Source organism: Goodfellowiella coeruleoviolacea (genome assembly GCF_024171785.1).
In the GTDB taxonomy this organism is placed as follows: domain Bacteria; phylum Actinomycetota; class Actinomycetes; order Mycobacteriales; family Pseudonocardiaceae; genus Goodfellowiella; species Goodfellowiella coeruleoviolacea.
Map to the genome: position 1 here is coordinate 1 of NZ_JAMTCK010000022.1, position 57,671 is coordinate 57,671.

Consider the following 57,671-nt stretch of genomic DNA (forward strand, 5'->3'; position numbering starts at 1 on the left):
GCACGTGCGGCTACCGAGAGGGGTATCGACCCTGACCGGATCTCCTTGACCGTGACATTGCGGGCTGCCCGCCACTCGCTGGTCCTCGCCCGCACGGCAGGTGGGGGCGAGGGCTTGGCCGGTGCCGTACCCGCGGGGATCCGCCACGCGATGCTGAACCCGCGCGAACTCGGCCCGAAGCATCGCCGATCACGGATTCTGCCCCGGCGCGTCAAACGGCCAGTCTCGCCCTTTGCCTACAACAAGACCAGACACGACGAATCCTTGTCCCGGGTGAGGATCAGCTACAGCATCACCCCGCCAACACCCGACTTGACACCTGGCTCAACGACCTAACTTCACGGCATTGCTTTGCAAACCCCGCGAGTTGACACGTCAGGCAGGGCCGTGTGGGTGAAGGACGGGCCGGTCAGGCGGGTGCGGCGGTGGTGATGAGGGGCGTGGGCAGGACGAATACCGGGAGATGAGTCGGATTCACCTGACCACGCCGGCCCGACCCCTAGCGCGCGGGTAGGTCGAGGTAGCAGACCTGACCCGGCAGCGGCTGGACGTTGTCGCGGATCAGCGCGTCGACCGCGGCCAGGATGCGGTCGGCGGACTCCTCGGGACCGGTCGGCCACGGCACGAACGTCCCGCCGGTGTGCTCCCCCGGCCGCAGGGTGCCTTCCCTGACCAGCTGGGCGGCGACATCCCTGGCGCGTCGCCTCGGGTCCTCGGACGAGTCGGTGGCCCGGGTGATCTCGGTGACCATGTACACGAGTTCGCCGAAGAAGATCGGCTCCCTGGTCTCGACGATCTCCTCCACCACGTACTGCCGCAACTCGGCCAGGTCATCGGACATGCTGACCCCAGCCCTCCGGTCGCACGTGGATCTTGAGACGGCGGTGCGGGGTGAACACGTCCACGATCGGGCACGCGGCCGAGGCCGCCCGACGCCGGTGGCCGATGAGCGTGCCGTCCGGCAGTTCGCGGATGGTGCCGTCGTAGGCGGGCGCGTCGAGCACCTGCCCGCCGCGCGAGAGGGTGGTGAGCAGATCGTCCAGTTCGGACGGTGACCGCACCTCGCGGACCGGCCGGGTGCGCAGGCGGCCACCGGCTCGGCCGATCGCCGCACCGCTGTCGCCCACGTGCTCGGCCGCGGTCTTGCCGCGCCAGGTGGCCGGCGCGCCGCGGTCGGCCCGCGCCGCCGGGGTGTCCTGGCCACCGCCGAGCCGGTCCAGGATCGCCGCGACCGAGTTCTCGGCCTGCTGCCAGCCCTGGATCAGGTCGGCGAGCAGGGCGCGCGCCTGGTCGAACCGGGCCAGCGCCAGCTCGGGTGGGTAGTGCGCCGAGCCGGCGAGCGCGGTGCCGGCGAGTGTGGCGGCCTCGGTGGCGGTCTCGGCCGCGGCGTGCAGGATCTCGATGGTTTCCTCGGTCATGTCCAGGGCCAGCCGCACCCGCGCGGCCACGTCCTGGAGGGTTGTCGCGTCGCTCTGTCTGCCCATAAATCCCCTAAAGCGTGACAGTTCGCATCGGTTTGGTTACCGATAGCGATAGTGCCACGGGATGATCATCACGGGAAGGCGTGCGGCGCGAGCCCACCGCAACAGAGCAAGGGTGGGGCGGGGCCGGTGCTGCCGGCCCCGCCCCACCCTGTCGTCGAACCCGGTACCCGCCGGAAACCCGGTCAGGACAACACGATCAGCAGGTCGCCGCCCTCGACCTGTTGCACGGACTGGATGGCCAGCCGGGTGACCGTGCCGGACCTGGCCGCGGTGATGGCGGCCTCCATCTTCATGGCCTCGATGGTGGCCACGGTCTGGCCGGCCTCCACCTGGTCGCCCTCGGCCACGGCCAGCGTGACCACGCCGGCGAACGGCGCGGCCACGTGGTTGGGGTTGCCCCGGTCGGCCTTCTCCGCCGCGGGCAGGTCGGTGGCTGCCGAGCGGTCGCGCACCTGGATGGGCCGCAGCTGCCCGTTGAGCGTGGCCATCACCGTGCGCATGCCGCGCTCGTCGGCCTCGCCGATCGCCTCCAGGCCGATGAACAGCCGCACGCCCGGCTCCAGGTCGACCGAGTACTCCTCGCCCGGCCGCAACCCGTAGAAGAAGTCCTTGCTGCGCAACACGCTGGTGTCGCCGTAGGCCTCGCGGTGGGCCAGGAACTCCTTGGTGGGTCCGGGGAACAGCAGCCGGTTGAGGGTGTGCTTGGGGTCGGTCTCCAGGCCGAGCTTGTCGTCGGCGGTCAGCTCGGCCACGCCCTTGGGCGCGGGCCGGCCGGCCAGTGCCTTGCTGCGGAACGGCTCGGGCCAGCCGCCCGGCGGGTCGCCCAGTTCGCCGTGCAGGAAGCCGATCACCGAGTCGGGGATGTCGAACCGGCCCGGCTCGGCCTCGAACTCCTCGGGCGAGACCCCGGAGCCGACCAGGTGCAGTGCCAGGTCACCGACCACTTTGGACGACGGGGTGACCTTGACCAGCCGGCCGAGCATCCGGTCGGCCGCCGCGTACATGGCCTCGATGTCCTCGAACTTGTCGGCCAGGCCCAACGCGATCGCCTGCTGGCGCAGGTTGGACAGCTGCCCGCCGGGGATCTCGTGCCGGTAGACCCGGCCGGTCGGCGAGGGCACCCCGGACTCGAAGGGCTGGTAGACCCGGCGCACCGCCTCCCAGTAGGGCTCCAGGTCGCACACGGCCGCCAGGTCCAGTCCGGTGGTGCGGTCGCTGTGGTCGGTGGCGGCCACGATCGCGGACAGCGGCGGCTGCGAGGTGGTGCCGGCCATGGACGCGGACGCGCCGTCCACCGCGTCCACCCCGGCCTGGATGGCCGCCAGGTAGGTGGCCAGCTGGCCGCCGGCGGTGTCGTGGGTGTGCAGGTGCACGGGCAGGTCGAACTCCCGACGCAGCGCGGTCACCAGCTTGCTCGCCGCGGGCGGGCGGAGCAGACCGGCCATGTCCTTGATGGCCAGCACGTGCGCGCCGGCCCGGACGATCTGCTCGGCCAGCCGCAGGTAGTAGTCCAGGGTGTAGAGCCGCTCGTCCGGGTCGGCCAGGTCGGCGGTGTAGCACAGGGCCACCTCGGCCACGGCCGCGCCGGTGTCGCGCACCGCCTGGATGGCCGGCCGCATCTGCTCCACGTCGTTGAGCGCGTCGAAGATCCGGAAGATGTCCACGCCGGTGGCGGTGGCCTCCTCCACGAACGCCTGGGTCACCGCCTCCGGGTAGGGCGTGTAGCCCACGGTGTTGCGGCCGCGCAGCAGCATCTGCAGGCACAGGTTGGGCAGGGCCTCGCGCAGCGCGGCCAGCCGCTCCCACGGGTCCTCGGCCAGGAAGCGCAGGGCCACGTCGTAGGTGGCGCCACCCCAGCACTCCACGGACAGCAGCTGCGAGGTCATCCGGGCCACGTGCGGGGCCACCGCGAGCAGGTCCCGGGTGCGCACCCGGGTGGCCAGCAGCGACTGGTGGGCGTCGCGGAAGGTGGTGTCGGTGACCCACACCTGGTCGGAGTCGCGCAGCCAGCGGGCGAAGCCCTCCGGCCCCAGCTCGGTCAGCCGCTGCTTGGTGCCGGCCGGCGGCGCCTCGCTCAGGTCCAGCGCCGGCAGCTTCACCTGCGGGTCGACCACGGTCGGGCGGGGGCCGTTGGGCCGGTTGACCGTGACGTCGGCGAGGTAGGTGAGCAGCCGGGTGCCCCGGTCGGCCGGGTGACGGGCGGTGAGCAGGTGCGGGCGCTGCTCGATGAACGCCGTGGTGGCCCGGCCCTCGTAGAAGTCGGGCTCGTCCAGCACCGCCTGCAGGAACGGGATGTTGGTGGACACGCCCCGGATGCGGAACTCGGCGACCGCGCGCCGCGCCCTGGCCACGGCCGCGGCGAAGGTCCGGCCCCGGCAGGTCAGCTTCACCAGCATGGAGTCGAAGTGCGCGCTGATCGCCGCGCCCGCATGCACGGTGCCGCCGTCCAGCCGGATGCCCGAGCCGCCCGGCGAGCGGTAGGCGGTGATCATGCCGGTGTCCGGGCGGAACTCGTTGGCCGGGTCCTCGGTGGTGATCCGGCACTGCAGGGCCGCGCCGCGCAGGGTGATCGCGTCCTGGCTCAGCCCCAGGTCGGACAGGGTCTCGCCGGCCGCGATGCGCAGCTGGGAGTGCACCAGGTCCACGTCGGTGACCTCCTCGGTCACCGTGTGCTCGACCTGGATGCGCGGGTTCATCTCGATGAACACGTGGTTGCCCGCGCGGTCCACCAGGAACTCGACCGTGCCGGCGTTGCGGTAGCCGATGTGCCTGGCGAAGGCCACGGCGTGGGCGCAGATGCGCTCCCGCAGCGCCGGGTCCAGGTTGGGGGCTGGCGCGATCTCGATGACCTTCTGGTGGCGGCGCTGCACCGAGCAGTCCCGCTCGAACAGGTGGATCACGTTGCCGGCGCCGTCGGCGAGCACCTGCACCTCGATGTGGCGCGGCTCGACCACGGCCTGTTCCAGGAACACGGTGGGGTCGCCGAACGCGGACTCGGCCTCGCGCATGGCCGCCTCCAGCGCCTCGCGCAGGGCCGAGCGCTCCTCGACGCGGCGCATGCCCCGGCCGCCACCGCCGGCCACGGCCTTGACGAACACCGGGAAGCCGATCTCCTCGGCCGCGGCCAGCAGCTCCTCGACCCGGCTGGACGGGGCGGACGAGCGCAGCACCGGCAGGCCGGCTTCCCTGGCCGCGGCCACGGCGCGGGCCTTGTTGCCGGTCAGCTGGAGCACGTCGGCGCTCGGACCGACGAAGGTGATGCCGGCGTCCGCGCAGGCCTGGGCCAGCTCCGGGTTCTCGGACAGGAAGCCGTAGCCGGGGTAGACGGCGTCGGCGCCGGCCTTGCGCGCGGCCTTGATGATCTCGGCCACCGACAGGTAGGCCCGCACGGGATGGCCTGGCTCACCGATCTCGTACGCCTCGTCGGCCTTGAGCCGGTGCCACGAGTTGCGGTCCTCGTGGGGGAACACGGCCACGGTCTGGGCGCCCAGTTCGTAGGCGGCCCGGAACGCCCGGATGGCGATCTCACCGCGGTTGGCGACAAGCACCTTGCGGAACATGCCGGCTACCTCCTGTTACTCAGGGGTACTCAGGGGTCGGTCACGGCACGTTACCCCGGGTGTCCCGGATCACGGGAGACTTGTCCCAGGTGACGGACGTCATCGTGATCGATCTGTACACCGCCCGTGCACCGGGTCCCTCACCCAGGGTCGTGGTCAGCTCGCCGGGAGGGTGAACGGGATCTCGGCGGCCCCACTGGCCGGCCAGGGCTCGCTGGTACCCCCAGTGTCGCAGTTGAGGGTGGTCGGCGCGACCCGCAGCGTGGCCGTGGCCAGGTCGGCGGGTACCTCGAAGGTCACCACCGCGCCGTCCGAGTCGAACCTGGAGTGCCGGTCCACCGGCTGGTAGGTGCCGCCCTTGTCGTCGGTGAGGGTGTACGCGGGCAGCGGGACCGCGCACTGGGACGCGTAGCCGGAGTTCGGGCCCTCGCCGACCGCCTTGTACCGCAGCACCAGCCACGCCTTGTCCCGCGCCTCGGGGGCGTTGCCGGTGACCGGCGCGAAGTAGGTCAGCTCGGCGCGCTCCACCGGGATGGTGAACCTGGTGGGCCCCTCGTCATCGCCGGGTCGGGTGAACTCGAAGGAGCTGGGCGTCAGCCGCTCCACCCACACCGTGGGGTAGTCGTCGGACCGGTACAGCACGGCCGGCTGGTCGCCGGTGCGCCGGCCGTCCAGCAGGTCGAAGCGCTGGGCCAGGTCCGAGTACTTCAGTTGCAGCTCCACGTCGTGCGGGTCCTGCGCGGGCACGCCCACCGCGTAGTGCAGGGTGCCGTCCTGCTCGCCGTAGGACAGCAGCTCGTCGAAGCCGGGCAGGTTCTGCTGGCGGCCCTCCACCGACACCGACGCGGACACCCTGCCGGACACCGCGGAACTCTTCTCGTGCCGTTCCACCTTGACCGAGAACACCAGCAGCTTGTTGCCGGTGTCCGGCCGGTAGCCTCGGCCCGAGGTGATCTCGTCGGTGGTGCCGATCTCGAACACCTTGGCGGAGATGCCGAAGTTGCGCAGGTCGCCGTCGCTGACCGGGTTCAGCCGGGCACCGCTGGTGTCCTCCAGCTCGGCCACCTCGCCGCGCTTGAGCACCTCGCCGTCGAACGGCTCCGCGCTGCCACTGGTCGTGGTGGCCGAGGCCGAGGTGGCCAGGCTCGTGCCGCTCACGCCGGCGGTGGCCTGGCCGGGTGTGCCGGTGCCGCAGCCGGCCGCGGTCATCCCCACCGCCGCCACCCCCACCGCCACCAGCGTCCTCGTCCAGCGGCCAGACACCACAGCAGCCACCACGCACACTCCAGGATTCGCGCGAATCGGATCAACGGGTCGAACGGACCGGCCGGCAGGACCAGGCCATTCCCTCTGACGTGGCCCCGGCGGATTCGGTTTCATCACGCGTTACCTGGCTGGCTACTCGCCGTGGCGGCGATCTCTAAGCTGCACCGTCGTGGATGACGCCGAGCGGTGGACGCGGGTGAGCCTGCTGGGCTCGGGTGGCTTCGGCGAGGTGCACCTGGCCTGGGACGCGGTCGAGCGCGGCTGGGTGGCGGTCAAGGAGTTCACCGGGCACGACGAACTGGCGCTGCTGCGGTTCGTCATCGAGTCCCGGATCCGCGTCGAGCACCCGCACCTGCTGCGCACGCTCGCCTTCCGGCTGGTCGACGACCAGGCGGTGCTGGTCACCGAGCTGGCCAGGGGCGGTTCGGTGCGCCAGCTGGTCAGCCAGCACGGGCCGCTGCCGTGGCGCTGGGTGGTCGAGGTGGTGGACCAGACCCTGGCCGGACTGGCCGAGCTGCACGCGCGTGCCGTGGTGCACCGCGACCTGAAGCCGGCCAACCTGCTGCTGCGCACACCGGGTTCGGGCCGACCCGACGTGGTGGTCGGCGACTTCGGGGTGGCGGCGTGGCGCAGTGTGGCGTTGACCGGGGCGGGCGCGGCCATCGGCACGCCGGGCTACCTGGCGCCGGAGTACCTCGACGGCCGGCCGCCCGCGCCGGCGACGGACCTGTTCGCGGTGGGGGTGCTGGCCGCGGAACTGCTGGCCGGGCGGCGGCTGGTGCACGTGAGCAATTCGGCGCTGTTCCACATCCAGACCGACTGGACCGTGGCGCTGCCGCTGCCGGAGGGGGTGCCACCGCCGGTGGCCGCGGTGCTGCGCCGGCTCGCCGATCCCGCCGTGGACCGTCGGTTCACCAGCTGCGACCAGGCCAGGGACGCGCTGCGCACCGCCCTGGCGGCCAGTCCGGACGAGCCGGCCGGGCTCACCTCGGTGGCCGCGCCCGACCTGCTGGCCGCGCTGCCGGCGGGCTGGTCGATCGCGGGTCCGCTGGGCGGAGCCGGGGTGTCCGGCGGCGGGCCGCCGGGCGGGAAGACCACAGTGGACGGATCGGTGGCCGGTGCCGGCACGCCCCGGCTGGCCGAGCAGGTCACCGCCGCGGCTCCGGCCACGCCGGTATCGCTGTCCGCTGTGGACAGTCCGGCCAGCTTCGGCCCGATCGGCGCGCCGCCGGACGCCCGGACCACGGTGATGGGCCAGCCCGTGCCCGGCCAACCCATGCCTCAACCCTTGCCTCAACCCTTGCCTCAACCCGTGCCCAGCCAACCCGTGCCCGGCCAACCGGTGGTCGGCCAACCGGTGGTCGGGCACCTCGCGCCGAGCACCGGCCCGGTCCACCCGCCCGGTGCCGCCGCGCCTCGGTCCGCCGGGCGGGGCAGGCGCGGCCGGGGCCGGCTGTGGCCGGTGCTGGTGGTGTTCCTGCTGGTCCTGGGGGGTGCGGGCTACGGCTACCTGGTGGTGAACCGGCCCGGTGGGTCCAGTTCGGACGATCACAGTGGACAGTCGGTGGGCACCGCCGGCCAGCAGCCGAGCGGATCGGCGGGTGCGAGCGCGACCTGGCATCCGCAGCGGGTGGCCGACTGCCGGCCGGCGGAACTCGGCGAGACCCGGGTGGCCGCCGGTCGCAACCAGCGCTGCCAGCGCGCGACCGGCGGCGGCCAGCAGTGGGTGGCCGAGCCCGACGGCGGTTTTCCCGCCGGCTCCAACCCCAGCGGCCCGTTCCCCGGCGAGCGGTGCTCGGCCGAGGCCGACCGCGCGGCCAGTCCCCTCGGCGAGCAGTTGACCTGCCAGTCCGGGACCTGGCGGTCGCGGTGAGGCCGGCTCAGCCGGCGGCCCGCGCCTCGCGCCAGATCGGGCTGTCCACGTAGTGGTTGTCGTAGCGCTCGCTGGACGCGGCGATCTCCGCCGGGCTGGCCTCGCCCCGGTTCACCCGGTCCAGCAGCCGGTAGTAGTCGAAGCGCGCCATGCCCGGGCTGAACAGCACCAGCACGTCCGCGGTCGCGCCGGGCGCCGGGGCGAAGGCGTGCGGCAGGCGCGGCGGCACGGTGAGGAAGTCGCCCTGGTGCAGGGTGAGCAGCTGCTCGCCGGCCAGCACCTGGAGCGCGCCGTCGAGGACGAAGAAGAACTCGGTGGCCCTGGTGTGGAAGTGCACCGGGGTGCCGGCGGCTTCCCGGCCGAGGGTGGCGCGGTTGCTGGTCAGCACGCCGCCGGTGCTGTCGGAGTCGGCGAACAGCGTGATCAGGCTGCCTGGTCCGTCGGTGAGCCGCTCGGCCTGTCCGGCTCGCACCAGCACCGCCGCCTGCCCGTTGAGGTCCGTCGTCGTCATGACAACGAACCTAGCCAGCCAACAGACCGGGGTTATGGTGCATTTCCGTGGCGGATTCCTGGGCCAATTCGACCGACCTGCACCTGGACCTGAGCGGCCCGGGCGGCCTGCGCGAGCGGTTGACGCGCGCGCTGCGCGAGGCCGTGCGCACCGGCCGGCTGGCCCCGGGCACCCGGCTGCCGCCCTACCGCGCGCTGGCCGCGGACCTGGGCATCGCCCGCAACACCGTGGCCGACGCCTACGGTGAACTGGTCGCCGAGGGCTGGCTGGCCGCCCGGCAGGGTTCGGGCACCCGGGTGGCGCTGCGCACCGAGCCGCCCCGGCCTCGGCAGCGCCGGCCAACCCCCGCCGCTCCGCTCCAGGGCCCGCGCCACAACCTGAGCCAGGGCCAGCCCGACGCGGCCGAGTTCCCCCGGGCCGCCTGGCTCGCCTCGGCGCGGCGCGCGCTGACCAGTGCGCCCAACGCGGCGTTCGGCCCCGGTGATCCGCGCGGCCGGCCGGAGCTGCGCCGCGAGCTGGCCGACTACCTGGCCCGGGCCCGCGGGGTGCGCGCCGATGCCGACCACATCGTGGTCTGCTCGGGCTTCTCCCACGCGCTGCGGCTGCTCGGCCCGCTGCTGCCGCGCACCACGGCCGTGGAGGCCTACGGGCTCGCCTTCCACCGCGGCCTGCTGACCGGCGCGGGCATCCGCGCGGTCCCGCTGGCCATCGACGACCACGGCGCCCGCGTGGCCGAGCTGCCCGCGACCGGCGCCGGGGCCGTCCTGCTCACCCCGGCCCACCAGTTCCCCACCGGCGGGCCGCTGCACCCGCTGCGCCGGGCCGCCGCCGTGGACTGGGCCCGGGACAGCGGCGGACTGGTCGTCGAGGACGACTACGACGGCGAGTTCCGCTACGACCGCCAGCCGGTGGGCGCGGTGCAGGGCCTGGACCCCGAGCACGTCCTCTACCTGGGCTCGGTCAGCAAGAGCCTGTCCCCGGCGGTGCGCCTGGGCTGGATGGTGTTGCCGGACCGGCTGGTGGACGGCGTGCTGGCGGCCAAGGGCGAGCGGGAGGCGTGGGCCAGCGCCCTGGACCAGCTCACCCTCGCGGACTTCATCGGCTCGGGCGGCTACGACCGGCACGTCCGGCGGATGCGCCAGCACTACCGGCGGCGCCGCGACCAGCTGGTGGCCACGCTCGCCGAGCGCGCCCCGCACGTGCGGGTCACCGGGATCGCGGCCGGGCTGCACGCCGTCCTGGAACTGCCGCCGGGCACCGAGCCGGCCGCGGTGGCCGCCGCCAGGCGCGCCGGACTGGCCCTGGACGGCCTGGCCGCGTTCCGCCACCCGGACAGCACCATGCCCGCGGCCGACGGGCTGGTGGTCGGCTACAGCACCCCACCGGAGCACGCGTTCGCCAACGCCGTCGCCGCACTGTGCCGGGTGCTGCCGCCCGGCTGAGCGGGTTCTCATCCGGCGGACCGCCGCCGGCCACCTCGCGGCCACCGCCGGGACACCCCCTGGCCGCTCCCCGCGCGCACACTCCCGGCCCGTGACCGTCCACACCGCACCAGTCCCGCCCGCGACAGCGGTGCTGACCAGGCCAGATCCCCCCACCGGCAGACCCGGAAAACCCGGCGGGGGCCGGTCGCACCGGGTTCGCGAGGCACTGCTGGGCCTGCTGCTGCTCACGCCCGGCCTGGTCGGTCTCGGCGTGTTCGTGGTCTTCCCGCTGTTCCAGGCCGTCTATCTGTCCACACGGGACAACGACATCCTGGGCAACCCCACCCGCTCGGTGGGGCTGGCCCACTTCGCCGAACTGCTCACCCCGGAGTTCGGCGCGCTGCTGGCGCGGACGTTCCTGTTCACCGCGCTGGTGGTGGTGCCTGGCGTGCTGCTGCCGCTGGCGATCGCCGCGCCGCTCACCCAGAAGCTGCCGGGCATGCGGATCTTCCGGACCGCGTTCGCGCTGCCGTTCGCCTACTCCGCGTCGGCGGCGAGCGTGGTGTGGCTGATCATGCTCAACCCGGGCACCTCACCGGTGAACTGGCTGCTCGGCCTGGTCGGGGTGCAGGCGCCGAGCTGGACCAGTGACCCGGGCTGGGCCCTGGTGACCGTGGCCGCGGTGACCGTGTGGAGCGTGTCCGGGTTCAACCTGCTGGTGCTCGCCGCCGGACTGGCCCAGGTGGACGAGGACGTGCTGGAGGCCGCCCGCATCGACGGCGCCACCGGCCCGCGCCAGTTCGTCAGCATCGTGCTGCCGATGATCTCGCCGAGCCTGTTCTTCGCCGTGGTCACCACCACGTTGACCGCGCTGCAGGCGTTGGGCCAGGTGCACATCATGACCGACGGCGGCCCCAACGGCAGCACGTCCACACTGGTCTACTCGATCTTCGACCGCGCGTTCCACAACAACAACAGCGACTACGGGCTGGCCAGCGCGCAGGGCCTGGTGCTGCTCGTGGTGGGCGTGCTGCTGGCCGCGGTCCAGTTCGGCGTGCTGGAGAGGCGGGTGCACTACCGGTGAGCACCGCGACGAGGAGCCGACTCAACCGCCCTGGCCCCGTGCCCACCGCGCTGACCTACCTGTGGCTGGGCGTGGCCGCCGTGGTGCTGCTGTTCCCCGTGCTGCTGACCGTGGTGGGCGGGTTCCTGCCGTCCAGTGCCCTGCTGCACCAGCCGCCCCGGCTGTTCGGCGGTGACTGGACCCTGGACAACTACGCGGAGGCGTGGAACCAGCCGGTCGTGCCGCTGGCACCGGCGTTCGCCAACTCGCTGTTCGTCGGCCTGGTGATCATGGCCGGGCACCTGGTCACCTCGTGCCTGGCCGGCTACGCCCTGGTGTTCCTGCGCACCCCGCTGCGCACGCCGCTGTTCTGGCTGTTCCTGGCCACGATCATGGTGCCCTACGAGTCCATTGTGGTCCCCAACGCGCTGTTCGTGCGCAGCCTCGGCCTCGGCGACAACCGGCTCAGCCTGGTGCTGCCGTTCCTGGCCAACGGGTTCGGCGTGTTCCTGCTCCGCCAGGCGTTCCAGCAGTTCCCCAGGGAGCTGCGCGAGGCCGCGGTGATCGACGGCTGCGGGCACCTGCGGTTCCTGTTCACCATCCTGCTGCCCAGCTGCCGGCCGGCGCTGACCGCGCTCGCGGTCTGGTCGTTCCTGCAGGGCTGGAACATGTACTTCTGGCCGCTGATCATCGCCTCCGGCGACAACTCGATGAACACCCTGCAGTCCGCGGTGTTCGCGTTGAAGAACAACGAGGGCGCCAGTCCCGCCGTGCTGCTGGCGGGCATCAGCATCACCCTCATCCCCACCCTGCTGCTGGTCGTCTTCGGACAGCGCTGGCTGGTCCGGGGATTCACCGCCGGCGCGGTCAAGTGAGGCGCGCCCCGTGACGGCACCACAAAGGAGAAGCACTGTGCGAACGCAAGCGCGGCACCGGTCGCCGCGGACCGGCCGGATCTCGACCAGCCTGCGCCGGGTGACGGCCGGCGTGGCCCTCGGCCTGGCCGCGGCCAGCACGGCCGCCTGCGGCGCGGCCACCACGGGCGCGTCGAGCGCGACCACCCAGCAGCTGACCGCCCCGCCGGCCAGCGCGCTGGACGGCAAGGGCGAGGTGCAGGTCACCTTCTGGCACGCCATGGGCGGCAAGAACGGCGAGGCGCTGCAGCGGCTCACCGACCAGTTCAACCAGCGGAACCAGGGCCGGATCAAGGTCACCCTGCAGTACAAGAACAACTACGACGACACCCTGTCGGCCTACAAGACGGCGCTGAACAGCGGGCAGGCCCCGGATCTGGTGCAGGTGTACGACATCGGCACCAGGTTCATGATCGACTCCGGCTCGACCGTGCCGGTGCAGTCCTTTGTAGACGTCGACAAGGCGGACATTTCCGACATCCAGCCGAACATCGCCGGCTACTACACGGTGGACAACACGCTGTACTCGATGCCGTTCAACACCTCGATGCCGCTGCTGTACATCAACCGGACGGCGTTCGTCGAGGCCGGCCTCGACCCGGACAAGCCGCCGCGCACCCTGGACGAGATCACCGCGGCCGCCCGCAAGCTGACCGTGCGCGACGCCAACGGCAACATCACCCGGTACGGCTTCGGCACCGCCCTGTACGGCTGGTTCGTGGAGCAGTGGACCGCGCTGGCCGGCCAGGAGTTCTGCGACCAGGGCAACGGCCGGGACGGCCGGGCCACCAAGGTGAACCTGGCCACCGACGAACACGTCAAGCAGCTGGAGTGGTGGCAGCGGATGACCGAGGAAGGGCTGGCGCTCAAGTTCAACAGCGACACCGCCGAGTCCGACAACGCCTTCACCTCCGGCAAGACCGCGATGACCCTGGAGTCGACCGGGTCGCTCGGCGGCTTCCTGGCCAACGCCGAGGGCAAGTTCGAGGTGGGCACCGGCTTCTACCCGAAGGCCGACGCCAGCCACGGCGGTGGTCCGATCATCGGCGGCGCGTCCCTGTGGATCGTGGGCAAGGGCAAGGACGACGCGCACAAGCGGGCGGCGTGGGAGTTCACCAGGTTCCTGGCCACCCCGGACGCCCAGGCCACCTGGCACACCGCCACCGGCTACTTCCCGATCAGCAAGTCCGCGCTGGACACCGACCTGGACAAGCAGTGGCGGGCGCAGCGCCCCCAGTTCGACACCGCCATCAAGCAACTGGAGTCGACCGCGCTCACCAAGGCCACCCAGGGTTGCGCGCTGGGCGTGATGCCGCAGGCCCGCAAGGCCGAGGAGAGCGCCATGCAGGCCGCCGTGCACCAGGGCACCGACCCGCGACAGGCACTGCAGGATGCGGAAAAGTCCCTAGACTCGGCGATCAAGGACTACAACCAGTCCGTGGGCGGCTGAGCCGGCGGGGTGGGCCGATCCGGGGCGGGAAACACCGGTCCCGAACCCGGTCCACCCCCGATGACCTGCCCGTAGTCACCAGGCGTGGCTCCAGTCGTCCCGGCCCGACCCATTAAGGTGGGGGAATGACGGGTGTTGATGACACCGAGTTGATCATGCGGCCACCGCATTTCGAAGTCGTCCGCCGTGGCTACAACCAACGCCAGGTGGAGGAGTTCGTGACTCGGCTCCAGTACGAGCTGAGTGCCACGACCAAGGCGCGCAACCAGGCGCTGGGCCAGTCCGTGGAGATGTCCCGCGTGCTCGGGCAGACCCAGCAGGAACTGGCCGAGGTCAAGCAGCGGCTGGCCCAGATCTCCACCAACCCGAACAGCACCACCGGGATGGCCGAGCGCGTCAAGGTGATGATGCGCCTGGCCGAGGAGGAGATCGCCGACCAGCGGCGTGAGGCCGAGGAGTACGCGTCCAACACCAGGAGCCAGGCCGACGCCTACGCGCAGGAGCAGCGGGCCAGGCACCAGCGCATGGTGGAGGAGCAGGAGAAGCGCCGGCAGCAGCTGGAGCAGGAGCACGCCAAGCAGCGCGCCGACCTCCAGCAGCAGCACGCCAAGCGGCAGCACGACCTGGAGCAGCAGCACGCCAAGCAGCGGGCCGACCTGCAGCAGGAGTACGACCAGCTGCGCGCCAAGCTCGCCGCCGAGCACGAGAAGCTGATGAACGAGGCGCGCGAGCACGCGGCTCGACTGCGGCGCGAGGCCGAGCGCCGCATCGCCGAGGCCGACGAGCAGGTGGCCAAGCTGCGCAGCCTGCGCCAGGCCATCGCCGCCCAGCTGGCCGGTGCCCGCGAGGTCCTCGACCAGGCAGCCGAACAGCTGGATCCGGCCGCCGAGCAGCCGCAGGGCACGCCGGCGCCCGCCGCCCAGGCTCCAGGTGCGCAGGCCCCGGGCGCCCAGGCCCCGGCAGCGCAGGCGGTAGGTGCTCCGGCTCCGGGCGCTCCGGCTGGTGCGGCCCAGCCGAACACGCCGCCGGCCGCCGCGGCTGCCGCCGGCAAGCCGGCGACCGGCCCGGCCAGCAAGCCGGAGTCACCGGAGGCACGCCCCACCAGTTGAGCGCACTGTCCCACCGGCTCGTTCCGAACAACGCAGTTCGTCCGAACACCCGACACCCGGCCGGCTCCCCGGTTCGTCCACAGAGGATGGACTGGGAGCCGGCCGTTCTGCGCGAAACCGACGAGCCAGCCCACCCGTCGCCCCGGTGCTACCGCTACAGCACCGTGCGCCCGTAGCGGACCGGCCAGCCGTCGACCACGACCGGGTGGCCCACCGGCAGCACCGGGTCCACCAGCGGCGGGAGGTCGAGGTCCAGCGCCCACCGCGCCGGCTCGACCGGCCCGAGCAGGTCCACAGTGGAAACCTGGCGGCCGTGCTGGAACACCCGGATCTCCGAGAACAGCCAGTAGTGGTGGTCCTCGGCGTCGCCGCCGCGCAGGTCGTCCAGGACGTGGACCAGGTCGGTGCGGTTGTTGAGCACGACGATGTCGGTTGTCGTGTCCCCGTGCTGTGGGTCGACGCGCACGGCGTGGTGCAGGACGTAGTAGCTGAACAAGGCCGACCTCCGCCCGGGGAACCGCTGGTGCCGGGACCCTAACAGCGGCGTCTGTCAGTCGACGTTGGCAGGATGTGCGTCATGGCGATCTCGGCACCCGGCGCGGACGACGGACTGGCATCGTTGCGGCAGGCCGCCGAGGCCGACCGGCCAGGAGCCGCCCGGCACCTCGGCCACCAGCTCAGCCTGCTCGGTTCCGGGCTGGTGTTCCAGGCCGGAACCACGACTCCGCAGGCAGAGCACTGGCTGCGCCGGGCGCTCGACCTCGACCCCGATGACGCGCTCGCCGCCGTGTTGCTGGCCGACCTCCTGGTGCGGCGAGCCGACCTGACCACAGCCTTCTGGCAGGGGAGCGACCAAGGCGAGCGCACCGAGTTGTACCGCCAGTTCCGGGCGCACCGGGACGAGGCGCTGCACTGGTACCGGCACGCGCTCGCGGTCGCCCCGTCCAGCACCGCCGCGATCACCGGCCTGGCGATGCTGCTGTCGGACGATCTCCGCTGGGGCCGACGGTTTCTCGAACCCGAGGACACCGACCCGGATGACCGGCCCACCCGGTTGGCCGAGGCCGCGCACTGGTGGCGGCGAGAGCTGTCGGCACACCCGGACAACGCCACCGCCACCTGCCAACTGGCGGATGTGCTGGCCCGGAACGGGCAGCAGGCCGAAGCCGCCCACTGGCTGCGGCGCACCGTGGAACTCGATCCGCAGAACTGGAGGGCCGCGCTCGACCTGTCCCGGCACGCGGCACAGGGAGCCGACTGCACCACAGCGGAACGCGCCTGCCGAGAGCTGGCCGAGGCCGGCGACCCCCAGGCGGTGATCAGCCTGGCCCTGCTGCTGGAGAGCACCGGAAGGACCGCGGCGGCGGACTCCTGGCTGCAACGCCCCACGGCGCGGCCCCTGCCGCGTCTCCTGTTCGACTCGGACCCCACGCCGTCGTCGGTGCTCACCTCGTTGGCCAGGAAGCTGCTCGACCACGACGACGTCGCCAGGGCGAAGTGGTGGTGCCTGGTGGCGCTGCGCCGCACGCCCAGCTCCCACGACGCCATGGAACTGTTCAAGGTGCTGCCGGTGGACGAGCAGGACACCGCCACCGTGGTCACCTGGCTGACCAGGGCCGCGAACGCAGGTGACCAGCGGGCGGTCGGCTACCTGACCGAGCTGGTGCGCGAGCAGGACCAGGGGGCCGGCCCCGCACAAACCGGCGGACTGCTCCACACCGCCGTCGAGCACGGCGGAACGATCGATCACATCGAGGGTGTGCTACGGCAACGTCCTCACCAGATCTGAATGGTGTGCACGATGGCCCGGAGACCGAACGTGAGGGTGTGCTCCTGCCCTTTGTCCAAAATGAGGGAATGCCGGTAACCATTCTCGATGATGGTGTAGTCGAACGTCACCTTGTTGTTGCCCGAATGAAAAGACCTGACGCCGTAGCCTTCCACGTACGCGACACCGGAATTGGCGTAACACCACCTGTTGTCTCCGGTGTCACCAAAGCGGATCCAGGCGAACTCGTCCGACGTGCAGCTGACGGCGTTGATCGCGAAGGCGGGGACCGCCGGAGCCGCGACCGTCATGCCGGCGGCGGCCACCACCACGACGAAAAGCTTCTTGAGTGATCCTCGGACACCGCTGAAGAGATTCTTCACGAGGTTTCACCGTACTCCGCACATCCGCGGGAAACTCCCACTTTCCCACCGGTCTGCCCGTGCTGCCCCGGAGAATTACCTGAACGCTCCGCCCGGATCGGCTGGTCTCTGGTGATGCTGTTAATTCACAATGGGGCCGATCCCGACCCGGCGGGCGGACCCGGGTCAGGTCTTCTCCAGGTACTCGGCGCGGTCCTCGTCGACCAGTTCCGCGACCATCGCGGCCAGGCCCTGGTGTCGGGTGAGTTCCGGATCGGACTCCACGACCTGCTGGGCGGTCTGCCTGGCCTCGGCGATCACGTCCTCGTCGCGCAGCAGCGACAGCATCTTCAACCCGGACTTGCGGCCGGACTGGGCCTCGCCGAGGATGTCGCCCTCGCGCCGCAGCTCCAGGTCCAGCCTGGCCAGCTCGAACCCGTCCAGTGTGGACGCCACCGCGTCGAGCCGTTCCCGGCTGGCCGTGCCCGCCGGCGCCTCGGAGACCAGCAGGCACAGTCCGGGCGCGCTGCCCCGGCCGACCCGGCCGCGCAACTGGTGCAGCTGGCTCACGCCGAACCGCTCGGCGTCCATGATCGCCATCACCGTGGCGTTGGGCACGTTCACGCCGACCTCGACCACGGTGGTGGCCACCAGCACGTCCACCTCGCCGGCGGCGAAGGCCCGCATCACCGCGTCCTTGTCGTCGGCGGGCAACCGGCCGTGCAGCACGCCGATCCGCAGCCCGGCCAGCGGCCCCTCGGCCAGCAGTGCCGCGACCTCGGTGACCGCCAGCGGCGGCCGGCGGTCACCGTCGGACTCGCTGGACTTCGCGGCCTTCTTGCCGCTCTTGGCGCCCTTGGCGCTCTTGCCTCGGCGCGCCGAACCGGCCGTGTCGTCGGTGTCCGCGTCCGCCACGTCCACGTCGGAGTCGTCGTCGCCGATCCGGGGGCAGACCACGTAGGCCTGGTGCCCGGCGGCGACTTCCTCGCGGATGCGCTGCCACGCCCGGTCCAGCCAGGCCGGCTTCTCCGCCACCGGCACCACCGACGTGCTGATCGGCGAACGGCCCGCGGGCATCTCGCGCAGCGCGGACACCTCCAGGTCGCCGTAGACGGTCATGGCGACCGTGCGCGGGATCGGCGTCGCCGTCATCACCAGCACGTGCGGACTGACGTCCTCGCCGGCCCTGGTGCGCAGCGCGTCGCGCTGCTCAACGCCGAACCGGTGCTGCTCGTCCACCACCACCAGGCCCAGTTCGGCGAAGGACACCCGGTCCTGGATGAGCGCGTGCGTGCCGACCACGATCCCGGCCGCACCCGACGCGACGTCCAGCAGCGCCTGCTTGCGCTGGGCGGCCGGCATCGACCCGGTGAGCAGGGCGACCCTGGTGGCCAGCTCGGACCCGCCCAGCTCACCGCCCTGGGCCAGGTCGCCGAGCATCTCCCGCAGCGACCGCGCGTGCTGGGCGGCCAGCACCTCGGTGGGCGCGAGCATGGCCGCCTGCCGACCCGCGTCCACCACCTGGAGCATGGCCCGCAGCGCCACCACGGTCTTGCCGGAGCCGACCTCGCCCTGCAGCAGCCGGTTCATCGGGTGCTCGCCGGCCAGTTCGGCGGCGATGTCCTCGCCAACGGCCCGCTGCCCGTCGGTGAGCGCGAACGGCAACCGCTGGTCGAACGCGTCCAGGATGCCGCCGGCGCGCCGCGGATTGGGCCGGGCCGGGCGGGCGCCGGACAGTTTGCGCCGCTGCGCCAGGGTCAGCTGCACGGCCAGCGCCTCGTCCCACTTGAGCCGCTGCCTGGCGGCCTGCACCGCCGGCCACCCGTCCGGGCGGTGGATCCAGCGCAGCGCGTCGGGCAGCCCGGCCAGGGAGAACCGCTGGCGCAGCTCGTCGGGCAGCGGGTCGCTGGGCTCGTCCCAGATGTCCAGCACCTGCCGGACGCACCGGGCGATCGACCAGGACGGCAGGCCCTGCGCGGACGGGTACACCGGCAGCAGCGCGGCGGCGAACTCCTCCACCACGGCCTGGTCGACGTCGCCCTCCAGCAGCTGGTACTCCGGGTGGGAGAGCTGCAGCTGCCCGCGGAACGCGGTGACCTTGCCGGCGAACAGGCCGCGCCGCTCCGGCAGCAGTTCCCGCTCGCGCCACGCCTGGTTGAAGAACGCGCAGGTCAGGTCGTGTTTGCCGTCGGTGATCCGGACTTCGAGGATGCTGCCGGGCCGGTTGCGCATCCGGCGCTTGCTGACCCGCTGCACCTTGGCCAGCACGGTGACGTGCTCGTCGACCTCCAGGCCGGCGATGTCGGTCAGCTCACCCCGCTCGGCGTAGCGGCGGGGGTAGTGCCGGAGCAGATCGCCCACTGTGGACAGTCCCAGCGCGGACTCCAACGCGGTGGCGCTCTTGGCGCCGAGCACCGGCTCCAACGGGTCGTCAAGCGCTGTCACGGCACCCATCCAACCAAAGCACACCGACAGAACCGCACCGGCTACTCCACCCCGACCGACAGGATCACGCCGGTCTGGCCGCCGTGGTAGACGGCGAGGTCGACCTCGGGGTGGGCAGTGCGCAGGTGTTCCGCCAGCACGTCGCCGATCCCGTCGGGTGCTGCCTCGCCCAGCAGCACGGTGACCAGTTCGCCCGAGCCGGCCAGCATCCGGTCGACCAGCTCGGTGGCGCGGGCGGTGAGCCGGGCCGGGTCCGGCTCGATGAGCACCACCTCGCCGTCGACCATGCCAAGCAGGTCACCGGGCTGGCAGCGGCCCACCCAGGTCAGCGCCTGGCCGCTGGCGGTGAGCAGCTCACCCCGGCGGGTGGCCGCCGCGGCCTCGGCCATGGCCACCACGTCGTCGGCGGCCCGCCGGCCCGGGTCGTGCACGGCCAGCGCGGCCAGCGCCTGCACCGGTGACAGCGTGGGCACGACCACCACCTCCTGGCCGGCCAGCGCGGCGACGTCAGCAGCGGTGGCTGTGGTGCTGGTGGTGGCCGCAGTGGCGGTGGTGGTCGCAGTGGCGGTGGTGGTCGACGCGTCGGCGGGGAGCGGCTCGGCGGTGAGCACGGTGACGTGCCGGGCCCGGGTGCCGGCGATGGCGGCGCGCAGCTCGTCCCGCAGCGCGGCGGCGCCGGCCGCGCCACCGGGTGGTTCGACCACGACCGCGCCCTCGGCCCGGAACAGCTCCGCCACCCCGGCGCCACCCACCAGCGCGACCACCGCGCGGTCCCGGGTGAACCGGTCCTCGCCGTCGTGTCCGGCGCCGCCTGCTTCGACGCCGTCTGGTTCGGCACCGTCTGGTTCGGCACCGTCTGGTTCGGCACCGTCTGGTTCGGCACCGTCTGGTTCGGCCGGGCCGCGCTGGTCGGTCGCGTCCTGTGGGTCGGTGCCGCCGGCTGCGCCGGGGACGCCGGCCTGGTCGGTGAACCTGGCCACGCTGATCCGGTGCGGTCGGCCGACCGCGATGCCGGCCTCCACGGCCGCGCCGATGTCGTTGCAGTGCACGTGCACCGCCCAGCGGCCCACCCCGTCCCCGACCACGGACACGCAGTCGCCGATCTCGGCCAGCCGGGTGCGCAGCGCGCTCGCGGTGTCCTCGGCCAGCTCGTCCACCAGGTACATGACCTCGTAGTCGTAGCGCGCCGAGCCGGCCTCCCGCACGGTGGTCGGTGCCGCCGGGAGCGCGTCCGGTGCCGGGAGCGCGGCCCCGGCCACGGTCGTGGTGGGCTGGGCCGGTTCGCGCCCGGTGACCACGGACGCGAGCGCGTCCAGCACGACCACCAGTCCGCTGCCGCCCGCGTCCACCACCCCGGCCCTGGCGAGCACGGCCAGTTGTCTCGGGGTGTCGGCCAGCGCCCTGGCCGCCTCCTGGGCCGCGCAGGTGACCACCTCGGGCAGGTCGTCCGAGGGGCACCGCTGGGCCGCGACGCGGGCCGCGTGCAGCACGGACAGCACGGTGCCCGCGGCCGGTTCGGCCACCGCGGCCGTGGCCAGCTCGTCGGCCCGGCACAGCGCGCGGCGCAGCGCCGCCCCGCCCACGGCGGCGGCGCTGCCCGGTAACGCCTCGGCCAGCCCGCGCAGCACCTGGGACAGGATCACCCCGGAGTTGCCGCGCGCGCCGGTGAGCGCTCCCCTGGCCAGTTCGGCGACGGCCGTGGCCACGGTGCCGGCCCGCGCGGGTGCGCGCAGCAGCGCGTCCAGCGCCGCGCGCATGGTGTGCAGCAGGTTGGTGCCGGTGTCCCCGTCGGGCACGGGGAAGACGTTGATCCGGTCCAGCGCCTTGCGGTGCGCCTCCAGCGACCGCACGCACGCGGCCGCCCAGCGGCGCACCGCCGTCACGTCCAGCACTTCGAGCACCGGCTCCTCCTTGCCCACCCGCCGTCGCACCCGTTCACCGGTAGGGCGGCACCTGCTGTTCCGCCAGGCGAGGTTAGCTCGGAAGTCCGCTGGTCGCGGGCACTGGGCCGGGGCGGTCGCGCCCGCTCGGCCAGGCACGTCCCGCCCCGGCGACCGTCAGGTCGTCGACCGGGCGTCGACTACGGCAGCTTCCAGTCCAGCGGTTCCGCGCCCTGCTCCACGAGCAGCGCGTTGGCCCGGCTGAACGGCCGGGAACCGAAGAAGCCGTTGCTCGCCGACAGCGGACTGGGGTGGGCCGACTCGATGCACGGCACCGAGCCCAGCATCGGCCGCAGGTTGCGGGCGTTGCGGCCCCAGAGGATGGCGACCATCGGCTCGTCGCGCGCGACCAGCGCGCGGATCGCCTGCTCGGTGACCTCCTCCCAGCCCTTGCCCTGGTGGGAGTTGGCCTTGCCGGGGCGCACGGTCAACGCCCGGTTGAGCAGCAGCACCCCGCGCTCGGCCCACGGCGTCAGGTCGCCGTTGGACGGCTGGGGGTAGCCGAGGTCGTCGGTGTACTCCTGGAAGATGTTGATCAGACTCTTGGGCAGCGGGCTCACGTCGGGAGCCACCGAGAAGCTCAACCCCACCGCGTGGCCGGGGGTGGGGTAGGGATCCTGGCCGACGATGAGCACCCGCACGCCGTGGAAGGGTTGCCGGAACGCCCGCAGCACGTTGTCACCGGCCGGCAGATACCGTCGGCCCGCGGCGACTTCCGCGCGGAGGAACTCGCCCATGGCGGCGATCCGGTCAGCGACCGGGGCGAGCGCTTCCGCCCACCCGGCTTCCATTATCTCGTTCAGGGGACGTGCGGTCACGAATGGTGACCCTAGCGAGCCAGCCCACCTCCACCGCAGCCGGGCGGACGGGTCGCCCGGGGCGACCCGGTCACGCACCCGTTCACCCGGCCGGCGCAGTCGACCGCACCCGGTCCGGGCGCTCAGTCCCGGGGGCGGCGCTCAGTCCAGGCGGCGCAGCCCGTCCCGGTAGACCTCGATGTTGGCCACGTACTTGTCCACGGCGAACTGCCAGGCCCCCTCGGGCACCTCGTAGCCCTCGCGCACCCGGGCCGGCACGCCGAGCGCCATCGACCGGGCCGGCACCCGGCCGTTGAAGGACACCACCGCGCCCGCGCCGACGATGGCGCCGGTCTCCACCACCGACCCGTTGAGCACCACCGAGCCGGAGGCGATCAGGCACCGGTCGGCGATGGTGGCGCCCTCGATGTGCACGTTGTGCCCGATCACGCAGTCCGCGCCGATGATCGTGGGGTGCTCCTCGGTGCAGTGCACCACGGTGCCGTCCTGCACGCTGGTGCGCGCGCCGACCTGGATGCGCCCGTAGTCACCGCGCAGCACCGCCTGCGGCCACACCGACGCCTGGGCGCCGATCTCGACGTTGCCGATCACGGTGGCGTCGGGGTGCACGTAGGCGTCCGGGTGGATGGTCGGCTTGTGCTCGCCCAGCGCGTAGATCGCCACTGTGGGCCCTCCTCTGGCTGTGTGGGGTTCAGGGGGCCGGGCCGGGCGCCCGTCCCCGCCCTGGCGACGAGGCGACCAGAAACCGGCCCTCGGGGAAAGGCCCCGAGTGGCCCATCTCAGCAGGCGGGTGTCTGCCTGGCCGCCTCGGGCCGGTCGGATTCGGCCACGACCAGGGGCTTGGCCAGGCAGACGGAGTTCTCGTCGTCGCGGTACACGCCGAACTTGGTGGTCGGCTGGTAGCCGGCGGAGGTGTACAGGGCGATCGCCTCGGGCTGCTTGGTCCCGGTCTCCAGGATCATCCTGCGGTGGCCGGCTTCGGCCGCGGTGCGCTCCAGTTCGGCGAGCACCCGCCGGGCCAGGCCACGCCCCCTGGCCGCCGGCACCACGTACATCCGCTTCATCTCGGCGTCGCCGGGCAGCACGTGCTCGGTGTCCTCGCTGGGAACCCGCCAGCCGCCGCAGGCCACGGGCTCGCCGTCCAGGTAGCCGACCAGGAACAGCCCGCGCGGTGCCGCGAACTCGGCCGGGTCGACCGGCGTGATGTCGGGGTCGCCGTAGCGTCGGACGTACTCCTGCTGCACTTCCGCGATCAGCTTGGCGGCGTCCGGGTGGTTGTAGGCGAGGGTTCGCAGCAGCATGGCGTGACGATACGGCCTGGCCACGACCGCCTTTCCAGCTCGACCGGGCCGGTGTGGCGCGATTCTCAGCGCCCGCCGGTCACTGCCAGTGCTCCCAGCCGGACGACCCCTCGTAGGGCCGGCCGTCCACAGTCACCCCGCTGCCCGCCCGCACCGTGCCGATCGTCTGCCAGTCGGCGGGCACCGCGGCCGGTTCGGGGAAGGTGGCGGCCAGCGCGTGGTCCTCGCCGCCGGTGAGCACCCAGTGCCTCGGGTCGGCGCCCAGGGCCGAGGCCACGTCGATCAGCCGCTGGTGCACCACGAGCAGTTCGGTGCGCACGTCGATGGCCACGCCCGAGGCGGTGGCGATGTGGCCGATGTCCGCGAGCAGCCCGTCGGAGACGTCGATCATGGCGGTGGCGCCGGCCGCGGCGGCCTGCGGCCCGGCCGCGTACGGGGGTTCGGGCACCCGCTGGGCCCCGACCACGGCGACCGGCGAGCGGAAGCCGCGGCCGAGCACGGCCAGCCCGGCCGCGGCCCAGCCCAGCCGGCCGCGCACCGCGAGCACGTCGCCGACCTGGGCGCCGGAGCGGGTCACCGGGTCCCGACCGGCCAGGTTGCCCAGCGCGGTGATGGATATCACCAGGTTGTCCGCGGTCACCATGTCGCCGCCGATGATGCCGGCGCCGGCCGAGGCGGCTTCCTTCCACATCCCGGAGATCAGCTGGTCGGCCACGTCGGCCGGGGTGTCCGCGGGGCAGCCCAGCCCGACGAGCAACGCCGTGGGCATCGCGCCCATGGCCGCGACATCGGCCATGTTCACCGCCGCCGCCTTGCGTCCGACCTGCTCAGGGGTGGACCAGTCCAGCCGGAAGTGCACGTTTTCCACCAGTACGTCGGTGGTCGCCACGACCCGGCCGTCATCGGCGGCTACCACGGCCGCGTCATCGCCGGGCCCGAGCAGGGTGGTCGCCGGTTGGAGTCTCCCCTCGGTCACCCGTCTGATGAGTCCGAACTCACCGAGCGTGGCGACGGTGTCCGCCGGTGTCGGCAGTTCCGAGCCCACAGTTGCCTCCCAAGCTGAGCAATCGGAACCCCAACTGGGGTACGTTGCTGCTCACGTTCTTACCCCGACTGTTTCCTCAACCCGACCTGACCCGCGAAGACGAAGGGGCACGCCGTGGTCCACGCATACATCCTCATCCAAACCGAGGTCGGCAAGGCCGCCGCGGTGGCCGCGGAGATATCGGCCATTCCGGGGGTCACCACCGCCGAGGATGTCACCGGCCCCTACGACGTCATCGTCCGGGCCGAGGCCGAGACCGTCGACCAGCTGGGGCAGCTCGTGGTCGCGCGGGTGCAGAACGTCGAGGGCATCACCCGCACCCTGACCTGTCCGGTCGTCCACATCTAGGGCGTGCTGTCATAGCGGGGTGTCGCGTCAAGCCGAACAGCCCGCCGCACCCGTGCCCCCGGTGACGCCGATGGACCAGCCCGCACAGCACGACCAGCACGACCAGCACGACCAGTCCGGCCAGCACGGCCAGCACGGCCAGCCCGAGGAGCGGCCAGCCGGCCCGTCCCTGCCCCGCCCGCTGCTGGCCGTGATCATCGGGCTGCCGGTGCTGCTCGCCGTCGGGGTCGCCGCCATGGGGCTGGTCCTGGGCAACGGCAGCTCGGCCGAGCAGGACAACCCCGCCGCGACCGGTCCGGTGGCGCTCGGCCCGGTGCCGGCCCCGGCCGCCGAGTCGGCGGAGTGCACCGCGCTGCTCAACGGGCTGCCGCAGCAACTGGTGTCCAACGGCGTCGCCCAGCCGCGCCGGGAACTGGCCACGCCCGCGCCGGCCGGCGCGATGGCGTGGGGTACCACCCAGCAGGGTCCGGTGATCCTGCGCTGCGGCCTGGACCGGCCCACCGAACTCACCCCGACCAGCGGACTGCGGGAGGTCTCCGGCGTGCGGTGGCTGGTGGTCGAGGGCGCGGACGCGGCCACCTGGTACGTGGTGGACCGGCCCGTCTACGTGGCCCTGACCGTGCCCAACGACGCCGGGACCGGGCCGCTGCAGGACGTCTCCGAGGCAGTGCGCACCACCCTGCCCGCCGTTGGGGTGCGCACCTCCGGCTGAGGCCGGGCCGGCCGCCGGGGGAATCCGGGAGTCCGGGGAGTCCGCCGGACAAACCTGCCAGTGGTTGTCAGCTTCTCCTGACACGGTGGTGGCGAAGCGGACGAACCAAGGAGTTTTCCCAGATGAACACCACACCGGCCCGACTGATCATGGTCAACCTGGACTGCCAGGACCCCCGCGAACTCGCGGCCTTCTACGGCGCTGTGCTCGGCCTGCCCGTGACGCACAGCGAGGCGGACTACGCGATGGTCAGCGACGGCACGACCTCGATCGGGTTCGGGCGGGTCCCGGACTACACGCCGCCCGCCTGGCCCGACGTCACCGGGGTGAAGCGCTACCACCTCGACCTGGCCGTCGACGACCTGGCCGAGGCCGAGCGCGACTGCCGCGCGCTCGGCGCCACCGTGCCGGAGTTCCAGCCCGGCGGTGACCGCTGGCGGGTGCTGCTGGACCCGGCCGGCCACCCGTTCTGCGTGTGCCTGACCGGTCAGAGCTGACCTGAGCCGCGCTGACGCTCCGCGGCCGCGTGGGGCGTCAGCGCAGTCCGGTGCCCCGGGCGAGCGCGGTCTCCACCAGGGTGGTCAGCAGCGTCGGGTAGTCCACGCCGGTGACCTCCCACATCTTCGGGTACATCGAGATCGGGGTGAATCCCGGCATGGTGTTCACCTCGTTGATGATCGGGGTGCCGTCCGGGGTGATGAAGAAGTCGACCCGGGCCAGGCCCTGGCAGTCCAGCGCGGTGAAGGCCCGCACGGCCATGTCCCGCACCCTGGCGATGGTCTCGTCGTCGAGCTTGGCCGGGATGTCGAACTCGCACACGTCGTCGAGGTACTTGGCGTCGAAGTCGTACCAGTCGACGCCCTCGCCGACGATGCGGATCTCGCCGGGCAGCGACGCCTCCACGCGCCCGTCCGGGAACTCCAGCACACCGCACTCGACCTCGCGCCCGACCGCGGCGGCCTCGATGACCACCTTGGGGTCGGTGCGCCTGGCCAGCTCGATGGCCGCGTCCAGCTGGGCCCAGTCGCTCACCTTGCTGATGCCCACCGACGAGCCGGCGCGCGCCGGCTTGACGAACACCGGCAGGCCCAGGCGGTCCCGGTCGGCCGGGGTGAGGGTCTGCTGGCCGCGCCGCAGCACCACGTAGTCGACGCCGGGCAGCCCCTCGGCGGCCAGCAGCTTCTTGGTGTACTCCTTGTCCATGGACACCGCGCTGGACAGCACGCCGGGCCCCACGTAGGGCAGCTCGGCCATCTCCAGCAGGCCCTGGATGGTGCCGTCCTCGCCGTAGGCGCCGTGCAGCACCGGGAAGACAACGTCCACTTCGGACAGCAGCCGGGTCTCCTCACCGGGCTGGAGGGTCACCAGCGCGCGGCTGGTCGGGTCGCCGGCCAGCACCAGCGCCTGCCCGGCGGACACCGAGGGCAGCTCGCGGTCGCGGATGGCCAGCGCGGCGGGATCGGACGAGCCGAGCACCCACGCGCCCTGGCGGGTGATGCCCACCATCACCACGTCGAACCGCTCCCGGTCCAGATGAGCCAACACGCTGCCGGCGGAGATGCATGAGACCGCATGCTCTGTGCTGCGTCCACCGAACACCACCGCCACCCGGGTCTTGCGCCGCGTCATGCGCCTGACCCTACCTGGGTGACCGACGCGGTGGCCGGATCGGCGTGCGTGGCCAGCAGCGTCACCAGTTCGGGGAGCACCTCGGTGAACTGGGCGCGCCCGCAGCTGGCGTAGCCGATGGCCGCCCCGTGCCAGCGCGGCCGGCCGGCGTGGTGGCGGGCCAGCCCGTCCAGCCAGAGGCCGCGGTCCCGGCCGGCGGCGATCAGGTCCCGCTCGGCGCGGGCCGAGGGCACCGGCACCACCACGTGCGCGCCGGCGTCGTCGCCGAGCACCCCGACACCGGCGGCGGTGAGCGCGGCCACCAGCTTCTCCCGCCGCTCGGACAGTTCCCGGCGCAGCCGCCGCAGGTGCCGGCCCAGGTCGCCGTTGCGGGCCAGCTCGACCACCACCCGCTGGCCGGCCGCCGCCGGGCTGATCCCGGTGGCCTCCCGGTGCGCCATCACCTCGGCGGCCACCGCGGCGGGCGCCACCATCCAGCCGGCGCCCAGCATCGGGGTGAGGATCTTGCTGGTGGTGCCCAGGTGCACCACCACGTCCGGGGCCAGCGCGGCCAGCAGCGGCAGCGGGGCCACGTCGTAGCGGAGTTCGCCGTCGTAGTCGTCCTCGACCACCAGCCAGCCCTCGGCACGGGCCCGCTCCACCAGCGCCACCCGCCGGCTGGCCGGCATCCGCCCGCCCATCGGGTACTGGTGCGCCGGCGAGCAGTAGACCAGCCGCACCCCGCGCGGGATCTCGTCGATCAGCAGGCCCTCCCGGTCCACCGGCACCGGCAGCACCCGCAGCCCGGCCGCCCGGAACACGCCCACCGCGCGCTGGTAGCCGGGCTCCTCCATGGCCACGGCGTCACCGGGGCGCAGCCGGGCGGCGGCCAGTTCGGCCAGTGCCGCGGTGGTGCCGCCGGTGGCCAGCACCAGGTCCTCGGTGGCCCAGCCGTGCACGGTCAGGCCGCGGTGGCGCAGCAGGTGCTCGGCCACGACCGCGCGGTACTCGGGCAGTCCGGCGCGTTCGGGTCGCAGCAGCGGCGGGCTGTCCGCCGCGGCCCGCCAGGCCCGGCGCCACGCGGCCCGGTCCAGCCCGCCGGCCCACGGCGCACCCGGCGCGAGGTCGATCACCGCCGCCTCGGTGCCCCGGCTGCGCTGCGGCCTGGGCCGGCCGCGCACCGCCTCGGGCGGCGCGGTGGTGACGTAGGTCCCGGAGCCGTGCCGGCCGGCGATCCAGCCCTCGGCGTGCAGCTGCTCGTAGGCGGCGGCGGTCACCGTGCGGCTCACCTTCAGCCGGCTGGCCAGCGCCCGGGTGGACGGCAGCCGGTCGCCGCCGCGCAGCACGCCGTCCGCGGCCGCGCCGCGCAGCGCGTCGGCCAGTTGCACGGCCAGCGGGGTGCTGGCGGTGCGGTCGAGGGTGATGGGCAGTTCGGTGGGCATGCTGCCGGCCAGTACCACGAGTGGCCCTTCGTCGTCGCTGGTCAGTGGCGCCTCAAGGATGCCACCGACCAGCGGCCCCGCTCGCCCGCGCTGGCGCGCTCGGGCTGACGGCAACGGGCGAGGGTTCAACGGGAACCAACCGGACGATCGGTACACCGTCGCGGGTGATCACCACGTCCGCACCAGCCAGGGCCTGGTCCAGGAGCTGGGAAAGTCGCGCCGTCGCCTCGTCGAGGTCAACCCACCCGGCCACGGCACCAGGATCGCGCCCTGCCGTGTTCAGGTCTACCGCCCTGGTCCGCCAAACGATGCAAAGTGGCATTCTCGTTTTGTCTGTAATTGGTACTCCACCGAGGCCACTTCACCGTTCATGCTGGTCACATGAGCCGACCAGACCTCTCTCCGACCGAGCGCAGCACGGTTGCGCGGGGTCGGCACCGCGCCGTCACCGACCGGGCCGTGCTGGACTCCGTGCTGGACGCCGGCCTGATCTGCCACCTGGCCGTGGTCGTCGACGGCGCGCCCGTGGTGCTGCCCACCGGCTACGGCCGCGACGGCGACACGCTCTACCTGCACGGGTCCACCGGCGCGCGCAGCCTGCGGCTGCTGGCCGACGGCGTGCCCGGGTGCGTGTCGGTGACCCTGCTCGACGGCGTGGTCTACGCCCGGTCGGCCTTCCACCACAGCGTCAACTACCGGTCGGCGGTGATCCACGGGCAGCTGGTGCCGGTCACCGACGAGGCGGCCAAGCTGCACGGCCTGCGGGTGCTCACCGAGCACCTGGCGCCCGGCTCGTGGCAGCGGACCCGCCAGCCCGACCGGCGGGAGCTGGCCGCGACCATGCTGCTGGCGCTGGACCTGACCGAGGCGTCGGTGAAGGTGCGCGCCGAGGGACCGGTCGACGACGAGCAGGACCTGGACGCCCCGGTGTGGGCGGGGGTGCTGCCACTGCGCCGGGTGTGGGGCGAGCCGCGACCGTGCGCCAACCTGGCGGACGGCATCCCGGTTCCGCTGGAGGTGGCCGAACGCGACCAGCCGGGCTGACCCGCGGCCGCGCGGTTCAGTCGGCCCGCCGCGGACCGGACAGCGGGTCGAACCGGTACCGGACCAGCGTGCGCGGCGCGGCGCGGTAGACGTGCACGGTGACCGCCGGGTCAACGCCGTTGTTGTGCACCTGGTGCACATAGCCGGGGCCGAACACGCGGGACTGGCCGGTGCGCAGCTCGTGCCACAGCTGCACCGGTTCCCCGGTGGGGCGCCGCCGGGTGACCGACTCGGTGAGCGTGCCGGTGACCACGGTGAACGCGCCGAAGGCGGCGCCGTGGTCGTGCAGGTCGGTGTGCTGGCCGGGCAGCCAGCTCAGCAGCCAGACCTCCTGGTCGTCGGTCCGGTCGAGCAGCCGGGACCAGCGCTGGTCCGGGTCGTAGCGCAGCAGGTGCCGCCAGCTGTCCCGGTTGGTCGCGTAGTCCAGGGCGACGCGGACCGGGTGCGCGGCGGTGGGGTTGGCGGGCAGGGCGACGGTGTTGGCCGGGACGGCGAACATGGGTGTGTCCTCAGTGGTCGTCAGGCGATCGACAACGGCCGGCGCGGCCGGCCGGGCATTGGGTTGGATCACCGGACAGGACACAGCGCGCTGGCGACCCGGCGGAGGTCGATGTGACCCCGTCGACCGGTCATGGCGCGCAACAACATGGCAGGAATCGAAGCACCCCGGGCCGGGACGGTCAACGCGTCCCAGCCCGTGAACACCGGAACAACCCCATCGGGTGGCCGGGTTCGGGTCAACCGGTGGACAGCGCCGCGGCCAGCGCGACGCGCACGTCGGCCACCAGGTCGTCGGTGTCCTCGCAGCCGGCGGACAGCCGGACGAGACCGGCCGGCACCGGGTCACCCCACTGGGCGCGACGGTCCACTGTGGTGTGCAGACCGCCGAAACTGGTGGCGGACGCGAGAAGCCGGCTCGCCGAGGTGAACGCGGACACCGCGGCCACCGACGGCAGCTCGAAGCACAGCACCCCGCCGAAGCGGCGCATCTGCCTGGCGGCCACCGGGTGCGCCGGGTCCCCGGGCGCGCCCGGCCAGCGCACCCCGCGCACGCCCGGGTGCTCGGCCAGCACCCGGTGCAGCGCGGCGGCGTTGCGGGCCTGGCGTTCCAGCCGCAGGTCCAGGGTGCCCAGGCCGCGGTGGGCCAGCCACACCTCGAACGGCCCCGGGATGGCGCCGGACTCGGTGCGCGCGGCCCGCAACCGGTCGGCCAACTCGGCGTCGGCGGTGCTGACGTGACCGAGCACCACGTCGCTGTGCCCGGCCAGCGCCTTGGTGTCACTGGCCAGACTCACGTCCGCGCCCAGCCGCAGCGGCTGCTGGCCCAGCGGGGTCGCCGTGGTGTTGTCCACCGCCACCAACGCGCCGTGCGCGTGCGCGCGGGCGGCGATCGCGGCGATGTCGCAGACGTCCATGCCCGGATTGGACGGTGTCTCCAGCAGCACCAGCCGGGCGCCGGCCAGCACCTCCGCCGACCACTCCCCCGGCGTTGGCACCTCGCGCACGTCCAGGTCCAGCGCGCTCATCCCGCTGGCGATGTGCTTGCGCGCCAGGTAGTAGCCGTCCGACGGGAGCACCACGGTGTCGCCGGGCCGCAGCACCAGCCTGGCCAGCGTGGCGATGGCGGACATGCCCGACGGGAACAGCACGCAGTGGCCGCCGTCCAGTTCGCCGATGGCGGTTTCCAGCGCCCGCCAGGTGGGGTTGGCCGCCCGTCCGTAGAAGTCCTCGGGGATGTCACCGTCCACACCGAGGTGGTAGGTGGCGGCCAGCACCGGCCCGGCCCGGAACGGCATGCCCGCCGCCGGGGTCGGCTCGCCCGCGTGCACGCACCGGGTGCCGTCGCCCCACTGGACGTGCTCCGCGCCGCCGGTCTCGTTCGCTGTCATGACCACTCCGCCTTGGGTTTGCGGCCCAGCAGCCGGGCCGTGACGTCCTGTGGGCTCAGCCCCTCGTGGCACACCTGGTGCACGCCGTCGGTGATGGGCATGTCCACCCCGTGCCGGCGGCCCAGTTCCCGGATGGACGTGCACGACTTCACGCCCTCGGCGACCTGTCCGTGCGCGGCCTGCTGTGCCTGGTGCATGCTCTCACCCCGACCGAGGCGTTCGCCGAAGCTGCGGTTGCGCGACAGCGGGGACGCGCACGTGGCCACCAGGTCGCCCATGCCGGCCAGGCCGGCGAAGGTCATCGGGTCGGCGCCCAGCGCCGTGCCCAGCCGGGCCATCTCGGCCAGTCCCCGGGTGATCAGGGTGGCCATGGTGTTGTCGCCGAAGCCGAGCCCGGCGGCCATGCCGCAGGCGAGCGCGATCACGTTCTTGCACGCGCCGCCCAGCTCGCAGCCGACGACGTCGGTGTTGGTGTAGGGCCGGAAGTAGCCGGTGGAGCAGGCGTGCTGCAGGGCGACGGCGCGCTCGTGGTCGGCGCACGCGATGACCGTGGCGGTCGGCTGCTCCCGCGCGATCTCCTTGGCCAGGTTGGGGCCGGACACCACGGCGACCCGGTTCTGGTCGACCTCGGCGACCTCGCTGACCACCTCGCTCATCCGCTTGAGCGTGCCCAGTTCCACGCCCTTGGCCAGGCTGACCAGGGTGGCCGAGGCGGGCAGCAGGTTCCGCCACGCGGCCAGGTTGTCCCGCAGGGTCTGGCTGGGCACGGCGAGCACCACGGCCTGCGCGCCGCGCACGGCGACCGCCGCGTCGGCGGTGGCGGTCAGGTTCTCCGGCAGGCGCACGCCCGGCAGGTAGTCGGGGTTGGCGTGCCGCTGGCGCACGGTGTCGGCCACCTCGGCGCGCCTGGCCCACAGCACCACGTCGCGGCCGGCGTCGGCGAGCACCTTGGCGAAGGCCGTGCCCCACGAGCCGGCGCCGAGCACGGCCACCCGGCGCACCTCCTCGGCGACCCCGGCCAGCACTGGTTCACCGGTCATCAGTGGCTCGCTTCCCCTGCTGGCGTGCTGTCCTGCCCCGAGCCGTGCACGGGCGCGGCGCTGTCGTTCACCGGACCGGCGCTGTCGCCCGCTGGCGTGGCGTCCCGCCCAGAACCGTGCACGGGCTCGGCGCCGTGCCCCGGACCGGCACTGTCCACTTCGGAGCTTTCCGGGGCGCCGGCCGGGCCGCCACCGGTCTCGGCCGCCGCGGCGGGCGGCGTGCCGTGCGGCTGGTCCGGTGCCGGCTCGTTCCTGATCTCGGCGAGCATCTCGGTGACCCGGCCCATCAGCAGCGAGGTGACCTCGCGGAGCACCGTGGCGGTCTGCCGCTGGCCCCGGTAGGCGGACAGGTCGACCGGCTCACCCACCCGGATCCACACGGTCTTGCGCGGGAACGGCCGGAACTTCTTGGTGTAGTGGTCGTAGATGTCCCTGGTGCCCCAGCGGGCGACCGGGATCACCGGCACGTCGTTGTCCAGGGCCAGTCGGGCCACGCCGGTGCGCGCGTGCATCGGCCAGCCGTTCGGGTCCTTGGTGATGGTGCCCTCGGCGTAGATCACCACGAGCTTGCCGTCGCGCAGCGCCTGGTGGGCCGCGCGCAGGCTCTGCTTGGCGTCGGCGCTGCCCCGGTAGACCGGGATCTGCCCGGCGCCGACGAGCACCCGCCGGACGAACGGGATGTTCCACAGGCTGTGCTTGGCCAGGAACCTCGGCACCCGCCGCTGCTGGTGCACGAACACCGCGTCGTAGGGGATGTCCAGGTGGGACGTGTGGTTGAGCACCAGGATGGCCGGGCCCTGCCGGGGTATCCGCTCGCCGTGCGACACCTCGCGGCGGGCGAGCATTCCGGTGAGCGGATAGAACACCGCCGCGGCGAGTCCCACCCAGAAGCCGCCCTTCTCCCTGCCCACTGGCCATCCCCTTCTTTCGCTCACGTCGTTCGTTCCGCCCGGCTGCGCGGGGGCCGGGTGGCGCAGAGTTTCCCCGACCCGGGCTGGCCAGGTCCAGCGCGGCACCCGGTCAGCGCGCCGCGCCCGGGAACGCGCCACGCCGCGACGCGCGCCGAACACCGCGCCGAGGCCCACCCCGTGGCCACGGCATCCGGCGGGATCAGCGAGGATGGAGGCGTGCACCGCGCAGTGGACCTGGTGGTCCCGGTCAAGACGCTGGACCGGGCCAAGACACGGCTGTTCGGCGCCGCCGACGGCGGTGTCGGCGACCGGCACGCGCACAGTGCCCTGGTGCTCGCCCTGGCCGCGGACACGGTCAGCGCGGCCACGGCCGCCGAGGGGGTGGGCCGCGTGCTGGTGGTCTCCTCCGATCCGGACGTGGCCGCGACCCTGGGGGCGCTGGGCGTGGAGGTCGCGCCAGAAGGGCCGGAACCGGGGCTGAACGCGGCGCTGCGGCACGGAGCCCGGCTGCTGCGGGCGAGCAACCCCGACGGCGTGGTGGGCGCGCTGCAGGCCGACCTGCCCGCGTTACGCCCTGCCGAGTTGGCCGCCGCACTGGCCGGGGCGGCGGGGCGCCGGGCGTTCTGCCCGGACCGCCAGGGCACCGGCACCACCCTGCTGCTGTCCGCGCCGGGCGGGGACCTGGCCCCCCGGTTCGGGGTGGGGTCGGCCCAGGCGCACGCCGGTGACGCGGTCACCCTGCTCGGCCCGTGGCCGTCGCTGCGCTGCGATGTGGACACCGCCGAGGACCTGGTCATGGCCCGGAATCTCGGGCTGGGCCGGCGCACGGCCACGGTGCTGGGTGTGTCGTGCGCGCCCTGCGCGTCGTAGGGTCTTCCCGTGTCCACCCCGCCCGAGCAGATCCCCGAGCACGCCGCGGAACAGGCCACCGTGTACCGGGTGGCCGACGACGGCTCGGTCACCGTGCTGCGCGATGACGGCCTGCTGGTCGACGCCGACGCGGCCGCGGTCGCCGAGGGCGGTTGGCGGCTGCTGCGGCCGGGCCAGCGGGTGGCGGTGCACCGGGACGGTCACGGACGCGTCACCGCGGTGCGTCCGCCTGCCGGCTGAGTCGGGAGAACCAGCGTCGGGCCGCGCGCCCAGCGCGGCGGGTTTTCCTTCCGGTGCCGGGAAAACCGGTCACGGGCAGTGGGCGGTATCACGTTTGGTCCACCGGTGTTCATCCGGTTTTGCCTGGTTGTATCCCGTGGTCAGGGTGCTGGTCAGGGAACTGGGGGACAATGACTGGGTGAGCACGGACAGCAGCGACGAGCAGGTGACGGCACCGGGCGACGACAACGCGAGCACGGCAGGTGCTCCCCGCAGGGCCCGCACTCCCCGCACCACCCGGCGGGCGAATTCCAGTGCGCGGAGCCGGATCAACCGGACCACGTCCACTGCCCGGAGCGGCGCCACCCGCCAGGGCGCAACCACGCCGGCCCCCCGCACCGGCACGGGTGAGGCCGCCGCGCACGCGAGCACCCGCAACGGCGCGGAGGCGCGCCCCGTCCCGTCGGCGCCGCCCGCGGTGACCGAGGGCCTGGTCGCCATCAGCGACCTGCCCGAGGACCGCTACCTGAACCGGGAACTGTCCTGGCTCGACTTCAACGCCCGGGTGCTCGCCCTGGCCGAGGACGCGTCCCAACCGCTGCTGGAGCGCGCCAAGTTCCTGGCCATCTTCGTCTCCAACCTGGACGAGTTCTACATGGTCCGGGTGGCCGGGCTGAAGCGCCGCAACGAGACCGGGCTGTCGGTGCGCAGCGCCGACGGGCTCACCCCGGGCGAACAGCTGAACGCCATCTTCGCCCGCACCCAGGACCTGGTCGAGCAGCACGCGCGCACCTTCCTGGAGAAGGTCCGCCCGGAGCTGGAGGAGCACGGCATCCGCATTGTCAGCTGGGCCGATCTGGACGACTTCGACCGGCTCCAGCTGTCCGGCTACTTCAGCGAGCAGGTCTTCCCCGTGCTCACCCCGCTCGCGGTCGACCCGGCGCACCCGTTCCCCTACATCTCGGGTCTGTCGCTGAACCTGGCGGTGACCGTGCGCGACCCGGAGAGCGGCCAGGAGCACTTCGCCCGGGTGAAGGTGCCGGACAACGTGCCCAGGCTGGTGCGGGTCGAGCGCGACCGCACCAGCGAGACGGTCACCTTCCTGCCGCTGGAGGACCTGATCGCCGCGCACCTGCGCGACCTGTTCTCCGGCATGGAGATCCTGGAGTGCCACGCGTTCCGGGTGACCCGCAACGCCGACCTGGAGGTCGAGGAGGACCGCGACGAGGACCTGCTGGAGGCGCTGGAACGGGAACTGGCCCGCCGCCGGTTCGGCCCGCCGGTCCGCCTTGAGGTCTCCGACGACATGTCCGAGCACGTGCTCGAACTGCTGCTGCGGGAACTGGAGGTGCACCCCGGCGACGTGGTGGAGGTGCCCGGCCTGCTCGACCTGTCCTGCCTGTGGCAGGTCTACTCGATCGACCGCAAGGAACTCAAGGACCCGCCGTTCGTGCCCACGACCCACCCGGCGTTCGCCGACCGGGAGACGCCCAAGAGCGTGTTCGCCGCGCTGCGCGAGCGGGACGTGCTGGTGCACCACCCCTACGACGCGTTCCAGACCAGCGTGCAGCGGTTCATCCAGCAGGCCGCGGCCGACCCGGACGTGCTCGCCATCAAGCAGACGCTCTACCGCACCTCGGGCGACTCACCCATCATCGACTCGCTGACCAGCGCGGCCGAGGCGGGCAAGCAGGTGGTGGTGCTGGTGGAGATCAAGGCGCGGTTCGACGAGCAGGCCAACATCAAGTGGGCCAAGACGCTGGAGAAGGCCGGCGTGCACGTGGTCTACGGGCTGGTCGGGCTGAAGACGCACTGCAAGACCGCGCTGGTGGTGCGCCAGGAGGGCAGCACCATCCGCCGGTACTGCCACATCGGCACCGGCAACTACAACCCGAAGACCGCGCGCCTGTACGAGGACATCGGCCTGCTGACCGCGGAGCCGGCCATCGGCGCCGACCTCACCGACCTGTTCAACGTGCTCACCGGCTACGCCCGCCAGGAGCGCTACCGCAGCCTGATGGTGGCGCCCTACGGGGTGCGGCGCGGCATCGTCGAGCGGATCGAGCGCGAGGTGGAGCACGCCAGGGCCGGCCGGCCCAGCGGGGTGCGGATCAAGGTGAACTCCCTGGTCGACGAGCAGGTCATCGACGCGCTCTACCGGGCGTCGCAGGCGGGTGTGCCGGTGGACGTGGTGGTGCGCGGCATCTGCGCGCTCAAGCCGGGCATCGAGGGGCTGAGCGAGAACATCCGGGTGCGCTCCATCCTGGGCCGCTTCCTGGAGCACTCCCGGGTCTTCCACTTCGTGGGCAGCGACGAGCACTGGATCGGCAGCGCCGACATGATGCACCGCAACCTGGACCGCCGGGTCGAGGTGCAGGTGCGCATCACCGATCCCCGGCTGACCGCGCAACTGGACGCCATGCTGGACTCGGCGCTGGACCCGGCCACCCGCTGCTGGGTGCTGCTGCCGGACGGCGAGTGGCAGCCGTCCCCTTCGGACCAGGCCCACGTGCGGGACCACCAGGTCGAGATGCTTCGCTTGCGGGAGAACACCGGCCTGGGCTAGGTGCGGGCTGCTGGCCACGACCCCGACCGGTGACAAGGCAGGCATCGACAGGCCAGGAACCATGAACGCCAAATCCACACCGTCCACCGTCCCCGACAAGCACGTGGTCTCGGCCGCGGGCGCCGTGCTGTGGCGCGAGCGCCCCACCGGCCGGGAAGTCGCCGTGGTGCACCGACCCCGCTACGACGACTGGTCACTGCCCAAGGGCAAGGTCGACCCCGGGGAGACCGTGCCGGCCGCGGCCGTGCGGGAGGTCGTGGAGGAGACCGGCTTCCAGCCCGTGCTGGGCCGGTTCCTCCGCCAGATCCGCTATCCGCTGCCCAAGCGGAACGGGCGTGCCACCAAGACCGTGGACTACTTCAGCGCCGAGGCGGTCAGCGGCGAGTTCACCGCCAACGACGAGGTCGACCAGCTGTGCTGGTTATCCGCAGACCGCGCTGCGGACCTGGTGAGCTACCCGGACGACCGCGAGGTGCTGCGCGTGTTCGCGGCGGCACCGGCCAGGCTGACCACGCTGCTGCTGGTGCGCCACGCCAAGGCCGGCAAGCGGGACTGCTGGCCCGGTGACGACGACCAGCGCCCGCTCAGCCCGGCCGGCGCCAGGCAGGCCGAGGCACTGCGCGCGCTGCTGCCGCTGTTCGGAGTGGACCGTCTGCACGCCGCACCCCGGCTGCGCTGCGCGCAGACGGTGCGGGGAGCAGCCGACGACCTGGGCGTGGCCATCACCGACGAGCCGCTGCTGACCGAGGAGGCCTACTGGCCCGACCCGGACGCGGGCGTGGCGCGGCTGCGCGAGATCGCCGCTGCGGGCGGGGTCCCGGCCGTGTGCAGTCAGGGCAAGGTGATTCCCGACCTGGTGGCCCGGCTGGCCGAGCGGACCCCGCTGGCCGCTCGACTGGCCCCGGACGCGGTGAAGAGCAAGAAGGGCAGCGTCTGGCTGTTGTCCTTCGCCTCGGCCGACGAGGCCGGGTTCCACCACGGGGAACTGGTGGACGCGCACTACCTGCCCAGCCCGCTGCCACCGCCGGGCGGGTCCGCCACGTCCTGAGTCGAGCGTCACGCAGGCGCAGACGAGCCCCGAAGCGCCGTAGGTCGCGCTCGGGGCTCGTCCGCATTCAGTTGCCCACAACCAGGGCCGGTGGCGGGTTCGGCGAACCGCGAAACCCGCCTGACGCGTTCACTTCTTGGCCGCGGCCGTCTTCCGGGTCCGGGTCGTGGTCTTGCGCGCCGTGGTCTTGGCCGGTGCCGTGGTGGCCTCGGCCGGAGCGGCAGCCGGTGCCGCGGTGGTGGCCGCGGCCGTGCTGGCGGTGCTCTTGGCGGCGCTCGCCCGCTTCGGAGCGGCCTTGGGGGCGGCCGTCTTCCGAGTGGTGGTCTTGGCCGCCGCCGGCGCCTTGGTCGCCGTCGCCGTGCTCGCCTTGGTGGCGGCCGGCTTGGCAGCCGCGGCCGTGGTGGTGGCCTTGGTGGCGGTCCTGCGGGTGGCAGGAGCCTTGGTGGCCGCCGCGGCCCGCGTCGACGTGCCACGCGCGGCACGAGTGGTGGTGCCGCGGGTGGTCGTGGTGGCGGCCGGGGCCTTGGCGGCCGCGGCCGGCTTCGCCGCACCGGTCTTGGCGGCGGTCGCCTTGGTCGCGGTGGCGCGCGCAGCGGGAGCCTTGGCCGCGGCGGCCTTGGCGGCCGTGACCCGAGGCAGCTTCTTCGTGCCGCTGATGACGTCCTTGAACGTCGAACCGGCACGGAAGGCGGGGACGTTGGTCTTCTTCACCTTCACCGTCTCGCCCGTGCGCGGGTTGCGCGCGGTGCGGGCCGCCCTGGCGCGCTTCTCGAACACGCCGAAGCCGGTGATGTTGACCTTCTCGCCCTTGTGGACACTGCGCACGATCACGTCGACCAGACCGTCGACAGCCGCACCCGCAGTCTTCTTGTCGCCAAGGCGCTCTGCGAGCGCCTCGATGAGCTGGGCCTTGTTCACGTTAAGTCCCTCCCAGGACGCTCACGGCCCTGTCGGGCCGACTTGCGGCCACGGTAAGCCCACATGGCGCGAATTTCCACGCGCCACGCCATATTTTTTGTTGCAGTGTGGGCAATTCCGCTCAGTCGAGGGACGAATCCGGGTGAACGGCGCTTTGCCGGGCCTTCCCGGCGGGCCGCTGGATTCCCCTTGCCATCGGGAGAATCCAGCGGCCGGCGGGTGGAATCAGCCTGCCGCCACGGTGGTCGTGGGAAGCCAGGCGGGCCGCGTGCTTTCGAACGCGGCGATGTCGTCGCCGTGCCGCAGGGTCAGCGAGATGTCGTCGAGTCCTTCCAGCAGCCGCCAGCGGGTGTAGTCGTCGATGGCGAAGGACGCGGTGAAGTCCTTGGCCCGAACGGTCTTCTCCCGCAGGTCCACGGTGACCTCGGTGCCCGGCTCGTTCTCCAGCAGCTTCCACAGCAGCTCGATGTCGGACTGCTCGCACTGGGCGGTCAGCAGCCCCTGCTTTCCGGAGTTGCCCCGGAAGATGTCGGCGAACCGGGACGAGATGACGACCCGGAATCCGTAGTCCAGCAGCGCCCACACCGCGTGCTCCCGGGAGGAGCCGGTGCCGAAGTCGGGGCCGGCGACCAGGACGCTGCCCGCCCGGAACGGCTCGGCGTTGAGCACGAAGTCCTCGTCGGCGCGCCACGCCGCGAACAGGCCGTCCTCGAAGCCGGTCCTGGTGACCCGCTTGAGGTAGACGGCGGGGATGATCTGGTCGGTGTCCACGTTGGACCGGCGCAGTGGGACGCCGACCCCGGTGTGCGTGGTGAACGGTTGCATGGCTGTCGAATCCTCCAAAGCGTTGCGGGCGGGGGGCGGGAAGCGGGGGTTGCTAGACCAGGTCCTCCGGTGAGGACAGCCGCCCGCGCACCGCGGTGGCCGCCGCGACCAGCGGGGAGACCAGGTGGGTCCGACCGCCCTTGCCCTGCCTGCCCTCGAAGTTGCGGTTGGAGGTGGACGCGCTGCGCTCGCCCGGCTTGAGCTGGTCGGGGTTCATGCCCAGGCACATGGAACAGCCAGCAGAACGCCATTCCGCCCCGGCGGCCAGGAACACCTCGTGCAGTCCCTCGGCCTCGGCCTGCTGGCGCACCCGCATGGAGCCGGGCACCACCAGCATCCGCACGCCGTCGGCGACCCGGTGCCCCTTGAGCACGTCGGCGGCGGCCCGCAGGTCCTCGATGCGCCCGTTGGTGCACGACCCGAGGAACACCGTGTCCACGCTGATCTCGCGCAGCGGGGTGCCCGGCCGCAGATCCATGTAGGACAGCGCCTTCTCCGCGGCCAGCCGGGCGTTCTCGTCGGGAATGTCGGCCGGGTCGGGCACCCGCTCGCCCAGCGGCAGGCCCTGGCCCGGGTTGGTGCCCCAGGTGACGAACGGGGTGAGCTGGTCGGCGTCCAGGTGCACCTCGGCGTCGAAGGTGGCGTCGTCGTCGGTGCGCAGGGTCCGCCAGTAGGCCACGGCCGCGTCCCAGTCGGCACCGCTTGGCGCGTGCGGCCGGTCCTTCAGGTAGGCGAAGGTGGTCTCGTCCGGCGCGATCATGCCGGCCCGCGCACCGGCCTCGATGGACATGTTGCAGATGGTCATCCGGGCTTCCATGGACAGCTGCTCGATGGCGCTGCCCCGGTACTCCAGGACGTAGCCCTGTCCGCCGCCGGTGCCGATCTTGGCGATCACCGCGAGGATGATGTCCTTGGCGGTGACGCCCGGCCGCAGCGCGCCGTCCACGTTGATGGCCATGGTCTTGAACGGCCGCAGCGGCAGCGTCTGGGTGGCCAGCACGTGCTCCACCTCGGACGTGCCGATGCCGAAGGCCATCGCGCCGAACGCGCCGTGCGTGGAGGTGTGGCTGTCCCCGCACACCACGGTCATGCCCGGCTGGGTCAGCCCGAGCTGCGGGCCGATCACGTGCACGATGCCCTGCTCGGCGTCGCCCATGGGGTGCAGCCGCACGCCGAACTCCGCGCAGTTTCGGCGAAGCGTGTCCACCTGGGTGCGCGACACCGGGTCGGCGATCGGCAGGTCGATGCCCGTGGTCGGGACGTTGTGGTCCTCGGTGGCGATCGTCAGGTCGGGCCGGCGCACCGCGCGGCCGGCCAGCCGCAGCCCGTCGAACGCCTGCGGGCTGGTCACCTCGTGCACGAGGTGAAGGTCGATGTAGAGCAGGTCCGGCTCGGCACCATCGCCTCGGCGCACCACGTGCGCGTCCCACACCTTTTCTGCCAGCGTGCGGCCCATCGCTCCTGCCACTCCTCCCCATGAAGGGTTTCTCGGCGTCCTGGTTCTCGTCACCGCGCCCGCCCGGCCGGGCCAGCCGTCCTGGGTGTACCAGGCGTCCGCTGACCGCGCCGGCCGATCCGCTTCCCGGCCACCGCCGGCCTGCTGCGCGGCTGCGGTCACGGGAGGGAACCAGCGATCTGGACTTCCCATATGTCGGGAAGTTAGTATCGGTTCGTGGGACAGCATAGCGGGATTGGCGTGCTAGACAAGGCAGTGGCCGTGTTGCAGGCGGTGGCCAAGGATCCGTGCGGGCTCGCCGAACTGTGCAGCCGCACCGGACTGCCCCGGGCCACGGCACACCGCCTGGCCGTGGGACTGGAGGTGCACCGGCTGCTGCGCCGGGGCTCGGACGGCCGCTGGCGGCCGGGCGCTGCACTGGCCGAACTCGCCGGCGGCGCAACGGATCCACTGCTCGACGCGGCGGCCTCGGTGCTGCCCCGGCTGCGTGACATCACCGGCGAGAGCGTGCAGCTGTACCGCAGGGACGGCATGCAGCGGGTGTGCGTGTCCTCGGCCGAGCCGCCCAGCGGGCTGCGCGACACCGTGCCGGTCGGCTCCCGCCTGCCGATGACCGCGGGCTCGGGCGCCAAGGTGCTGGCCGCGTGGGCCGACGTGAACACGCAGCGGGCCGTGCTGGTGGACGCGGTGTTCGGCGAGCGCACCCTGCTGGAGGTGCGCCGGCGCGGCTGGGCGCAGAGCGTCGCCGAGCGCGAGCCGGGCGTGGCCAGCGTGTCCGCGCCGGTGCGCGACGGCACGGGCACGGTGGTGGCCGCGATCTCGGTGTCCGGACCGGTCGACCGGATCGGCCGGCGGCCGGGCGCGCGCTGGGCCGCGGACCTGCTCGCCGCCGCCGAGGCCCTGCAGTCCCGACTGTGAGCACGACAACACCGACGCCGACACCGACAACACCGACACCGACAACACCGACACCGACAACACCGACGCCGGGCGCGCTGACGCCGACCGCGCCGACGCGCCCGGCGAGGCTCGCGATCCCACCGCTGTGATCGTTGTCGCACCGGTCCTGGTGCCTGTCGCGCACCAGGACCGGCCGCGCGCCAGCACCCACTCCGGAACTACCCCGGAACAGCGAAGAGGCCCCCGATCCGCTGTGGGATCGGGGGCCTCTTCGTTTGTAGCCCCGACGGGATTTGAACCCGCGCTACCGCCTTGAGAGGGCGGCGTCCTAGGCCGCTAGACGACGGGGCCGAGAACTTTGTTCTGTTCTTGTGGAAGGAAGCTTATCACACTGGATTTGCCGCCTTACCGCTGGGGTACCAGGACTCGAACCTAGACTAACTGAACCAGAATCAGTCGTGCTGCCAATTACACCATACCCCATTGGCATTTCGATCAGCGGTCCGAGGCTTTGCCCTGCCGAGCTGCTTGCCCTGCTGGGTTTTGCCGGCCGGTCCGCTCTCCGTCCTGCCGAGAAAGATACTAGACCAACAACCCCGCGGAATGGAAATCGGCCCCCCGCCCGACGCTGCGCGAAGGGCCGACCGAGGTCTACCGGGGACGCGGCACGCTCAGCGACAGATCGCAGACCAGCAGCTCAGGCAGGTCGGCGAGACTGGTGATCGCGGTGATCCCCTCGGGTGGAGCGTCGGGCGCGCATCCCGCCCGGTCCAGCCAGACGCCGCGCAGACCGGCGTCCCGCGCGCCGATCGCGTCCGCGTCGAGCCGGTCGCCCACGTGCGCCGTTTCGGCGGGCTCAACACCCATCATGAAGCAGGCAGTGTGGAAGATCACTGGGTCGGGCTTGCCAGTGCCCAGTTCGCCAGCGATCAGGACGTGGTCGAAGTACTCGGCGAGGTTCAGCATGGCCAGTTTGGCCCGCTGGTGCCGACCTGAGGCGTTGGTCACAGCGGCGAGCTTGTAGCCGCTGCCGCGCAGCCAGTCCAGACACGGCAGGGCGTCGCTGAACAGCTGCCACTGCTGGTCGAGCAGTTCCTTGCGGCGGTGCTCCCGGCCGGCCGCCTCGGCGTCGTCCAGGCGCTCGCCCCTGCTGGCGAAGAAGGCCTTGGTGCGCTCCCGGTGCATGATCTCGTAGGCCAGCTCGCCGGCGATGACCTTGGCCGCGTACTCCTCGGTGATTTCCTGCCACACCGACCAGGCTCCGTCGTCACCGACCAACAGCGACAGGGCGCATCTGGCCGAGGTGGTGTAGTCGATCAGCGTGTCGTCGATGTCGAGGCAGACGGCGCGTATTTCGCCGCCCTTCCTCCGCTGCTGCGTCGGGATGTTTTCGGGGGTGAATGTCGGGGGTGCAGATGTCACCCCGAGAGGCTAGGTGGACCGCACCCGGGTTGGATTCGACTAACGAGGTGATCCTTTGGCCTCTGACACGGTCAAGCGCTAACCGCGCGACGCCGCCGCCCCGGCTTCCCGCTGCCCGAAGGAACTATGTGAATCCAACTCGCCAATACGGCGCGTGACACGTGGTAGTGAAGTACTAACGGGTCGTGAGGGCAGTGCGCAATCGTCCGATCCGGCGCTCTGTTCGCACTACCGCGATTGATTGCCACAACGGAGGGGACACAGCACGCCCCGTAATCACCCCGGCGCGAGTGGGAGAACCGGCCCCACCCGGTACCCCCTACCGGTAATCCCCTCCCGGAGCCCGGGGTCGCCCCACCGCCACCGCCGTCCCGACTCCCCCCGATCGGCTGACACGTCTGATGTGGACGGTTCATCCCCGCCCCCGCGCGACCGTTGCCGCCCCGGAACGCGGTGCACTTCCGCTTGACGCGCGCCGCCGGCAGGCGCATGCTGAACGCACAGGTATTCAACAGTTGTTGAAATCAGGTGACGACAATGCCCCACACAACCTGTTGCGTCGTGGGTGGCGGCCCGGCCGGGATGATGCTGGGACTCCTGCTCGCCAGGGCCGGAGTCGAGGTGACGGTGCTGGAGAAGCACGCCGACTTCCTGCGGGACTTCCGCGGCGACACCGTCCACTCGTCCACGCTGGACCTGCTCGACGAACTCGGTCTCGGCGAGGCGTTCAGCCAGCTGCCCCACCGGCTGGTGGACAAGCTCCAGGTCCCGGTCGGCCCCGGGGTGAATGTGGGCGCCGACGTGAGCCGGCTTCGCGGCCCGCACAAGCACATCGCGTTCGTGCCGCAGTGGGACTTCCTCGACCTGCTCGCCGAGGCGGGCAAGCAGGAACCCACCTTCACCCTGCGGATGAACACCGAGGTCACCGGGTTGACCACGCGCGACGGCCGGGTCACCGGCGTGCACTACCGCACCGCCGACGGCGAGACCGGCGAGCTGGGCGCCGACCTGGTGGTCGCCTGCGACGGCCGCGGCTCGTCACTACCGGACAGCGCGGGCCTGCGCGAGCGGAGCTGGCCGGTGCCCATGGACGTCTGGTGGTTCCGCCTGCCCCGCAACGAGGGCGAGCCGGTGGGCGCCAGTGGCCGCATCGGCAACGGCCGCATGGCGGTCTACATCGACCGGGGCGACTACTTCCAGATCGCCTTCCTGATCCCCAAGGGCAGCGACGCCCGCTGGCGCGCGGCCGGGCTGGACGCCTTCCGCGCGAACTTCGCCGCGCTGATGCCCTGGCTCGCCGACCGCCTGGACACGGTGACCAGCCTCGACGACGTGAAGCTGCTCGACGTGAAGCTGAACCGCCGCGCCCGCTGGTTCGCCCCGGGTCTGCTGTGCATCGGCGACGCCGCGCACGCCATGTCGCCGATCGGCGGGGTGGGCATCAACCTGGCCGTGCAGGACGCGGTGGCCGCCGCGCGCATCCTGGCCGGCCCGCTGCGCCGGCACGCGGTCAGCTGGCGCGACCTGGCCAGGGTCCAGGCCAGGCGGTGGCTGCCCACCGCGGTCACCCAGGCACTGCAACGGCTGATCCACGCCAAGGGCGTGACACCCGCGTTGCGCGGCCAGTTGGAGGTCAGCGAGGAGCGCAGCCCCCGGCCGCTCAAGCTGATGGCCCGCTTCCCCGCGCTCCAGGTCGTGCCGGCCTTCCTGATCGCGCGCGGGATCCTGCCGGAGCACGCGCCGGTCTTCGCCCGCCGCCCCGGGAATCCGGCCAGCTGACCGGGATTCCACGGGACGGGCGCCGGTTCGACGACTCGACCGACTCCGGAGCGGGCTGGTTCAGCGGGCGGCGACCGTGTTGGTGAGCGTGCCGAGGCCCTCCACGGTCACCGACACGGTCTGCCCGGCCCGCATCGGTCCCACCCCGGCGGGCGTGCCGGTGAGGATCACGTCACCGGGCAGCAGGGTCATCACCCGCGAGATCCACTCGACCAGCTTGGGCACGTCGTGCAGCAGCAGCGAGGTGCGCGAGTCCTGCTTGACCTCGCCGTCCAGTTCGGTGCGCAGCGCGAGGTCGGCCGGGTCGATCGTGGTGTCGATCCACGGACCGAGCGGGCAGAACGTGTCGTGCCCCTTGCCCCGCGTCCACTGCCCGTCGGCCTGCTGCTGGTCGCGGGCGGTCACGTCGTTGGCGATGGTGAACCCGAGCAGCACGTCCCGCGCCCGGGAGGCCGGCACGTCCTTGCACGGCTGGCCGACCACGGCGGCGAGTTCGCCCTCGAAGTCCACCCTGGACGAATCCCTGGGCAGCTTGATCGCCGCGTTCGGGCCAACGACGGAGGTGGACGGCTTGAGGAAGATCACCGGGTTCTCCGGCGCCTCCCCACCCATCTCCCTGGCGTGCTCGGCGTAGTTCTTGCCGACGCAGATCACCTTGGTCGGCAGGATCGGGGCGAGCAGCCGCACGTCAGCCAGTGGCCAGCGGCGGCCGGTGAACTGGGGCTGGCCGAACGGGTGCTCGGCGATCTCGGCGACCATCACCTGGTCGGCGGCGGCGTCGAGGTCCCCCTCGACAGCGACGAAGGCGACACCCTCGGGGTGAGCGATACGGGCTAGGCGCACCCGACCAGCCTAACTCGCCCCCCGTCCCCACCTGCGCCGATCCCCGCCGTCCACTATGGACGGCGTGGTCCGTGCGCGGTCCGGTACCCGTCCAGCCATATCAGCCGCGCCTCGGCCCACTGCTGGTGGCGCTCCAGCACCGACTCCGCCGAATCGGACACCCAGGTCTCCCCCGGCTGCCACAGCACGGCCTGGCGCTGGCGCGGGAAGTCCATGCCGAAGCTGAGGAACGTCAACTCGTCGTCCCCCTCGAACGCCGGCTTCCGGTACTCCCCGTAGATCGCGAACAACCGGGGCTGCGCCCGCACCGCCATCCGCCCCAGCGCCGCCAACACCCGCGCGTGCTCCACCTGGTCGTCACACATGAGATTCCGTCCTTTCGTGAGCTTGAGCACAAGCTACTGCAAAACGTTTAGCAGTAGTCATCGCACGATCGTGTGAATGTCTGAAATCGCGGTGTGCGGAAAGATCTGTGCTATGAGCACGCGAAGCGATCCCTCGGCACTGCGTTGGCTGATCGGCGCGGAGCTGGCCAACTTCCGCAGGCAGGCGGCGCTCAAACCACAGGACGTCCTGGATGCGACGGGCATCTCCAAGTCCAAGTTGAGCAGTATGGAGAACGGGCGCTACCAGCAGCACCCGGATGACATCGCCAAGATCCTGAACTTCTACGGCGTGGAACAACGCGACATCGATCGTCTCGCCTCACTGGCCGGTAGCAGCGAGGGCCGCACCTGGTGGGCGCCTTGGTCCCACATCGTGCCGGACTGGGTCAAGACCTTCGTTGGACTCGAAGGGCTGGCCGCTACCGAGTTCGTCTTCGAACCCATGGTGCTCCCTGGCCTGCTGCAGACGGAGGAGTACGCCCAGGCCATCACCGAGTCCACTGGCTTCGTCCGCAGAGACCACAGCGAACGTTTCGTGTCGTTCCGGCTGGCCCGGGCCAAGCGGCTCACCGAACCAGAGCCGCTGGAGCTGCACGCGGTGGTCGGCGAGGCAGCACTCCGATTGGCTGTCGGCACTCCCGAGGTGCGCCAAGCGCAGTACGCCCACCTCCTCGAACTCGCCAAGCGGCCGAACATCACCGTTCAGGTGCTTCGCCCCGAGGACGGACCGCATACTGCGGGCACCGGTCAGTTCGTGGTGTTGGACTTCGCGCAGGCTCAGTCGATCGCGTACACCGAGCATCTGGACGGAGCGGTTTACGTTCAGGATCAGGACGACGTGCGGACCTATAAAATGGCTGCGGAGAACGTGCAGTCAGTCGCGCTCTCCGCCAACAAGTCAGCCACGTTGATCAAGAACTTGATTAACGGCAGCTAGCCCGGAGGCCGCCGTGTCAGCGCCAGACCTACCAGTGCCTCGTTGGGTCAAGAGCAGTTACAGCACCAACAACGGCAACTGCGTCGAGGTCGCGTACGTGGCCGCTGGCGCTGACTGGCGCAAGTCCAGCTACAGCACCAACAACGGCACCTGCGTCGAGCTGGCGACCGGCACCGAGGCGATGTTCGTCCGGGATTCCAAGAATCCCGACGGTCCGGTCCTCACCTTCTCCTCCCCCGCCTTCGCCGCCTTCCTGAGCGCCATCCGGAGTACCGACCTCGACCTCGGTTAGCCGCGTTTCGGCCAACTGGGCCGTTTGCCCGATGTCCGGGGCGGTCAGGCCCCCTACGGTGATGCCACCTCTCCTTCGCATCAAGGGGGTCCGATGAGATTCCTGCGTGCCCTGGTGGTGGCCGTCGCCGCCATCGGCTGTCTTGCCCTGGCCGGGCCCGCGGCCACCGCCGCGCCCAGCACAGGGGCCGCAACCGGGCCCACCGGCTCGACCGCGGCACTGCCCGCTCCCGCGCCGATCGGTGGGGGCAGCGTGCTCTACACGTCCGGCGGCTCCCGCTGCACGGCGGCGTTCGCGGCCACGGGTGGCTCGACCTGGTACCTGATCGCCGGGGCCGGCTGCGGCAGTGTCGGCGCCACCGTCTACAGCGGGGCCAACGTCCTGGTCGGCGTCCTCTCGGCCGCGCCCTACCCGGCCCAGCTCTACTCGATCATCCGGGTGACCAACACCGTGGACTGGTACCTGGTGCCGCGCGTGCCACCGGCCGGTGGTTCCGGCTCGGTCGTGATCACCGGGTCGACCGAGGCGCCGGTCGGGGCGTCGGTCTGCAAGTACGGCAGCACCACGGGCTGGCACTGCGGCACGATCCAGGCCAAGAACATGACCATCAACTTCGGCGGTGGCGTGGTCAGCGGACTGACCCGGACGTCCGTGTGCGCGGAACCCGGTGACGGCGGCAGCGGGTTCATCAGCGGCACCCAGGCGCAGGGTGTGCTCGTCGGCGGTTCCGGCAACTGCTCCAGTGGCGGCACCACGTACTTCAAGCCGATCAACGAGATCCTGTCCGCCCACGGGCTGGCACTGCTCACCGGCTGACGCTCACCAGCGGTGGGCCGCCCGTCCACCCGATCGGGCGAGCAGGGCGGCCCACCACCGCCGCCGTCACCTCACACCGCTGACCGCTCGCGCATCCCCTTGTGCACCAACGCGTCGCACAGCGCCAGCCAGCTCGCCTCCACGATGTTGCCGTGCACGCCGACCGTGGTCCACTCCCGCTCGCCGTCGGTGGACTCCACCAGCACGCGGGTGACCGCGTCGGTGCCGGGGTCCTCGGTGAGGATGCGGACCTTGTAGTCGGCCAGCTCGACAGTGTCCAACCAGGACAGTGCGGGCCGCAGGGCCTTGCGCAGGGCCGCGTCCAGGGCGTGCACCGGGCCGATGCCCTCGGCCGTGGCGATCACCCGCTCGCCGCCGACGTGCACCTTGACCGTGGCCTCGGACACGATCTCGCCGTCCGAGCGGTGGTCGAGCACCACCCGGTAGGACTCCAGGGTGAACGGCGGCTCGTCGGCCTCGACCGTCACCCCGCCCTCCTCGGTGCTGCTGATCTCCTTGCGCAGCAACAGTTCCAGCGAGGCGTCAGCGGCTTCGAAGGACCAGCCGCGCGCCTCCAGCTCCTTGACCTTGCGGACCACGTTGCCCAGGGCCTGGGGGTGGCCGGCCGGGTCGATCCCGAACTCGCGTGCCTTGAGTTCGAGGCTGGCCCGGCCGGCCATCTCGGTGACCAGCACCCGCATGTCGTTGCCGACGATCGCCGGATCGATGTGGTTGTACAGCTCCGGGTCGACCTTGATCGCGCTCGCGTGCAGCCCCGCCTTGTGGGCGAAGGCGGACGCCCCGACGTAGGCCTGGTGGGCGTCGGGGGCGAGGTTCGCGATCTCGGCAAGGGCGTGGGAGACGCGGGTCAGCTCGGTCAGCGAGTCGTGCGGTAGCACGGGCATGCCGAGCTTGGTCACCAGGTTTCCCACCACGGCGAACAGGTCGGCGTTGCCGGCCCGCTCGCCGTAGCCGTTGGCGGTGCACTGGACGTGGGTGGCGCCGGCCTGCACGGCGGCCACGGTGTTGGCCACGGCGCAGGAGGTGTCGTCCTGGCAGTGGATGCCCACGCGGAAGCCGGTGCGGGCGATCACCTCGCTGACCGTGTCGGCCAGTTGCAGCGGCAGCTGGCCGCCGTTGGTGTCGCACAGCACCACCACGTCGGCGCCACTGTCCACAGCCGACTCCAGCACGCGCAGGGCGCAGTCGGGGTCGTAGGCGTAGCCGTCGAAGAAGTGCTCGGCGTCGACGAACACCCGGCGGCCGTGGTCGACCAGGTACCGCACGGTGTCCGCGACCATCGCGCAGTTCTCGGCCACGTCGGTGCGCAGGGCGCGTTCCACGTGCCGGCGGTCGGACTTGGCGACCAGGGTGATCACCGGGGCCTGGGCTGCCAGCAGGGCCGCGACCTGCGGATCCTCCTCAACCTTGACCTTGGCCCGGCGGGTCGAGCCGAAGGCCACCAGCACCGAGGTGCGCAGCTCCAGCTCACCGGCGGCGGCGCGGGCGAAGAACTCGGTGTCCTTGGGTAGGGCGCCCGGCCAGCCCCCTTCGATGAACCCGACGCCGAGTGTGTCCAGCAGTCGGGCCACCGCGAGCTTGTCCGTGGCGGAGTAGGAGATCGCCTCGCGCTGGGCGCCGTCCCGCAGGGTGGTGTCGTAGACGTGGAAGGAATCCCCCAGCGGGGTGTTGGTGGGAGCTGCTGGACGGCTGGTCACGTGTGGATCTCCTCGTCAGGCTGGCTGGGGATGCCGAGTCGCGGACGGTGCCTGGTCGGTTGTGGTCGTCTCACCTGGTCGGGAAAACAAAAAGACCCCCCGCGGGATGCGAGAGGTCAGCGCGCCGGATGCTCTGGGAGCGGTCAGCCGGCGCGCCTGGCAATAATGATCATGGTGCTGGAAGCCACGGACGCATGGTGCCACAGGCCCGGTCGGGCTCACCAGCCACCGGGAGACATCTCCCACCTTCTGGGAAGACAACACCCCCACCTGGCCCACCGGCCGGCTGCGGCGCGTGGACGCACGACGGCCGAACGGGGAACGGCGGGCCGGGGAATGGCGGAATCCGGCGCGGGCCGGTTCAGGACGCCAGCGCGGTGCCCTGGTCAAGCAGCTGGACCGCCTCCCGCAGCCTGGACATCACCCGCTGGTCGAGGGAGTAGCAGATCCTGGTGCCGTCCCGTCGGGTGCGCACCACACCTGCCTCGCGCAGCGCGCGCAGGTGCCCGGAGATGGTGGGCTGGCTGACGCCGAAGTACTCGGTGAAGTCACAGGCGCAGATCTCCCCGTCGCGACCGAGCCGGGCGACGATCCCCAGCCGGATGGGGTGTCCGAGCGCGCGGAACACCTGCGCGAGTTCCTGCTCCGAGCCTGCCACCTGGACAGGGTATAGCGCGCCGGGTCTATATTTCATAGTGATCTTCCTATATAGGTTTTTCCCGATTGAGTGAGGTGAGCAATGACCACGGCGAAGTTGCCGGTGAACGGAGTCACGGAGCTGGTGCTGGAGGTCACCGACCTGGCGGTCTCCGAGCGCTTCTACACCGAGGTGCTGGGGCTGCCGGTGCTGGAGCGCTGGGTGGAGCGCAAGGCGGTGTGGGTGCTCGCCGGCGACACCCGCATCGGACTGTGGACGCCGCAGGTGGGCATCGCCAGGAGCCGCCCGGGGGTGCACGTGCACTTCGCGATCCACGTCAACGAGGAGGACTACGACGGGGTGGTGGCCCACCTGCGCGAGCACGGGCAGCACGTGGACGAGGTGGAGTTCGGCGGGCAGGCGCGCTCGGCCTACGTCGAGGATCCGGACCAGCACATCGTCGAGTTCTGGACGTGGGACGCCACCAAGCCCAACCTGGGGGCGCCGCGCCCGCTGACCGAGAACGTCTTCGGCCTGTAGCTCCCGGCCGCCGCTCGCGTCCCCCGCACCGGATCACCCGCGCCGAATCACCCGAACGGCCCTGCCTGAACGTGCAACTCGCGGGGTTTGCAAAGTCAACTCGCGGTGGGTCGGCCCGCGTGTGATCCGGTCAGGGGGTGTGCAGTTCTTCCCGCAGGCCCTCCAGTGCCACGTGGTCGTCCTCGTTGCCGGAGTGCGCGCGGGTGAACCAGCGGGTGTACTCGCCGATCTCGGCCAGCCGCCAGTCGAGGGCGAACAGCTCGACCATCGCCCAGTCCGGGTCGAGGTCGTCGGCGGCTCCCGCCTCGATCAGATCAGCCAGGTCGCGTTCCCGGGGTGCCAGCATCAGCGACTCCCAGTCGACGAGCACCACGCCCCCGCTCGTCACCACCTGGTTGGCGTGGTGCGGCTCGCCGTGCGTGGGCACCCACCTGTCCTGGTGCCGTTGGGCCACGGCCGCCAGTTCGCGGTAGCGGTCGGTCCACCGGCCGATCTGGTCGAGTTCGGCGCGGATCGCGGTGCGCGCCTGCTCCCCCAGCGGCCCGGCCAGCCACGGCCTCGCCGTCGCCGCCGCGAGCTGTCGCGGGAAGTCCGCGTCGACCCGGGGCCGCCAGCGCCGCAGGCCGGCCGGCGGCCGCGCGCGGTGCAGCCGGTCGAGCAGCGCGATCACCTCGCGCAGGTGCGCCGGTTCGGCCGCCTCGGCCTCGCTGGGCGTGGTCCCGGTCAGCCACGGCGTCACGCTGAGCGCGCCCCCGGTACCGGCGAAGTCCACTGTGAACCGTCCGGAGGTGGCCGGCAGCGACGGCCAGACGAACTCCAGCCCCGAGGCGGCCAGGACGGCGGCGCCGGCGTAGGCGTTCTCCAGCGACTCGGTCGTGTGCCGGGGCGCCAGCTCGTCGAGCGTGACGAACAGCTGGCGCTGGGCACCGCCCACCCGCCAGTGGTGCGCGCCGAAACCGACCGCGAGGTAGCTGATCTCGCTCGCGGCAACGCTCCAGTGGTGCTGGACGGCCTGGCGAACGGACTCGTCGGTGACCGACTCCGGGCGGGAGAGCACCGGGGCTTCCTCCTCGATCAGCGTGCGGATCGCGGCACCGCCCGGGACGCGCCGGGGTGGCGTGGCGGCACCCGCGCCCACGCTGTCACACCCGATCGCGCCGACCAACTGGATTGTGGTGCCCGGCCCGGGGGCGCGACCACGGCACCGACGAAGAGCGGTGGCCCACCCCGGGAGTCGGGATGGGCCACCGCGGGTTGTCCCGGTGTGTGCTGCCGGATCAGGCGCCGGTGCGGGCGCTGGAGGAGTTGGACGAGACCAGGGCGGCCAGGCGGTCGCCGATGGCGTAGGTGGCGCCGGGCGAGGCGTGGTCCCGGGTGGCCAGGTCGAAGGCGACCGAGGCCTCGATGCGCCGGGCCGACTCGTGCTCGCCGAGGTGGTCGAGCATGAGCGCGACGGACAGCACGGCGGCCGTGGGGTCGGCCACGCCCTGCCCGGCGATGTCCGGGGCACTGCCGTGGACCGGCTCGAACATGCTGGGGTTGCGGCGGGTCACGTCCAGGTTGCCGCTGGCGGCCAGGCCGATGCCACCGGTCACGGCGGCGGCCAGGTCGGTGAGGATGTCGCCGAACAGGTTGTCGGTGACGATCACGTCGAAGCGGCCCGGGTCGGTGACCATGTGGATGGTGGCCGCGTCCACGTGCTGGTAGGCCACGGTCACCTCGGGGTGTTGCAGCGACACCTCCTCGACCACCCGCGACCACAGCGAGCCGGCGTGGGTGAGCACGTTCGTCTTGTGCACCAGGGTGAGGTGGCGGCGCGGCCGGTTGGCCGCTCGGGCGAACGCGTCCCGGACCACCCGCTCGACCCCGAACGAAGTGTTGATGCTCACCTCGGTCGCGATCTCGTGCGGGGTGTCCTTGCGCAGCAGGCCGCCGTTGCCGGCGTACAGACCCTCGGTGCCCTCGCGCACCACCACCATGTCGATCTCGGGCGGATCGGCGATGGGGCTGCGCACGCCCGGGTAGAGCCGGGCGGGCCGAAGGTTGACGTGGTGGTCGAGTTCGAAGCGCAGCCTGAGCAGCAGACCGCGCTCCAGGATTCCGCTGGGCACCGAGGGGTCACCGACCGCACCGAGCAGGATCGCGTCATGTTGCCGCAACTCGCCGAGCACAGACTCCGGTAGCAACTCACCCGTGGCGTGCCACCGCGCCGCCCCGAGGTCGTACCGGGTGATTTCCGCCGCCGGAACGACTTCGCCGAGCACCTTGAGCGCTTCAGCGACGACCTCGGGCCCGATCCCGTCACCTGGGATCACCGCGAGCCGCATTCACACACCTCCCCGGGTAAAAGGTCCAACCATCGAGACCTAAGCCTGGGCGAAGGCTACCCTCCGCCGACCCGATATCCGTATCCCGGACACACTTATGGGTTGATCTCTCCCGGACTGCGGGACGGCTACCAGCGGGTACCAACGCCTTCAGGGGTCAAACGAACGGGTGCCCGGGCCGTGGACACGACCCGGGCACCCGGCACAGCGGTGGCATCGGAGGTGGCGCCTGAGGTGGCGTCCGGACGAGTCGCGGCCACCACCTCCGACCACTTAGGACGCTGAGTGCGGCCTGTTGTTGCCCTTGACGGACACCACCTGCGCGCGTCGGTCACTGGCGTTGTGGTGGTTCAGCACCAACAGGTTGTCGGCCTTGTCCTTGGCCAGCGCCTCGGCGTTGCGGTTGACCACCAACGCGGTGCCCGGCTTGGCCAGGTAGGACAGGGCCGGGTCGCCGCCGCCCTGCACCCACAGGCCGGGCCGGAGCGGGTCGAACGACATGGGCGTGGCGATCTGGTCGACCAGGCCGGTGGTGTCGCCCGGGGCGCGGTAGTACCCGGACACGCCGACCGTGTAGGACAGCCGCGCGGTGTCCGCCGCGGCGTCGATGCCCAGCGCGGCCAGCGAGACCGGCAGCACGGCCACGTTGGTGTCGAACACGTTGGTGTCCACGTCACCGAACTGGCCGTTCAGCGGCTGAATGTCCACCGAGGGGAAGCTCGGCTGGTTCAGGTCGACCGTGTTGGCCACCAGCACGTCGGTGCCGGTCGGCTTGGTCACGTAGGTCTCGAAGTCCGCCCGGCCGTCACCGGTGGTGTCGATGTCCACGAACGGAATCGTGTTGTTGCCCAGGTTGTACCAGTTGCCCCAGGTCACGATGCCGAACGCGAGCAGCGCGTCCTCGGGCCGGCCCTGTGCTTTGGCCAGCGGCGCGGTGGAGGCCGCGCCCACGTAGCGCAGGTCGCCGCCCTTGGCGGTCTGGTTCACCGTGCAGCCGGTCGTGACGTTCTTGCGGCACTCCGGCAGCTGCCGCGAGTTGCCCTGCAGTTCCAGCACGCTGACCAGCGACCGGTAGGCCTGGCTGCCCTGGCCCTGCTGCAGGCCGCGGCCCCGCAGGGTCAGCACGGCCTGGTCGGCGCGGCCCGGGAAGCGGACCGAGTCGGCCGTGGCGATGTCGGCCACCGGCTTGGGCGCCGAGTACACCGGCACCCGCAGCGGAATGCTCGACCCGCTCTTGGGCGTGAGCACCACGCGGCCGGAGGCGTCGGCGACGAACTGCCTGGCCACCCCGAGCTGCTCGGTCACCACGGTCGGGTCGACGGTCTTGGCCAGCGCCTTGGGGTCGTCGATCCTGAGGGTGACCTTCAGCGTGGCCACGCCCCTGGGGCTGAGCCGCACCGAGTTGGCGGACAGCTGGTAGCTGACGCCCGGGATCTGGGTGATCGCCTGGTACTCGGCGCCGAACTCCACCGGCTGCACGCCCTTGTTGACCACCTTGATGGTCTTGGTCAGCGACACCGGACCGCCCACCTCGACGGTGCCGAAGGTGACGCTGACCGCGCCGGGGTTGTCCTGCACCATGGCCAGCACCTGGTTGTCCACGGCGGCCTTGGCGTCGATCCGACCGGCGCCCACCCGCTGCGGGGCCTCCTTGTGACCGGAGGCGTTCTCGCCGGAGTACACGTCGGCGCCGGCGGTGTTCATCACCGCGGCCTTGACCTCCTCGGGCGTCCAGTCCGGGTGGGTCTGGCGGACCAGCGCGGTGATGCCGGTGGTGTGCGGGGCAGCCATGGAGGTACCGCTGAGCACGGTGGCCCGGTCGCCGCTGCCGTAGAGCGCGGAGGCGATGGTGTCACCGGGCGCGGCCACGTCCGGCTTGACCGCCGGTCCGCGCACCCCGCGCGAGGTGAACGAGCTGGGCGTGTCGGTGATCTCCGGGTAGCTGGTGCGCACGGACGCGCGCAGCGCGCCGGCGAAGCGCACCTGCAGGGTGCCGGCGGCCAGCGCGGGCCGCAGCTGCTTGGTGGCGGTGCCGGTGAACTGGAACACCGGGATGGCCGCGTTGCCGGCGATGCCGGCGGTGAAGTGGTCGATGCCCGAGGAGAAGATCGCCCCGGCCGCGCCGGCCGCCTGGGCGTTGTTGGCCCGGGCACCCGAACCGCAGCGCCGGGTGGCGTCGTTGTCGTCCCACTCCAGCCAGACGAACCTGCCGGCAACGGCCGCCTTGTCCGCGGCCGAGTAGGCCAGGCAGCCGTCGGCGTTGGCGGTGTCGGTCAGCGCCACCACCGGCTTGGTCAGGTCCAGGCTGTCGTAGCCGGTGTAGTTCTGGCTGTACTGGCCGCCCTTGCCGCCGGCCACGTCGGCCGGGGCGGACACCTCGGCCGCGTCGCGCAGCACGAAGGCGTCGCGGGTGCTGGCCACGGTCAGCGCCTCCAGCGTGGTGCCCGGCGAGCCGCCCACGTCGTAGAGGTCACCGCCGTTGCCGGCGGAGAACACCGGGACCACGCCGTTCTGCGCCAGCTTGCGCACGAACAGGCTGTCCGGGTCGTCGGGTGCGCCGTAGTCGCTGCCCAGGGACAGGTTGACCACGTCGAGGTGGTCGCTGAAGTCACCGTCGCCGTCCGGGTCCAGCGCCCAGTCCAGGGCCTGGCCGGTGACGTTGGTGCTGCCGGCGCAGCCGAACACCTTGATCGCGTAGAGCAGGGCCTTGGGCGCGGTGCCCGGGCCGATGCGCATGGCGTCCAGCGCCTCGGGGGTCAGCTTGCCGTAGTCGCCGCGGAAGGTGGTGCCGTCCGCGTTGACGCCGAACCCGCCGGCGGTGCCGGCCACGTGCGTGCCGTGCTCGCCGCAGTCCAGCGGGTTGGGGTCGGGCTGGGGGGTGGCGTGCGCCTCGTCGTTGGCGTCGTAGTCGTCGCCGACCAGGTCGATGCCGCCGACCACCTTGGCGGTGGGGAAGTAGGCGGGGTCGACCTTGGTCCGGTCGATGGCCTGGTACGCCTCCTTGGTACCGGGCCCGCCGAAGTCGGCGTGGGTGTAGTCGATGCCGGTGTCGATGATGCCGATCCGGACGCCGTCGCCGTACCTGCCGGTCTGCTGCCAGACGTTGAGCGCCTTGGTCAGCTGGTCCGCGCTGGCGTTGGTGCGGGTCTTGGGCACGACCGTGCGGATGGACTTCACGTCCGGCAGCTGCGCCAGCTCGCGCACCTGGGCCGCGTCGGCGGTCACCACCACGCCCGGCACACCGTTGGCGGTGCGGTACAGCTCCTTGGTGCCGGCGTCACGCGAGCGCAACTGACCGACCACCCGGTTGGCCACCTCACCGGTGTCCGCGACGGCCTTGGTCGCGGCCTGCTTGGCGGCGTTCTTGTCCGCGCCCTGGCTCTGCTTCTCGTTGAACACGTCCACGGCCGGCTGCCGGTCGAGTTCGACGAAGGCGGTCACCTTGCCCTGCGCCGCGGTCAGCCGGGGCGAGAGCTTCAGCTGCAACTGCGCGCTGGACAGCCCGTCCGCGCTCGGAACGGGTTGGGCCAGCGGCTCCCCCGAGCCAGCCTCCTGGCCGATCGCGACGCCGGCGCCGGTTCCGGCGGTCAGCGCCACGGCCATCACCGCGACGGCGGATCTCACCGCCACCCGGCCGACCGAGCCGGGTACTCGCGAAAATCTCACTGATTGACCTCACCGGAGGTCGTCTCCGACCTGCTGCGCGCCGCCGGCCGCGAGTGCCGCCCCGGGCAGTGGTTCACCGCGCTGGTTTCCCTGCGGTGCCGGGGGAAGGCGGCGTCAGCGTGGCGTCGCTGCCCTCGCGCGACGCCTGGTCCGACCTCACCGATCGGAACCTAATGGCA

Annotated in this window: 51 protein-coding genes, 2 tRNA genes and 1 pseudogene; 21 read left to right on the plus strand and 33 right to left on the minus strand. The window is 72.1% G+C overall.

Annotated features, from left to right (window positions below; genetic code table 11):
- Positions 1–499: 499 nt before the first annotated feature.
- The 4 genes from LX83_RS34425 to LX83_RS34440 form a co-directional block, all read right to left on the minus strand.
- On the minus strand, positions 500–841 hold the full coding sequence (locus tag LX83_RS34425) for a hypothetical protein (protein WP_253779424.1): 342 nt from the start codon (positions 839–841) through the stop codon (positions 500–502).
- Positions 831–1,484, minus strand: coding sequence for a hypothetical protein (locus tag LX83_RS34430; protein WP_253779426.1), 654 nt, complete (start codon positions 1,482–1,484; stop codon positions 831–833). The genes LX83_RS34425 and LX83_RS34430 overlap by 11 nt, the downstream gene beginning before the upstream one ends.
- Before the next feature lie 182 nt (positions 1,485–1,666).
- Entirely contained in the window at positions 1,667–5,044 is a 3,378-nt protein-coding gene (locus LX83_RS34435; RefSeq protein ID WP_253779428.1) for a pyruvate carboxylase, read from the minus strand.
- A 156-nt stretch (positions 5,045–5,200) separates the two neighbouring features.
- A complete protein-coding gene (locus LX83_RS34440) occupies positions 5,201–6,319 on the minus strand; it encodes a hypothetical protein (RefSeq protein ID WP_253779430.1) in 1,119 nt (372 codons plus the stop codon).
- 160 nt (positions 6,320–6,479) lie between these two features.
- Here LX83_RS34440 and LX83_RS34445 point away from each other — a divergent pair, with 160 nt between their 5' ends.
- The gene (locus LX83_RS34445) at positions 6,480–8,183 is read left to right on the plus strand and encodes a serine/threonine-protein kinase (protein ID WP_253779433.1); all 1,704 of its coding nucleotides are present in this window, start codon (positions 6,480–6,482) and stop codon (positions 8,181–8,183) included.
- Between the two features lie 7 nt (positions 8,184–8,190).
- Here the strand turns inward: LX83_RS34445 and LX83_RS34450 are convergent, their stop codons facing one another.
- Positions 8,191–8,694 carry a cupin domain-containing protein gene (locus LX83_RS34450; protein WP_253779444.1) on the minus strand — a complete coding sequence of 168 codons (504 nt, stop codon included), beginning with the start codon at positions 8,692–8,694 and terminating at the stop codon, positions 8,191–8,193.
- Between the two features lie 47 nt (positions 8,695–8,741).
- On the opposite strand from LX83_RS34450, the gene pdxR (LX83_RS34455) reads away from it, so the two are divergent.
- From pdxR (LX83_RS34455) to LX83_RS34475, 5 genes are all read left to right on the plus strand, one after another.
- A complete protein-coding gene (pdxR, locus tag LX83_RS34455) occupies positions 8,742–10,136 on the plus strand; it encodes a MocR-like pyridoxine biosynthesis transcription factor PdxR (protein WP_253779446.1) in 1,395 nt (464 codons plus the stop codon).
- 91 nt (positions 10,137–10,227) lie between these two features.
- On the plus strand, positions 10,228–11,202 hold the full coding sequence (locus LX83_RS34460) for a carbohydrate ABC transporter permease (protein ID WP_253779448.1): 975 nt from the start codon (positions 10,228–10,230) through the stop codon (positions 11,200–11,202).
- Positions 11,199–12,056 carry a carbohydrate ABC transporter permease gene (locus tag LX83_RS34465; RefSeq protein WP_253779451.1) on the plus strand — a complete coding sequence of 286 codons (858 nt, stop codon included), beginning with the start codon at positions 11,199–11,201 and terminating at the stop codon, positions 12,054–12,056. The genes LX83_RS34460 and LX83_RS34465 overlap by 4 nt, the downstream gene beginning before the upstream one ends.
- Positions 12,057–12,093: 37 nt before the next feature.
- Positions 12,094–13,545: an ABC transporter substrate-binding protein gene (locus LX83_RS34470; RefSeq protein ID WP_253779453.1), complete on the plus strand. Its 1,452-nt coding sequence runs from the start codon at positions 12,094–12,096 to the stop codon at positions 13,543–13,545.
- A gap of 125 nt (positions 13,546–13,670) precedes the next feature.
- On the plus strand, positions 13,671–14,654 hold the full coding sequence (locus LX83_RS34475; protein ID WP_253779455.1) for a coiled-coil domain-containing protein: 984 nt from the start codon (positions 13,671–13,673) through the stop codon (positions 14,652–14,654).
- A 154-nt stretch (positions 14,655–14,808) separates the two neighbouring features.
- Here the strand turns inward: LX83_RS34475 and LX83_RS34480 are convergent, their stop codons facing one another.
- Positions 14,809–15,150, minus strand: a complete 342-nt coding sequence (locus LX83_RS34480; protein ID WP_253779457.1) for a hypothetical protein — start codon at positions 15,148–15,150, stop codon at positions 14,809–14,811.
- Between the two features lie 81 nt (positions 15,151–15,231).
- Here LX83_RS34480 and LX83_RS34485 point away from each other — a divergent pair, with 81 nt between their 5' ends.
- Entirely contained in the window at positions 15,232–16,443 is a 1,212-nt protein-coding gene (locus tag LX83_RS34485; protein WP_253779458.1) for a tetratricopeptide repeat protein, read from the plus strand.
- Here LX83_RS34485 and LX83_RS34490 read toward each other — a convergent pair.
- The 7 genes from LX83_RS34490 to LX83_RS34520 form a co-directional block, all read right to left on the minus strand.
- On the minus strand, positions 16,431–16,805 hold the full coding sequence (locus LX83_RS34490; protein WP_253779461.1) for a beta/gamma crystallin domain-containing protein: 375 nt from the start codon (positions 16,803–16,805) through the stop codon (positions 16,431–16,433). The genes LX83_RS34485 and LX83_RS34490 overlap by 13 nt on opposite strands.
- Before the next feature lie 165 nt (positions 16,806–16,970).
- Entirely contained in the window at positions 16,971–19,229 is a 2,259-nt protein-coding gene (gene recG / locus LX83_RS34495; RefSeq protein WP_253779464.1) for an ATP-dependent DNA helicase RecG, read from the minus strand.
- Between the two features lie 41 nt (positions 19,230–19,270).
- Positions 19,271–21,160, minus strand: coding sequence for a DAK2 domain-containing protein (locus LX83_RS34500; RefSeq protein ID WP_253779466.1), 1,890 nt, complete (start codon positions 21,158–21,160; stop codon positions 19,271–19,273).
- A 149-nt stretch (positions 21,161–21,309) separates the two neighbouring features.
- A complete protein-coding gene (locus LX83_RS34505) occupies positions 21,310–21,987 on the minus strand; it encodes a uracil-DNA glycosylase (RefSeq protein WP_253779469.1) in 678 nt (225 codons plus the stop codon).
- Positions 21,988–22,128: 141 nt separating this feature from the next.
- A complete protein-coding gene (locus LX83_RS34510) occupies positions 22,129–22,650 on the minus strand; it encodes a gamma carbonic anhydrase family protein (RefSeq protein ID WP_253779471.1) in 522 nt (173 codons plus the stop codon).
- Between the two features lie 116 nt (positions 22,651–22,766).
- A complete protein-coding gene (locus LX83_RS34515; RefSeq protein ID WP_253779474.1) occupies positions 22,767–23,288 on the minus strand; it encodes a GNAT family N-acetyltransferase in 522 nt (173 codons plus the stop codon).
- Between the two features lie 79 nt (positions 23,289–23,367).
- Positions 23,368–24,333, minus strand: a complete 966-nt coding sequence (locus LX83_RS34520; protein WP_253779476.1) for a thiamine-phosphate kinase — start codon at positions 24,331–24,333, stop codon at positions 23,368–23,370.
- Between the two features lie 114 nt (positions 24,334–24,447).
- On the opposite strand from LX83_RS34520, the gene LX83_RS34525 reads away from it, so the two are divergent.
- The 3 genes from LX83_RS34525 to LX83_RS34535 all read left to right on the plus strand — a co-directional run bounded on the left by LX83_RS34525 (position 24,448) and on the right by LX83_RS34535 (position 25,890).
- Positions 24,448–24,681, plus strand: a complete 234-nt coding sequence (locus LX83_RS34525; RefSeq protein WP_253779480.1) for an Lrp/AsnC ligand binding domain-containing protein — start codon at positions 24,448–24,450, stop codon at positions 24,679–24,681.
- A gap of 19 nt (positions 24,682–24,700) precedes the next feature.
- The gene (locus tag LX83_RS34530; protein ID WP_308204113.1) at positions 24,701–25,393 is read left to right on the plus strand and encodes a DUF3515 domain-containing protein; all 693 of its coding nucleotides are present in this window, start codon (positions 24,701–24,703) and stop codon (positions 25,391–25,393) included.
- A 122-nt stretch (positions 25,394–25,515) separates the two neighbouring features.
- Entirely contained in the window at positions 25,516–25,890 is a 375-nt protein-coding gene (locus tag LX83_RS34535; RefSeq protein WP_253779483.1) for a VOC family protein, read from the plus strand.
- A gap of 37 nt (positions 25,891–25,927) precedes the next feature.
- Here the strand turns inward: LX83_RS34535 and LX83_RS34540 are convergent, their stop codons facing one another.
- From LX83_RS34540 to LX83_RS38830, 3 genes are read right to left on the minus strand one after another with little or no spacing between them, the layout of a single operon-like run.
- The gene (locus tag LX83_RS34540; protein ID WP_253779486.1) at positions 25,928–27,022 is read right to left on the minus strand and encodes a D-alanine--D-alanine ligase family protein; all 1,095 of its coding nucleotides are present in this window, start codon (positions 27,020–27,022) and stop codon (positions 25,928–25,930) included.
- Positions 27,019–28,443, minus strand: a complete 1,425-nt coding sequence (gene pdxR, locus LX83_RS34545; RefSeq protein ID WP_253779606.1) for a MocR-like pyridoxine biosynthesis transcription factor PdxR — start codon at positions 28,441–28,443, stop codon at positions 27,019–27,021. Before pdxR (LX83_RS34545) ends, LX83_RS34540 begins: the two co-directional genes overlap by 4 nt.
- A 52-nt stretch (positions 28,444–28,495) precedes the next feature.
- Complete coding sequence (locus LX83_RS38830; RefSeq protein ID WP_407649734.1) at positions 28,496–28,765, minus strand: type II toxin-antitoxin system Phd/YefM family antitoxin; 270 nt, start codon at positions 28,763–28,765, stop codon at positions 28,496–28,498.
- Between the two features lie 59 nt (positions 28,766–28,824).
- On the opposite strand from LX83_RS38830, the gene LX83_RS34550 reads away from it, so the two are divergent.
- A complete protein-coding gene (locus LX83_RS34550) occupies positions 28,825–29,487 on the plus strand; it encodes a pyridoxamine 5'-phosphate oxidase family protein (RefSeq protein WP_253779488.1) in 663 nt (220 codons plus the stop codon).
- A 16-nt stretch (positions 29,488–29,503) separates the two neighbouring features.
- Here LX83_RS34550 and LX83_RS34555 read toward each other — a convergent pair whose 3' ends face one another.
- The 4 genes and pseudogenes from LX83_RS34555 to LX83_RS34570 form a co-directional block, all read right to left on the minus strand.
- A complete protein-coding gene (locus LX83_RS34555) occupies positions 29,504–29,986 on the minus strand; it encodes a cysteine dioxygenase (RefSeq protein ID WP_253779490.1) in 483 nt (160 codons plus the stop codon).
- Between the two features lie 238 nt (positions 29,987–30,224).
- Positions 30,225–31,376 carry a cystathionine gamma-lyase gene (locus LX83_RS34560; RefSeq protein WP_253779492.1) on the minus strand — a complete coding sequence of 384 codons (1,152 nt, stop codon included), beginning with the start codon at positions 31,374–31,376 and terminating at the stop codon, positions 30,225–30,227.
- Positions 31,373–32,416: an NAD(P)H-dependent glycerol-3-phosphate dehydrogenase gene (locus LX83_RS34565; protein ID WP_253779494.1), complete on the minus strand. Its 1,044-nt coding sequence runs from the start codon at positions 32,414–32,416 to the stop codon at positions 31,373–31,375. The genes LX83_RS34560 and LX83_RS34565 overlap by 4 nt, the downstream gene beginning before the upstream one ends.
- Before the next feature lie 215 nt (positions 32,417–32,631).
- A pseudogene (locus LX83_RS34570) lies at positions 32,632–33,327 on the minus strand (lysophospholipid acyltransferase family protein); the annotation flags it as partial.
- Between the two features lie 216 nt (positions 33,328–33,543).
- Between LX83_RS34570 and cofC the strand changes: the two are divergent.
- From cofC to LX83_RS34590, 4 genes are all read left to right on the plus strand, one after another.
- Complete coding sequence (gene cofC, locus LX83_RS34575) at positions 33,544–34,197, plus strand: 2-phospho-L-lactate guanylyltransferase (RefSeq protein ID WP_253779496.1); 654 nt, start codon at positions 33,544–33,546, stop codon at positions 34,195–34,197.
- A gap of 9 nt (positions 34,198–34,206) precedes the next feature.
- Entirely contained in the window at positions 34,207–34,437 is a 231-nt protein-coding gene (locus LX83_RS34580) for a hypothetical protein (RefSeq protein WP_253779498.1), read from the plus strand.
- A gap of 178 nt (positions 34,438–34,615) precedes the next feature.
- Entirely contained in the window at positions 34,616–36,982 is a 2,367-nt protein-coding gene (locus tag LX83_RS34585) for an RNA degradosome polyphosphate kinase (protein WP_253779500.1), read from the plus strand.
- A 61-nt stretch (positions 36,983–37,043) separates the two neighbouring features.
- The gene (locus tag LX83_RS34590) at positions 37,044–38,030 is read left to right on the plus strand and encodes an NUDIX hydrolase (protein WP_253779503.1); all 987 of its coding nucleotides are present in this window, start codon (positions 37,044–37,046) and stop codon (positions 38,028–38,030) included.
- Between the two features lie 129 nt (positions 38,031–38,159).
- Here LX83_RS34590 and LX83_RS34595 read toward each other — a convergent pair whose 3' ends face one another.
- From LX83_RS34595 to leuC, 3 genes are all read right to left on the minus strand, one after another.
- Complete coding sequence (locus LX83_RS34595) at positions 38,160–38,948, minus strand: HU family DNA-binding protein (RefSeq protein WP_253779506.1); 789 nt, start codon at positions 38,946–38,948, stop codon at positions 38,160–38,162.
- 225 nt (positions 38,949–39,173) lie between these two features.
- Complete coding sequence (leuD, locus tag LX83_RS34600) at positions 39,174–39,773, minus strand: 3-isopropylmalate dehydratase small subunit (protein WP_253779509.1); 600 nt, start codon at positions 39,771–39,773, stop codon at positions 39,174–39,176.
- 52 nt (positions 39,774–39,825) lie between these two features.
- Positions 39,826–41,229: a 3-isopropylmalate dehydratase large subunit gene (gene leuC, locus LX83_RS34605; RefSeq protein WP_253779512.1), complete on the minus strand. Its 1,404-nt coding sequence runs from the start codon at positions 41,227–41,229 to the stop codon at positions 39,826–39,828.
- A 216-nt stretch (positions 41,230–41,445) separates the two neighbouring features.
- On the opposite strand from leuC, the gene LX83_RS34610 reads away from it, so the two are divergent.
- Positions 41,446–42,147 carry an IclR family transcriptional regulator gene (locus LX83_RS34610; RefSeq protein WP_253779514.1) on the plus strand — a complete coding sequence of 234 codons (702 nt, stop codon included), beginning with the start codon at positions 41,446–41,448 and terminating at the stop codon, positions 42,145–42,147.
- Between the two features lie 260 nt (positions 42,148–42,407).
- Here the strand turns inward: LX83_RS34610 and LX83_RS34615 are convergent.
- From LX83_RS34615 to LX83_RS34625, 3 genes are all read right to left on the minus strand, one after another.
- Positions 42,408–42,480, minus strand: a tRNA-Glu gene (locus LX83_RS34615).
- A gap of 60 nt (positions 42,481–42,540) precedes the next feature.
- Positions 42,541–42,612: transfer RNA gene (locus LX83_RS34620), tRNA-Gln, on the minus strand.
- 168 nt (positions 42,613–42,780) lie between these two features.
- Complete coding sequence (locus tag LX83_RS34625; protein WP_253779517.1) at positions 42,781–43,551, minus strand: HAD family hydrolase; 771 nt, start codon at positions 43,549–43,551, stop codon at positions 42,781–42,783.
- A gap of 537 nt (positions 43,552–44,088) precedes the next feature.
- Between LX83_RS34625 and LX83_RS34630 the strand changes: the two genes are divergently transcribed.
- Positions 44,089–45,330: an FAD-dependent oxidoreductase gene (locus LX83_RS34630; RefSeq protein WP_253779520.1), complete on the plus strand. Its 1,242-nt coding sequence runs from the start codon at positions 44,089–44,091 to the stop codon at positions 45,328–45,330.
- Positions 45,331–45,390: 60 nt separating this feature from the next.
- Here LX83_RS34630 and LX83_RS34635 read toward each other — a convergent pair whose 3' ends face one another.
- Both LX83_RS34635 and LX83_RS34640 read right to left on the minus strand, forming a co-directional pair.
- Entirely contained in the window at positions 45,391–46,173 is a 783-nt protein-coding gene (locus LX83_RS34635) for a fumarylacetoacetate hydrolase family protein (protein ID WP_253779524.1), read from the minus strand.
- Positions 46,174–46,226: 53 nt separating this feature from the next.
- Positions 46,227–46,538: a hypothetical protein gene (locus LX83_RS34640; RefSeq protein ID WP_253779526.1), complete on the minus strand. Its 312-nt coding sequence runs from the start codon at positions 46,536–46,538 to the stop codon at positions 46,227–46,229.
- A 76-nt stretch (positions 46,539–46,614) separates the two neighbouring features.
- On the opposite strand from LX83_RS34640, the gene LX83_RS34645 reads away from it, so the two are divergent.
- From LX83_RS34645 to LX83_RS34655, 3 genes are all read left to right on the plus strand, one after another.
- A complete protein-coding gene (locus tag LX83_RS34645; protein WP_253779528.1) occupies positions 46,615–47,496 on the plus strand; it encodes a helix-turn-helix domain-containing protein in 882 nt (293 codons plus the stop codon).
- Positions 47,497–47,509: 13 nt separating this feature from the next.
- Entirely contained in the window at positions 47,510–47,788 is a 279-nt protein-coding gene (locus LX83_RS34650) for a DUF397 domain-containing protein (protein ID WP_253779530.1), read from the plus strand.
- A gap of 93 nt (positions 47,789–47,881) precedes the next feature.
- Entirely contained in the window at positions 47,882–48,604 is a 723-nt protein-coding gene (locus LX83_RS34655; RefSeq protein WP_253779532.1) for a S1 family peptidase, read from the plus strand.
- A gap of 71 nt (positions 48,605–48,675) precedes the next feature.
- Here LX83_RS34655 and cimA read toward each other — a convergent pair whose 3' ends face one another.
- The gene (gene cimA, locus LX83_RS34660; RefSeq protein WP_253779534.1) at positions 48,676–50,322 is read right to left on the minus strand and encodes a citramalate synthase; all 1,647 of its coding nucleotides are present in this window, start codon (positions 50,320–50,322) and stop codon (positions 48,676–48,678) included.
- Positions 50,323–50,683: 361 nt separating this feature from the next.
- On the minus strand, positions 50,684–50,980 hold the full coding sequence (locus tag LX83_RS34665) for an ArsR/SmtB family transcription factor (RefSeq protein WP_253779536.1): 297 nt from the start codon (positions 50,978–50,980) through the stop codon (positions 50,684–50,686).
- An 81-nt stretch (positions 50,981–51,061) separates the two neighbouring features.
- On the opposite strand from LX83_RS34665, the gene LX83_RS34670 reads away from it, so the two are divergent.
- Positions 51,062–51,499, plus strand: coding sequence for a VOC family protein (locus tag LX83_RS34670; RefSeq protein ID WP_253779538.1), 438 nt, complete (start codon positions 51,062–51,064; stop codon positions 51,497–51,499).
- Between the two features lie 130 nt (positions 51,500–51,629).
- Here the strand turns inward: LX83_RS34670 and LX83_RS34675 are convergent, their stop codons facing one another.
- The 3 genes from LX83_RS34675 to LX83_RS34685 form a co-directional block, all read right to left on the minus strand.
- A complete protein-coding gene (locus LX83_RS34675; RefSeq protein WP_253779541.1) occupies positions 51,630–52,637 on the minus strand; it encodes a phosphotransferase in 1,008 nt (335 codons plus the stop codon).
- Positions 52,638–52,776: 139 nt separating this feature from the next.
- Positions 52,777–53,826, minus strand: a complete 1,050-nt coding sequence (locus LX83_RS34680) for a 3-isopropylmalate dehydrogenase (RefSeq protein WP_253779544.1) — start codon at positions 53,824–53,826, stop codon at positions 52,777–52,779.
- A gap of 273 nt (positions 53,827–54,099) precedes the next feature.
- Complete coding sequence (locus tag LX83_RS34685; protein WP_253779547.1) at positions 54,100–57,492, minus strand: S8 family peptidase; 3,393 nt, start codon at positions 57,490–57,492, stop codon at positions 54,100–54,102.
- Positions 57,493–57,671 lie beyond the last annotated feature (179 nt).

Bases quoted from the DNA above. Each gene is read 5' to 3' on its own strand.
- LX83_RS34425 (WP_253779424.1), bottom strand. From the start codon at position 841: ATGTCCGATGACCTGGCCGAGTTGCGGCAGTACGTGGTGGAGGAGATC.
- LX83_RS34430 (WP_253779426.1), bottom strand. From the start codon at position 1,484: ATGGGCAGACAGAGCGACGCGACAACCCTCCAGGACGTGGCCGCGCGG.
- LX83_RS34435 (WP_253779428.1), bottom strand. From the start codon at position 5,044: ATGTTCCGCAAGGTGCTTGTCGCCAACCGCGGTGAGATCGCCATCCGG.
- LX83_RS34450 (WP_253779444.1), bottom strand. From the start codon at position 8,694: ATGACGACGACGGACCTCAACGGGCAGGCGGCGGTGCTGGTGCGAGCC.
- LX83_RS34475 (WP_253779455.1), top strand. From the start codon at position 13,671: ATGACGGGTGTTGATGACACCGAGTTGATCATGCGGCCACCGCATTTC.
- LX83_RS34485 (WP_253779458.1), top strand. From the start codon at position 15,232: ATGGCGATCTCGGCACCCGGCGCGGACGACGGACTGGCATCGTTGCGG.
- LX83_RS34515 (WP_253779474.1), bottom strand. From the start codon at position 23,288: ATGCTGCTGCGAACCCTCGCCTACAACCACCCGGACGCCGCCAAGCTG.
- LX83_RS34535 (WP_253779483.1), top strand. From the start codon at position 25,516: ATGAACACCACACCGGCCCGACTGATCATGGTCAACCTGGACTGCCAG.
- LX83_RS34540 (WP_253779486.1), bottom strand. From the start codon at position 27,022: ATGACGCGGCGCAAGACCCGGGTGGCGGTGGTGTTCGGTGGACGCAGC.
- pdxR (WP_253779606.1), bottom strand. From the start codon at position 28,443: ATGCCCACCGAACTGCCCATCACCCTCGACCGCACCGCCAGCACCCCG.
- LX83_RS38830 (WP_407649734.1), bottom strand. From the start codon at position 28,765: ATGCCACTTTGCATCGTTTGGCGGACCAGGGCGGTAGACCTGAACACG.
- LX83_RS34550 (WP_253779488.1), top strand. From the start codon at position 28,825: ATGAGCCGACCAGACCTCTCTCCGACCGAGCGCAGCACGGTTGCGCGG.
- LX83_RS34555 (WP_253779490.1), bottom strand. From the start codon at position 29,986: ATGTTCGCCGTCCCGGCCAACACCGTCGCCCTGCCCGCCAACCCCACC.
- LX83_RS34560 (WP_253779492.1), bottom strand. From the start codon at position 31,376: ATGACAGCGAACGAGACCGGCGGCGCGGAGCACGTCCAGTGGGGCGAC.
- LX83_RS34565 (WP_253779494.1), bottom strand. From the start codon at position 32,416: ATGACCGGTGAACCAGTGCTGGCCGGGGTCGCCGAGGAGGTGCGCCGG.
- LX83_RS34590 (WP_253779503.1), top strand. From the start codon at position 37,044: ATGAACGCCAAATCCACACCGTCCACCGTCCCCGACAAGCACGTGGTC.
- leuD (WP_253779509.1), bottom strand. From the start codon at position 39,773: ATGCAACCGTTCACCACGCACACCGGGGTCGGCGTCCCACTGCGCCGG.
- leuC (WP_253779512.1), bottom strand. From the start codon at position 41,229: ATGGGCCGCACGCTGGCAGAAAAGGTGTGGGACGCGCACGTGGTGCGC.
- LX83_RS34630 (WP_253779520.1), top strand. From the start codon at position 44,089: ATGCCCCACACAACCTGTTGCGTCGTGGGTGGCGGCCCGGCCGGGATG.
- LX83_RS34640 (WP_253779526.1), bottom strand. From the start codon at position 46,538: ATGTGTGACGACCAGGTGGAGCACGCGCGGGTGTTGGCGGCGCTGGGG.
- LX83_RS34645 (WP_253779528.1), top strand. From the start codon at position 46,615: ATGTCTGAAATCGCGGTGTGCGGAAAGATCTGTGCTATGAGCACGCGA.
- LX83_RS34655 (WP_253779532.1), top strand. From the start codon at position 47,882: ATGAGATTCCTGCGTGCCCTGGTGGTGGCCGTCGCCGCCATCGGCTGT.
- LX83_RS34670 (WP_253779538.1), top strand. From the start codon at position 51,062: ATGACCACGGCGAAGTTGCCGGTGAACGGAGTCACGGAGCTGGTGCTG.
- LX83_RS34680 (WP_253779544.1), bottom strand. From the start codon at position 53,826: ATGCGGCTCGCGGTGATCCCAGGTGACGGGATCGGGCCCGAGGTCGTC.